The sequence below is a fragment of the Streptomyces sp. NPDC047974 genome (assembly GCF_040653375.1).
Lineage (GTDB): Bacteria > Actinomycetota > Actinomycetes > Streptomycetales > Streptomycetaceae > Streptomyces.
This window is the reverse complement of sequence record NZ_JBEZNU010000027.1, coordinates 54637-101055: the sequence shown is the minus strand read 5'-3', so window position 1 is coordinate 101055 and position 46419 is coordinate 54637. Positions and strand designations below refer to the sequence as shown.

General features: G+C 74.4%; 44 protein-coding genes, 1 other RNA gene and 1 pseudogene (1 of these 46 only partly in view). 22 read left to right on the top strand and 24 right to left on the bottom strand.

Translation table 11 applies throughout. From position 1 onward, the window contains the following. Positions 1-1175, top strand: a 1175-nt coding sequence (locus AB0E19_RS30510) for an MFS transporter (protein ID WP_362185446.1), incomplete at its 5' end; no start/stop codon positions are given. A gap of 49 nt (positions 1176-1224) precedes the next feature. Here AB0E19_RS30510 and AB0E19_RS30505 read toward each other — a convergent pair. Further along, positions 1225-1455: a hypothetical protein gene (locus AB0E19_RS30505; protein WP_362185444.1), complete on the bottom strand. Its 231-nt coding sequence runs from the start codon at positions 1453-1455 to the stop codon at positions 1225-1227. A gap of 61 nt (positions 1456-1516) precedes the next feature. On the opposite strand from AB0E19_RS30505, the gene map reads away from it, so the two are divergent. Both map and AB0E19_RS30495 read left to right on the top strand, forming a co-directional pair. Continuing rightward, on the top strand, positions 1517-2374 hold the full coding sequence (map, locus tag AB0E19_RS30500; RefSeq protein ID WP_362185442.1) for a type I methionyl aminopeptidase: 858 nt from the start codon (positions 1517-1519) through the stop codon (positions 2372-2374). 119 nt (positions 2375-2493) lie between these two features. Beyond that, positions 2494-3144, top strand: coding sequence for a biliverdin-producing heme oxygenase (locus AB0E19_RS30495; RefSeq protein ID WP_360600084.1), 651 nt, complete (start codon positions 2494-2496; stop codon positions 3142-3144). Positions 3145-3159: 15 nt separating this feature from the next. Here the strand turns inward: AB0E19_RS30495 and AB0E19_RS30490 are convergent, their stop codons facing one another. The 3 genes from AB0E19_RS30490 to AB0E19_RS30480 form a co-directional block, all read right to left on the bottom strand. Then, positions 3160-3873, bottom strand: coding sequence for a PhzF family phenazine biosynthesis protein (locus AB0E19_RS30490; RefSeq protein ID WP_362185439.1), 714 nt, complete (start codon positions 3871-3873; stop codon positions 3160-3162). Between the two features lie 77 nt (positions 3874-3950). Continuing rightward, on the bottom strand, positions 3951-5618 hold the full coding sequence (locus AB0E19_RS30485; RefSeq protein WP_362185436.1) for an HtaA domain-containing protein: 1668 nt from the start codon (positions 5616-5618) through the stop codon (positions 3951-3953). A 132-nt stretch (positions 5619-5750) separates the two neighbouring features. After that, the gene (locus AB0E19_RS30480) at positions 5751-7253 is read right to left on the bottom strand and encodes an HtaA domain-containing protein (protein ID WP_362185434.1); all 1503 of its coding nucleotides are present in this window, start codon (positions 7251-7253) and stop codon (positions 5751-5753) included. Between the two features lie 127 nt (positions 7254-7380). On the opposite strand from AB0E19_RS30480, the gene AB0E19_RS30475 reads away from it, so the two are divergent. From AB0E19_RS30475 to AB0E19_RS30445, 7 genes are all read left to right on the top strand, one after another. Beyond that, on the top strand, positions 7381-8382 hold the full coding sequence (locus tag AB0E19_RS30475; RefSeq protein ID WP_362185432.1) for an ABC transporter substrate-binding protein: 1002 nt from the start codon (positions 7381-7383) through the stop codon (positions 8380-8382). 71 nt (positions 8383-8453) lie between these two features. Continuing rightward, positions 8454-9464, top strand: a complete 1011-nt coding sequence (locus AB0E19_RS30470; RefSeq protein WP_362185470.1) for an iron ABC transporter permease — start codon at positions 8454-8456, stop codon at positions 9462-9464. 5 nt (positions 9465-9469) lie between these two features. Beyond that, positions 9470-10294: a heme ABC transporter ATP-binding protein gene (locus AB0E19_RS30465; protein ID WP_362185467.1), complete on the top strand. Its 825-nt coding sequence runs from the start codon at positions 9470-9472 to the stop codon at positions 10292-10294. Positions 10295-10500: 206 nt separating this feature from the next. Further along, complete coding sequence (gene efeO, locus AB0E19_RS30460; protein ID WP_362185430.1) at positions 10501-11658, top strand: iron uptake system protein EfeO; 1158 nt, start codon at positions 10501-10503, stop codon at positions 11656-11658. Further along, positions 11655-12911 (top strand): iron uptake transporter deferrochelatase/peroxidase subunit, encoded by a 1257-nt coding sequence (gene efeB / locus AB0E19_RS30455; RefSeq protein ID WP_362185428.1) that lies wholly within the window; start codon positions 11655-11657, stop codon positions 12909-12911. Before efeO ends, efeB begins: the two co-directional genes overlap by 4 nt. 18 nt (positions 12912-12929) lie before the next feature. Continuing rightward, on the top strand, positions 12930-13808 hold the full coding sequence (efeU, locus tag AB0E19_RS30450; protein WP_362185426.1) for an iron uptake transporter permease EfeU: 879 nt from the start codon (positions 12930-12932) through the stop codon (positions 13806-13808). A gap of 31 nt (positions 13809-13839) precedes the next feature. Continuing rightward, entirely contained in the window at positions 13840-14805 is a 966-nt protein-coding gene (locus AB0E19_RS30445) for a hypothetical protein (RefSeq protein WP_362185465.1), read from the top strand. A gap of 28 nt (positions 14806-14833) precedes the next feature. On the opposite strand, the gene AB0E19_RS30440 is transcribed toward AB0E19_RS30445, so the two are convergent. Beyond that, on the bottom strand, positions 14834-15610 hold the full coding sequence (locus AB0E19_RS30440) for a bifunctional DNA primase/polymerase (RefSeq protein WP_362185424.1): 777 nt from the start codon (positions 15608-15610) through the stop codon (positions 14834-14836). Between the two features lie 112 nt (positions 15611-15722). Beyond that, a complete protein-coding gene (locus tag AB0E19_RS30435; protein ID WP_362185422.1) occupies positions 15723-16346 on the bottom strand; it encodes a TetR/AcrR family transcriptional regulator in 624 nt (207 codons plus the stop codon). Positions 16347-16547: 201 nt separating this feature from the next. Here AB0E19_RS30435 and ddaH point away from each other — a divergent pair, with 201 nt between their 5' ends. Continuing rightward, positions 16548-17378 carry a dimethylargininase gene (ddaH, locus tag AB0E19_RS30430; protein WP_362185420.1) on the top strand — a complete coding sequence of 277 codons (831 nt, stop codon included), beginning with the start codon at positions 16548-16550 and terminating at the stop codon, positions 17376-17378. Here ddaH and AB0E19_RS30425 read toward each other — a convergent pair. Together AB0E19_RS30425 and AB0E19_RS30420 are read right to left on the bottom strand one after the other, a co-directional pair. Next, the gene (locus tag AB0E19_RS30425) at positions 17375-18397 is read right to left on the bottom strand and encodes a small ribosomal subunit Rsm22 family protein (protein ID WP_362185418.1); all 1023 of its coding nucleotides are present in this window, start codon (positions 18395-18397) and stop codon (positions 17375-17377) included. The genes ddaH and AB0E19_RS30425 overlap by 4 nt on opposite strands. A gap of 9 nt (positions 18398-18406) precedes the next feature. Beyond that, positions 18407-19705 (bottom strand): Bcr/CflA family multidrug efflux MFS transporter, encoded by a 1299-nt coding sequence (locus AB0E19_RS30420; protein ID WP_362185416.1) that lies wholly within the window; start codon positions 19703-19705, stop codon positions 18407-18409. A 78-nt stretch (positions 19706-19783) separates the two neighbouring features. On the opposite strand from AB0E19_RS30420, the gene AB0E19_RS30415 reads away from it, so the two are divergent. After that, on the top strand, positions 19784-20797 hold the full coding sequence (locus AB0E19_RS30415; RefSeq protein ID WP_362185414.1) for a Gfo/Idh/MocA family oxidoreductase: 1014 nt from the start codon (positions 19784-19786) through the stop codon (positions 20795-20797). Here the strand turns inward: AB0E19_RS30415 and AB0E19_RS30410 are convergent. Next, the gene (locus AB0E19_RS30410; RefSeq protein ID WP_362185412.1) at positions 20784-22427 is read right to left on the bottom strand and encodes an alkaline phosphatase D family protein; all 1644 of its coding nucleotides are present in this window, start codon (positions 22425-22427) and stop codon (positions 20784-20786) included. The two genes, AB0E19_RS30415 and AB0E19_RS30410, sit on opposite strands and share 14 nt — an antisense overlap. A gap of 169 nt (positions 22428-22596) precedes the next feature. Here AB0E19_RS30410 and AB0E19_RS30405 point away from each other — a divergent pair, with 169 nt between their 5' ends. After that, positions 22597-23340, top strand: a complete 744-nt coding sequence (locus tag AB0E19_RS30405) for an SDR family oxidoreductase (protein WP_362185410.1) — start codon at positions 22597-22599, stop codon at positions 23338-23340. A gap of 18 nt (positions 23341-23358) precedes the next feature. Here AB0E19_RS30405 and AB0E19_RS30400 read toward each other — a convergent pair whose 3' ends face one another. After that, positions 23359-23691 carry a nuclear transport factor 2 family protein gene (locus tag AB0E19_RS30400; RefSeq protein WP_362185408.1) on the bottom strand — a complete coding sequence of 111 codons (333 nt, stop codon included), beginning with the start codon at positions 23689-23691 and terminating at the stop codon, positions 23359-23361. A 151-nt stretch (positions 23692-23842) separates the two neighbouring features. Between AB0E19_RS30400 and AB0E19_RS30395 the strand changes: the two genes are divergently transcribed. Beyond that, positions 23843-24277: a hypothetical protein gene (locus AB0E19_RS30395; RefSeq protein ID WP_362185406.1), complete on the top strand. Its 435-nt coding sequence runs from the start codon at positions 23843-23845 to the stop codon at positions 24275-24277. Between the two features lie 53 nt (positions 24278-24330). Here the strand turns inward: AB0E19_RS30395 and rnpB are convergent. Then, positions 24331-24729, bottom strand: an RNA gene (rnpB, locus tag AB0E19_RS30390) — RNase P RNA component class A. A gap of 78 nt (positions 24730-24807) precedes the next feature. Here rnpB and AB0E19_RS30385 point away from each other — a divergent pair. Together AB0E19_RS30385 and AB0E19_RS30380 are read left to right on the top strand one after the other, a co-directional pair. After that, positions 24808-25575, top strand: a complete 768-nt coding sequence (locus tag AB0E19_RS30385; RefSeq protein WP_362185404.1) for a MerR family transcriptional regulator — start codon at positions 24808-24810, stop codon at positions 25573-25575. Next, positions 25562-26419 carry a hypothetical protein gene (locus AB0E19_RS30380; RefSeq protein WP_362185402.1) on the top strand — a complete coding sequence of 286 codons (858 nt, stop codon included), beginning with the start codon at positions 25562-25564 and terminating at the stop codon, positions 26417-26419. The genes AB0E19_RS30385 and AB0E19_RS30380 overlap by 14 nt, the downstream gene beginning before the upstream one ends. Here AB0E19_RS30380 and AB0E19_RS30375 read toward each other — a convergent pair. Next, complete coding sequence (locus AB0E19_RS30375) at positions 26364-27812, bottom strand: RNB domain-containing ribonuclease (protein ID WP_362185400.1); 1449 nt, start codon at positions 27810-27812, stop codon at positions 26364-26366. The two genes, AB0E19_RS30380 and AB0E19_RS30375, sit on opposite strands and share 56 nt — an antisense overlap. A gap of 97 nt (positions 27813-27909) precedes the next feature. Here AB0E19_RS30375 and yaaA point away from each other — a divergent pair, with 97 nt between their 5' ends. Beyond that, on the top strand, positions 27910-28677 hold the full coding sequence (gene yaaA, locus AB0E19_RS30370; RefSeq protein WP_362185398.1) for a peroxide stress protein YaaA: 768 nt from the start codon (positions 27910-27912) through the stop codon (positions 28675-28677). A 62-nt stretch (positions 28678-28739) separates the two neighbouring features. Next, a complete protein-coding gene (gene eda, locus AB0E19_RS30365; RefSeq protein ID WP_362185396.1) occupies positions 28740-29411 on the top strand; it encodes a bifunctional 4-hydroxy-2-oxoglutarate aldolase/2-dehydro-3-deoxy-phosphogluconate aldolase in 672 nt (223 codons plus the stop codon). Between the two features lie 50 nt (positions 29412-29461). Here eda and AB0E19_RS30360 read toward each other — a convergent pair. From AB0E19_RS30360 to AB0E19_RS30340, 5 genes and pseudogenes are all read right to left on the bottom strand, one after another. Next, positions 29462-29842, bottom strand: a pseudogene (locus tag AB0E19_RS30360) (GNAT family N-acetyltransferase); the annotation flags it as partial. Between the two features lie 407 nt (positions 29843-30249). After that, complete coding sequence (locus tag AB0E19_RS30355) at positions 30250-31521, bottom strand: bifunctional RNase H/acid phosphatase (RefSeq protein WP_362185394.1); 1272 nt, start codon at positions 31519-31521, stop codon at positions 30250-30252. Further along, positions 31521-32264 (bottom strand): C4-type zinc ribbon domain-containing protein, encoded by a 744-nt coding sequence (locus tag AB0E19_RS30350; protein ID WP_362185463.1) that lies wholly within the window; start codon positions 32262-32264, stop codon positions 31521-31523. The genes AB0E19_RS30355 and AB0E19_RS30350 overlap by 1 nt, the downstream gene beginning before the upstream one ends. Then, positions 32261-33079 (bottom strand): Nif3-like dinuclear metal center hexameric protein, encoded by an 819-nt coding sequence (locus AB0E19_RS30345; RefSeq protein ID WP_362185392.1) that lies wholly within the window; start codon positions 33077-33079, stop codon positions 32261-32263. Before AB0E19_RS30345 ends, AB0E19_RS30350 begins: the two co-directional genes overlap by 4 nt. Before the next feature lie 67 nt (positions 33080-33146). After that, positions 33147-34181 carry an iron-siderophore ABC transporter substrate-binding protein gene (locus AB0E19_RS30340; protein WP_362185390.1) on the bottom strand — a complete coding sequence of 345 codons (1035 nt, stop codon included), beginning with the start codon at positions 34179-34181 and terminating at the stop codon, positions 33147-33149. A gap of 242 nt (positions 34182-34423) precedes the next feature. Between AB0E19_RS30340 and AB0E19_RS30335 the strand changes: the two genes are divergently transcribed. Continuing rightward, the gene (locus AB0E19_RS30335; RefSeq protein WP_362185388.1) at positions 34424-35599 is read left to right on the top strand and encodes a hypothetical protein; all 1176 of its coding nucleotides are present in this window, start codon (positions 34424-34426) and stop codon (positions 35597-35599) included. A 52-nt stretch (positions 35600-35651) separates the two neighbouring features. Continuing rightward, entirely contained in the window at positions 35652-35789 is a 138-nt protein-coding gene (locus AB0E19_RS30330; protein ID WP_360600027.1) for a hypothetical protein, read from the top strand. A 125-nt stretch (positions 35790-35914) separates the two neighbouring features. Here the strand turns inward: AB0E19_RS30330 and AB0E19_RS30325 are convergent, their stop codons facing one another. From AB0E19_RS30325 to AB0E19_RS30315, 3 genes are read right to left on the bottom strand one after another with little or no spacing between them, the layout of a single operon-like run. Further along, positions 35915-36865, bottom strand: a complete 951-nt coding sequence (locus tag AB0E19_RS30325; protein ID WP_362185386.1) for a 3-oxoacyl-ACP reductase — start codon at positions 36863-36865, stop codon at positions 35915-35917. 12 nt (positions 36866-36877) lie between these two features. Continuing rightward, positions 36878-37954, bottom strand: a complete 1077-nt coding sequence (locus tag AB0E19_RS30320; protein ID WP_362185384.1) for a Zn-dependent alcohol dehydrogenase — start codon at positions 37952-37954, stop codon at positions 36878-36880. A 24-nt stretch (positions 37955-37978) separates the two neighbouring features. After that, a complete protein-coding gene (locus AB0E19_RS30315; RefSeq protein WP_362185383.1) occupies positions 37979-38833 on the bottom strand; it encodes a MaoC/PaaZ C-terminal domain-containing protein in 855 nt (284 codons plus the stop codon). A 379-nt stretch (positions 38834-39212) separates the two neighbouring features. Here AB0E19_RS30315 and AB0E19_RS30310 point away from each other — a divergent pair, with 379 nt between their 5' ends. Then, on the top strand, positions 39213-39845 hold the full coding sequence (locus AB0E19_RS30310; protein ID WP_362185461.1) for a response regulator transcription factor: 633 nt from the start codon (positions 39213-39215) through the stop codon (positions 39843-39845). Positions 39846-39866: 21 nt separating this feature from the next. Here the strand turns inward: AB0E19_RS30310 and AB0E19_RS30305 are convergent, their stop codons facing one another. From AB0E19_RS30305 to AB0E19_RS30290, 4 genes are all read right to left on the bottom strand, one after another. Beyond that, positions 39867-41306 carry a DHA2 family efflux MFS transporter permease subunit gene (locus AB0E19_RS30305; RefSeq protein ID WP_362185382.1) on the bottom strand — a complete coding sequence of 480 codons (1440 nt, stop codon included), beginning with the start codon at positions 41304-41306 and terminating at the stop codon, positions 39867-39869. A gap of 40 nt (positions 41307-41346) precedes the next feature. Beyond that, entirely contained in the window at positions 41347-42540 is a 1194-nt protein-coding gene (locus AB0E19_RS30300; RefSeq protein WP_362185459.1) for a Nonspecific lipid-transfer protein, read from the bottom strand. Positions 42541-42572: 32 nt separating this feature from the next. After that, entirely contained in the window at positions 42573-44765 is a 2193-nt protein-coding gene (locus AB0E19_RS30295; RefSeq protein WP_362185381.1) for an acyl-CoA dehydrogenase, read from the bottom strand. 149 nt (positions 44766-44914) lie between these two features. Then, positions 44915-45652, bottom strand: coding sequence for a helix-turn-helix domain-containing protein (locus tag AB0E19_RS30290; RefSeq protein ID WP_362185380.1), 738 nt, complete (start codon positions 45650-45652; stop codon positions 44915-44917). A gap of 243 nt (positions 45653-45895) precedes the next feature. Here AB0E19_RS30290 and AB0E19_RS30285 point away from each other — a divergent pair, with 243 nt between their 5' ends. Then, positions 45896-46419, top strand: partial view of a DUF4097 family beta strand repeat-containing protein gene (locus AB0E19_RS30285; protein ID WP_362185379.1) — the 5' portion only. The gene runs 148 nt beyond the window's last position; the window shows 524 of its 672 coding nt (coding positions 1-524); its start codon is at positions 45896-45898; its stop codon lies off the right edge, out of view.

Sequence of the window (46419 nt, the reverse complement as noted above, 5' to 3'; positions counted from 1 at the left end):
TGGCGCTGCCGCTGCAGATCAAGGAGCTGACGGACTCGCCGCTCGCCGTGGGCGCGATGGGCGCCGTGGAGCTGGTGCCGCTGGTGGTGTTCGGGCTGTACGGCGGGGCGCTGGCGGACGCGGTGGACCGGCGGCGGGTGATCATCGGCACCGAGGCCGGCCTCGGACTGCTCTCCCTGCTCCTGCTGCTGAACTCGCTGCTGGGCGAGCCGCTCCTCTGGCCCTTGTACGTGGTCGCCGCGGGCGTGTCCGCGCTCGCGGGGCTCCAGCGGCCCGCGCTCGACTCGCTGCTCGCCCGGATCGTGCCGCACGAGCAGCAGACGGCCGCGGCCGCGCTGAACTCGCTGCGCTGGCAGATCGGGGCCATCGCGGGCCCCTCGGTCGCGGGCGTGGTGGTGGCCTACGCGGGCCACGCCCCGGCGTACGCGGTGACGCTCGCCGGCTTCGGCGCCTCGGTGCTGATGTGCCGGCGCCTCTCCCCCGCGCCGCCCGCGCACGACGCGGAGAAGCCGTCGCTGCGGGCGATCGCGGAAGGCGCCCGGTACGCCTGGTCGCGGCCGGTGCTGCTGGGCACGTACGCGATCGACCTGGCCGCCATGGTCTTCGCCTTCCCGAACGCGGTCTTCCCCTTCCTCGCGGACGAGCTCGGCGCCCCCTGGTCCCTCGGGCTCATGTACGCGGCCGGCTCCGTCGGCTCACTGGTCCTCGGACTGACCAGCGGCTGGACCTCCCGGGTGCGGCGGCACGGGCTGCTCGTGGCCGGCGGCGCCGCCGGCTGGGGGCTCGCGATCGCGGGCGCGGGCTGGTTCGGGAACGTGTGGGCGGTCCTGCTGTGCCTGGCGTTCGCGGGCGCCGGCGACATGCTGAGCGGGCTCGGGCGCTCGACGATCTGGAACCAGACGATCCCGGAGGAGCTGCGCGGCCGGCTCGCGGGCATCGAGGTGCTGTCGTACAGCGTGGGCCCGCAGCTCGGCCAGGTGCGGGCGGGCGTGATGGCGGGCTGGACCGGCACCCGTACCGCCGTCTGGGCGGGCGGCGTCGCCTGCGTGGCCTCGGTCGGCCTGCTCTGCCTGGCCCTGCCGAAGCTGCTCCGCTACGACTCCGGCACCGACGAGGACGCGCTGCGCCGCAAGGCCCGGCAGGAGGAGGCGGCGGCCACGGCCGGGACGGCGTGACCGGGCCCGGACGGGGTGCGTCCCGGGCCCGGACGCGCGCCCGGTGCGGTCAGTCCTGCTCCTCCGCCGGGCCTGGCGCGTCGTGCCAGCGCGGGTCGGTCTCCCACTCCAGGTTCCGCTCGCGGGCGGTCTCCATGGCGTGTGAGGCCTCCTCACGGGTGGCGTAGGGGCCGAATCGGTTCTTCGCCGGACATTCGGGCCCCTCCTCGACCTTCTTGTGTTCCAGGCAGTAGTACCACTCGCCCGGCTTTCCGGCCGTGCGCTTCTTGAACAGGGCCATGGTCGTCGGCTCCTTCCTTCGGGACCATGCTGCCCCAGACGCGGTCGTTAGACTCGCTGACATGTCTGGCCAGTCGCTTCTCGTACCGGGGGAGCTCTCCCCCACCCGCTCCGTCCCGGGCTCGATCCGCCGCCCCGAGTACGTCGGGAAGTCCGCCCCCACCCCGTACACCGGGCCCGAGGTGCAGGACTCCGACACGATCGAACGGATGCGGATCGCCGGCCGCATCGCCGCGCAGGCGATGGAGGAGGCCGCCAAGCACATCGCCCCGGGCGTCACCACCGACGAGCTCGACCGGGTCGCCCATGCGTACATGTGCGATCACGGCGCCTACCCCTCGACCCTCGGCTACCGGGGCTTCCCCAAGTCGCTGTGCGCCTCGGTCAACGAGGTCATCTGCCACGGCATCCCGGACTCCACGGTGCTGCGCGACGGCGACATCGTGAACCTGGACGTCACGGCGTACATCGGCGGTGTCCACGGCGACAACAACGCCACCTACCTCTGCGGGGACGTCGACGAGGAGTCGCGGCTGCTCGTCGAGCGCACCCGGGAGTCGCTGAACCGCGCGATCAAGGCGGTGAAGCCGGGCCGGCAGATCAACATCATCGGCCGGGTCATCGAGTCGTACGCCAAGCGCTTCGGCTACGGCGTGGTGCGGGACTTCACCGGGCACGGCATCAACACGTCGTTCCACTCCGGCCTGATCGTCCCGCACTACGACTCGCCCCACCACACCACCGTCATCCAGCCCGGCATGACCTTCACGATCGAGCCGATGCTGACGCTCGGCACCCACGAGTACGACATGTGGGACGACGGCTGGACCGTGGTGACCAAGGACCGCAAGCGGACCGCCCAGTTCGAGCACACGCTCGTGGTCACCGAGACGGGAGCGGACATCCTTACGTTGCCCTGACCCCCCTCGGGGGTACAACCTTTACCGACAGGTCGTCGGGAAACCAGTTGACTTAGGTAAGCCTAACCTTGCAAAATCGGGTCGACTGGTTCCCGCCCCATCGGTCTCGGAGGCACGCCTTGGACACGCCCTTCTCCACCCTCATCCGCACCGCCTCGCACGAGCAGCACACGGAGGCGGAGACCTCGTCCTTCATGGGCGACCTCCTGGGCGGACGGCTGGGCGTGGACGCCTACGCCCGCTACACGGAACAGCTCTGGTTCGTGTACCGGGCCCTGGAGGAGGGCGCGGAGGCGCTGCGCGAGGACCCGGTCGCCGGGCCCTTCATACAGCCCGAGCTCTTCCGCACCGACGCCCTGGAGGCGGACCTCGCCCATCTGCGCGGCCCGGAGTGGCGCGCCGGGCTCTCCGCGCTGCCGGCCACCGAGGCGTACGCGGCGCGGGTCGCCGAGTGCGCCCGCACCTGGCCGGCCGGTTACATCGCCCACCACTACACCCGCTACCTCGGTGACCTGTCGGGCGGTCAGATCATCCGCGACAAGGCCGAGCGGACCTGGGGCTTCGACCGCAAGGGCGACGGCGTGCGGTTCTACGTCTTCGACGCGATCGGCAACCCGGCCGCGTTCAAGCGGTCCTACCGCGAACTCCTCGACGGGGTGAACGCGGACGACCTGGAGAAGCAGCGGATCGTCGACGAGTGCAAGCGGGCCTTCGCCTTCAACACGGCCGTCTTCCGCGAGCTGGGCGGCGAGTTCCCGCTGAGCGCCTGAGCACGTCCGGCGCCGCTAGCGCATCAGCGTCCTTTCGAGGCGGACCCGTCCGCCCAACTCCACGATGCCGTCAGGGCCGGGGGCGGTCAGCAGCTGCGACCCCCGGCCCTGCGTGATGTTCAGGGCCCGGCCGAGGCGTTCGGTGAGCAGCAGGGCCGCCGCGCCGGTGGCCTCGTCCTCGTCGATGCCGTCACCGCGGCCGGGGAAGGCGCGCGCCCGGATCCGTCCGGCGGCCTCCTCCTCCCACGCCCAGGCGTAGATCCCTCCCCAAGGACTTCGTCCAGGGGATACCCCAACCCCCGGCTCGGGCACCTCCAGGGCGTCGACCTCGGCGGCGGAGGCGTACTGCCGCAGGGTGCGCGGCGGGGCCCACGCGGCGCGGGCCTCGATCCAGGTGAACTCGCCGTCGCCGCGCACCCACACCTCTCCGGCGGGCGGGCAGATCACCTCCAGGTCGAGCAGCCAGGCGGTGCCGACGAGCGGGTGTCCGGCGAAGGGGAGCCGCAGGCCCGGGGTGTAGATGTCGACGATGCCCCGCTCGGGGTCGTCGACGAACACGGTCTCGCTGAAGCCGAGTTCCTTGGCGAGCGCCTGCCGGGACGCCTCGTCGGGGTGGGTGCGCCCCTCGCGGACGACCGCGAGGGCGTTGCCGTGGCGCCCGTCGCCCGCGCAGAAGACCCGCAGGACGTCGATCTCGGTGCCGGTGCCGGTCTCGCCAGTCGTGTTCATGGCGGAATTGAACCATCCAGCGGCATGCGACAGGGCCGTACCTCGGTCCGTCCCGGGGTACGGCCCTGCCGGCGCGGTCAGCCCTCCGTGCCGGTGCGGCGGCGGGCGGCGACGACGACCGCACCGCCGGCGGCCACGATCAGCGCGGCGGCACCGGCCAGGAGCCCGGTGGGGGCGGAGGAGCCGGTGGCGGCGAGGACGCCGGAGCCGCCGGCGGTCCCGGCACCGCCGACCGTGCCCGCGCCCCCGACCGTGCCGGCGCCGGTGGTGCCCGCACCGGTCGTCCCCGTGCCGGTCGTGCCGGTCGTGCCGGTGGAGCCGGTGGTGCCGGTGGTGCCCGTCGTGCCGGTGCCGGCGGACGGGAGGACGGCGTCCTCGTCGAGCGCGAGGGAGACCGTCACCGGGTCCAGGGCGAGGCCCGCGTCGTAGTAGGACGCGCCGCCGGGGGCGGCGAAGAGGGCGGCGCCGTCGGCGGTCAGCTTCGCGGGCAGGGCGGCGAGGGTGACGACCTCGTCCTTCGGGGTCCAGTCCGCCTTCGTCAGGTCGAGCTCGGCGAAGCGCACGGCCTTCCTGGTGCCGGAGCCGGTGGTGACGTCGGCGGTGAGGGTGCCCGTGGTGCCGCTCGCGGAGAGCTTCACGCCGCCGATCCGCCAGTCGATGCCGTGCGCGGCGCAGACGAAGTCGACACGGCCGCCGAAGGAGGCGGTGAGGGTACGGGCGTCCGCGTCGAGCTCGGCGTCGTCGACCTGGAAGGCGTACGCGGAGCCGGACTTCGCGGCACCGGCGGCCGGGGTGACGGTGCCGCCGCAGCGCTCGGAGACGTACACCCGCCAGCGCTCCAGGACGCCCCAGGTGAGCCGCCCGGCGACGACGCCCGGCTCCTCGGCGGTGGCGGTCTCGGTCGCCGTCGCGGTGGCCGTCGCGGTCGCGGTCGCCGTGGCGGTGGCGGTGGCGGTGGCGGTGGGGGACGGCGCGGTCGTCGTGGGGGCGGGGGTGGTCGGGGCCGTCGTCGGCGAGGTGGTCGGGGGCGTGGTCGGCGGGGTCGTGGGCGGCGTGGTGGTGGGCGGCGGCGTGGTGGGCGGGGTGGTCGGGCGGGAGCCGGCCTTCACGGTGAGGGTGGCGGCGTCGAGGGCGTCGCCCTCCTTGTAGAAGCCCGCGAAGGCGGCGGCGCCGTCCTTGGTGAGCTTGGCCGGTATGTCCTTGAAGACCATCGCGCCGCCGGCGCCCTGGCCGGGCCGGACGCCGCTCATGTCGAGCGCGGCGAAGGAGACGTCGTCGCGGGTGGTGAAGGAGCCGTCCTTCTCCTTGGTGACGACGTCGGCGGTGATCTCGCCGGTCGGCGCGGCCGAACCGGCGGTCTTGAGCCGGACGTCCGAGATGCGGATGTCCAGGACGCCCTCGTGGGCCTCGAAGTGGACGCCGCCCTTGAAGGCGGTGGCGGTGGCGTGGCTGGTCGTGTCGTAGGTGCCGGCGCCGTCGACGAAGGTGAAGACGCCGTTGCCCGCGGCCTGCGTCGCGCCGCCCTCCGTGGTCGTCCTGCCCTTGGCGAAGGGCTGCGCGAGGTAGTTGCGGAAGGACTGCTTGATGCCCCAGTCGAGGGTGCCGTCCACGAGCGGCAGGGGCGGGGCCGGGGTGTCGGCGGCGGCCGCGGGGAGCGCGAGCGTCAGGGCGCCGGCGCCGAGGGCGGCGGCCGTGGTGACGGCGGCGGCCAGAGTGACGGGGCGGCGGCGCGTACGGGTGGCCATGTCGGGGGTCTCCTAGACGGGAAGGGGGGTACGGGGGCGCACGAGGGTGCGGGGTGCCGCCGCACGGGCGTCTTGCGCGGGCCCGTGCGGAGGACTTGGGACTTCGGGACTTCGGGACTTCGGGGGTGGCGGTCAGTCGGTGGGCTCGGGCGCCTCGGGCGTCTCGGCCGTCCCTGCCGCCCCGGTCGCCCCCGCCGTCCCCGCAGCACGGCGCCTGCGCAGGAGGGCGTAGGCGAGCGCGGCGGCGGCGAGGACGCCCCCGCCGATGCCGGCGTAGACGCCGACGGGGGTGCCGGAGTCCGAGGAGGAGGCGGCGGTCACCGGCGCGGGCGCGGCGGAGGCGGAGGGCGAGGGCTGCGCGGTGGGCGTGGCGGCCGCGGTGGGCTCGCTGCCGAGGTCGGGCAGGGCCGGGAGCGCGGCGGCCTGGTCGACGGAGACGGCGAGGGAGACCGGGTCCATCGCGGTGCCCGCCTTGTACATCCCGCCGAAGGCGCGGGCGCCGCCCTCGGTGAGGGTGGCGGGCGCCTCGGTGACGACGGCGAGGCCGTCCTTCGGGGCGAGTCGGCCGGCGGTGAAGGTGACGAGGGGGACGGCCTTCTCGGTCTTCCCGGAGCTCGTGACGTCGGCGGCGAGGGTGCCGGTGCCGCCGGTCACCCGGACGGTGACCCGGCCGAGGGTGAGGTCGAGGTGGGTGCCGGTGAAGCGGACGCTGCCGGCGAAGGCGGCGTCGAGGGTGCCGGCTCCGGAGTCGTACGTGCCCTTGCCGGAGGGGAAGCGGAAGAGGGCTCCGCCGTCCTGGGCGCCGTCGGCGAGCGTCCACTTCCCCTGCGCGATGGTGCCGGTGACGTACTCGCGGAAGGTGCGGCGCACGCCCCAGTCGACGGCGGCGGTGTGCAGCGCGGCTCCCGCCGTCGCCGTCGCCGTCGCCGTCGCCGTCGCCGTCGACTGCGGCTTCGGCTTCGGCTTCGGGGAGGCCGTGGGCGGCGCCGAGGACGGCGTCGCGGAAGGCGTCGCCGTGCGCACGTCGACCGTGAGGCTCAGCGGGTCGAGCGCCGTGCCCGCGGGGTAGTAGCCGGCGAAGGCGGTCGCGCCCTGGGCGGTGAGCGTGGTGGGGACGTTCGCGAGGGAGACGGGGCCGGTGGCGCCGCGCATGTCGACGCCGCCGAGGTTCAGGGTGGCCAGCGGGACCTGGGAGCGGACGGTCAGGGCGCCGCTGCCCTTGGCCTTGCTCGTCATGTCGGCGTAGAGGGTGCCGGCGCCGCCCTGGATCCGGATCCGGGGCCGGCCGATGGTGAGGTCGAGCTCGTTCGTGCCGTCGGCCTTGCGGTGTCCGGTGAAGTGGACGCCGCCGGAGAAGGCGGCTTCGAAGGCGCCGGTGGCGGGGTCGTAGGCGCCCTGCGCGGAGTGGAAGCGGTACTGGGAGCCGACCGTGGCGGCGCCGCCGGTCAGGCTCCAACTGCCTTGCGCGATGGGCCCGGTGACGTAGCCCTGGAAGGAGGATTTGATGCCCCAGTCGAGCCTCCCTCCCTGCACCGGACGGCTCTCCGCGTGGGCGGCGGCGGCCGGGACGAGGGCGGCGAGCAGGGCCGCGAACAGGATCGCGGCGAGTGCGCGGCAGGGTCTGGACAGCAGCATGGAGCACCCCTCCGAGGGCTAGCGGGTGAGGTAAGGCTAACCTAAGCTACATCCGGTCCCGGCGGGAGCACTTCCCCTCGAACGCCGGGTGACGAACCTCCGAAGCGGAACGACAGGACGGTGTCCGGTGCGCAGAACTCGCCTCGCGGGAGCGCTGACAGCAGTAATCGCCCTCGCCCTCGCGGCGACCGGATGCGGCGGCGGCGACGCCCCGAAGGCCGCCCCCGGCGCGGCGGCCGAGGCCGCCCCCGACCGGGTCGAACCGCTCTCCTCCCCCGCTTCCCCCCGGCTCCCCGTCACCGTCCCCTCCGCCGACGGCCGGCAGGTCACCGTCGCCTCGGCCGAGCGGATCGTGCCGCTCAGCGGCTCGCTCAGCGAGCTCGTCTTCACCCTCGGCCTCGGCGACCGGGTGGTGGCCCGGGACGTCACCGCCACCTTCGAACAGGCCGCGGACCTCCCGGTGGTGACCCGCGCCCACGACGTGTCCGCCGAGAGCGTCCTCTCGCTCAGGCCGACGCTCGTGCTCGCCGAGTCCACCACCGGACCGGCCGAGGCCGTCGCCCAGATCCGCGACGCGGGCGTCCCGCTCGTCGTCGTCCCGGCGGCCAAGGACCTCGGCGATGTCGACGACCGCATCGACGACGTGGCCGCCGCGCTCGGCGTCCCCGCCTCCGGCGCGCGGCTGCGCGAGCGGACCGGCGAACGGATCGCCGCCGTACGGGAGAAGATCCCCGCCCGCACCGAGAAGCCCCGCGTGGCCTTCCTCTACGTGCGCGGCTCGGCCGCCGTCTACCTCCTCGGCGGTGCGGAGTCCGGGGCGAGCTCGCTCCTGGAGGCGGCCGGCGCGGTCGACGCCGGCAAGGAGTCCGGGCTCACCAAGGACTTCACCCCGATCACCAGCGAGGCCCTCGCCCAGGCCGCGCCGGACGCCATCCTCGTCATGACCAAGGGGCTCCGGTCCGTCGGCGGGGTGGACGGACTGGTGAAGATCCCCGGCGTCGCCGAGACCCCGGCCGGCGCCGACCGCCGGGTCGTCTCCGTCGACGACGGCGTGCTGCTCAACTACGGGCCGCGCACCGACCGGGTGCTCGCCTCGCTCGTGGACCAGCTGTACGGGGGCACCCGGTGACGGCGCTCCAGGAGCGGCCCGTCCTCCCGGCCGCGCGGGAGGCCGCGCCCCGGCGCCGGGGACGCCCCGCGCTGCTCGCCTGCGGACTGCTCGCCGCGCTGCTGCTGCTCGCCCTGGTGTCCGCCGGCATCGGCGCGTACGACATCCCGCTCGGCGACGTCCTCGCCTCCGTGCGGCACCGGACCGGGCTCGGCGGGCACGCGCTCGACCGGACCGCGGAGAGCGTGCTGTGGAACATCCGGCTGCCCCGGGTGGTCCTCGCCCTCCTGGTCGGCGCCTCCCTCGGCTGCGCCGGCGCGCTGATGCAGGGCGTCTTCGGCAATCCGCTCGCCGAGCCCGGCGTCATCGGCGTCTCCTCCGGCGCGGCCGTGGGCGCGGTCGGCGCGATCGTGCTCGGCGCGGGTTTCCTCGGCACCTGGACGGTGTCCGCCTTCGCCTTCGCGGGCGGGCTCGTCACGGTGGTCGCCGTGTACGCGATGTCCCGCTCGGGCGGCCGGACGGAGGTCGTCACCCTGATCCTCACCGGCATCGCCGTGACCGCCTTCGCGGGCGCGCTCATCGGCCTCTTCATCTTCTTCGCGGACAACGCGCAGATCAGCCAGATCACCTTCTGGCAGCTGGGTTCGCTGGCGCAGGCCACCTGGCCGAAGGTGCTCGCCGTGCTGCCGTGCGCGCTGCTCGGCCTGGCCGTCGCCCCGCTGTACGCCCGCCGGCTCGACCTGCTCGCGCTCGGCGAACGGCCCGCCCGGCACCTGGGCGTGGAGGTGGAGCGGCTGCGGATCGCGCTGATCCTGGTGGTGGCGCTGCTCACGGCGGCGGCGGTCGCCGTCTCCGGCATCGTGACCTTCGTCGGGCTGGTCGTCCCGCACGTGCTGCGGATGGCGAACGGCCCCGGGCACCGCTTCCTGATCCCCGGCAGCGCGCTCGGCGGCGCGGTGGCGCTCGTCGCCGGCGATCTGGCGGCCCGCACCCTCGCGGCCCCCGCCGAACTCCCCCTGGGCGTCCTCACCGCCCTCATCGGCAGCCCGTTCTTCTTCTGGCTGCTCCGCAGGACCCGTCGGAAGCAGGGTGGTTGGGCGTGATCGGGGTGTTCGGAAGGCGTACGAGGGAGCTGCCGGCCCCGGTGGAGCCCGGCGGGCTCGTGGCCGAGGCGGAGGGGGTGCGGGTGGTGCGCGGCCGGCGGGCCGTGCTCGACGGGGCCGGGATCGCGGTGCGCGCCGGGGAGGTGCTGGCCCTGGTGGGGCCGAACGGCGCCGGGAAGTCGACCCTGCTGTCGGTGCTCGCCGGGGACCTCGCGCCCGAGGCGGGGACGGTACGCATCGGGGGCCGGGCCGCCGGCGCATGGAGCGCGCCCGGACTGGCGCTGCGGCGGGCGGTGCTGCCGCAGTCCGCCGAACTGTCCTTCCCGTTCCCGGTCGCGGAGGTGGTCCGGATGGGCCGGGCCCCGTGGGCGGGCACCGGGCGGGAGGCCGAGGACGAGGCGGCGGTGGCGGAGGCGATGGCCGCGACCGAGGTCGCGGAGTTCGCCGCGCGGCCGTTCTCCGCGCTCTCCGGCGGCGAGCGGGCCCGGGTGGCCCTTGCCCGGGTGCTGGCCCAGCGGACCGGGCTTCTGCTGCTCGACGAGCCGACCGCCGCGCTCGACCTGCGCCACCAGGAACTGGTGCTGCGGGTCTGCCGGGAGCGGGCGGCGGCCGGGGACGCGGTGGTCGTCGTCCTGCACGACCTGGGGCTCGCGGCGGCGCACGCGGACCGGGTGGGCGTCGTGCACGGCGGCGGGGTGGCCGCCGACGGGCCGCCCGCCGAGGTGTTCGGCGAGGAGCTGCTGAGCCGGGTCTACCGGCAGCCGGTGGAGGTCTTCCCGCACCCGCGGACGGGCGTCCCCCAGGTCGTGCCGCGCCGGGACGCCCCATGAGGTGAAAACATCACAAACCACCCTGCTTGACCGGTGTTTGACCCGGCGATGGGGCGGTCATGGCGCGCCCGTGACCACCCCGTGTCCGATCCGCCGGACGTGAGAGTCACGTCACTGGACGAGGGGGTTTGACTGAGGTAAGCCTCGGTTAAGTTAGGTCCGCCTCAGCGGCAACCCACCGTCCGATCGCCCGTTCTGGAGCCCTCATGCGAGCCGTCCGCACCACCGCCGCCACCGCCCTGGCGGGCGCCGCCGTCCTGGCCGCCGTCACCGGATGCACCGCGAAGAGCGACGCCAAGGCGGACGGCGACGGAGTCACCGTCACCGCCAAGGACGACTCCTGCGAGGTGTCGAAGAAGGAGTTCCCGGCCGGCCACGTCACGCTGAACGTGGAGAACCGCGGCTCCAAGGTCACCGAGGTCTACGTCCTCTACCCGGACGACCGGATCGTCACCGAGCGCGAGAACATCGGCCCCGGCACCAAGGCCACGCTCACCGCCGAGATCAAGGCCGGCTCGTACGCCATCGTGTGCAAGCCCGGCATGACCGGCGCCGGCATCCGCCAGGCCGTCACCCTCACCGGCGGCGACGCCACCGCCCCGAAGCGCTCGCCCGAGATGGACGCCGCCGTCGCCGCGTACCGCCAGTACGTCCAGGCCCAGGCCGAGGAGACGCTGCCGAGGGTGAAGGTCTTCACCGACGCCGTCCGCGCCGGCGACCTGGAGGCCGCGAAGAAGGCGTACGCCCCCTCCCGCATCGGCTGGGAGCGCACCGAGCCGGTCGCCGAGTCCTTCGGCGACATCGACCCGAAGGTCGACGTCCGCGAGGACGGCCTGGAGGAGGGCCAGGACCCGGCGAAGGACTGGACCGGCTGGCACCGCCTGGAGAAGGCGCTCTGGCAGGACAAGAAGATCACCCCGCGCGAGAAGCAGCTCGCCGACCTCCTCGACAAGGACCTGGCGGACTGGGTGAAGCGGGTCGGCACCGCCGAGATCACCCCCACCTCGATGGCGAACGGCGCCAAGGAGCTCCTCGACGAGGTCGCCACCGGCAAGGTCACCGGCGAGGAGGAGCGCTACTCCCACACCGACCTGGTCGACTTCAAGGCCAACGTCGAGGGCGCCCAGAAGTCCTTCGACCTGCTCAAGCCGGTCGCCGCGAAGAACGACGCCGCGCTCGTCGCCGAACTGGACAAGCAGTTCGCCGCGCTGAACACGCTGCTGGACACGTACCGCGCCGACAAGACCGGTTACGACTTCACCTCGTACGACAAGGTCGGGGACGCCGAGCGCAAGAAGCTGTCGGACGGCGTCAACGCGCTGGCCGAGCCGCTCTCCAAGCTCGCCGCGGCGGTCGTCAAGTGACGCCCGGACCGGACGGCGCGGAAGGCGGCCCCGCCCGCCGCACCGTCCTCGCCGCGGGCGGCGGTCTCGCCCTCGGTGCCGCCGTCGCCGGCGGCGCCGTGGCGCTGACCCGCGACGGCGACGCCACCGCGCCCGTCGCGGACAGTGGCGCCGCCGTCCCCTTCCACGGCCCGCACCAGGCCGGCATCGCCACCGCCGTCCAGGACCGGCTGCACTTCGCCGCCTTCGACGTCACCACCGACGACCGCGAGAAGCTGGTGAAGCTCCTGAAGGAGTGGACGCGGGCCGCCGAGCGGATGACCGCCGGCCGGGAGGTCGGCGAGGGCGCGTACGGCGGCATCCCGGAGGCGCCGCCGGACGACACCGGCGAGGCGCTCGGCCTCAAGCCGTCCCGGCTCACCCTCACCGTCGGCTTCGGCCCCTCGCTCTTCGACGGGCGGTTCGGGCTGAAGGACAGGCGGCCCGGGGCCCTGGTGGAGCTGCCCAGGTTCCCGGGCGACAACCTCGATCCGGCGCGCGGCGGCGGCGACCTGTGCGTGCAGGCCTGCGCCGACGACCCGCAGGTCGCGGTGCACGCGATCCGCAACCTCGCCCGGATCGGCTTCGGCACGGTCGCGGTCCGCTGGTCCCAGCTGGGCTTCGGCAAGACGTCCTCGACGACCCCGGACGCGCAGACCCCCCGCAACCTCTTCGGGTTCAAGGACGGCACCCGGAACGTCTCCGGCACCGACACCGCCGCCCTCGACAAGCACGTCTGGGTCGGCGCGAAGGACGCCACCGGCGGCGGCGCCTGGATGGCCGGCGGCTCGTACCTGGTCGCCCGGCGGATCCGGATGAACGTCGAGACCTGGGACCGCACCCCGCTCGCCGAGCAGGAGGACATCTTCGGCCGCGACAAGAAGGAGGGCGCGCCGGTCGGCAGGGCGAAGGAGCACGACGAGCCGTTCCTGAAGGCGATGAAGCCGGACTCGCACGTCCGGCTCGCCCACCCGGACGCCAACGGCGGCGCGATGCTGCTGCGCCGCGGCTACTCCTTCACCGACGGCACGGACGGCCTGGGCCGCCTCGACGCGGGCCTGTTCTTCCTCGCGTACCAGCGGGACGTGCGCTCCGGCTTCGTCCCGGTGCAGACCGCGCTCGCCCGGGCGGACGCCCTCAACGAGTACATCCAGCACGTCGGTTCGGCGGTCTTCGCCGTCCCGCCGGGCGTCCGCGACGCGGACGACTGGTGGGGCCGCGCCCTTTTCTCGTAACCCTGGGAGGTATCCGCCGTGTTCGGCAACTACCTGATCGGCCTGCGCGAGGGTCTGGAGGCCGGCCTCGTCGTCTGCATCCTCATCGCCTACCTGGTGAAGACCGGCCGCAGGGACGCCCTGAAGCCGATCTGGACCGGCGTCGGCGTGGCCGTCGCCCTCGCGCTCGCCTTCGGCGCCGGCCTGGAGTTCGGCTCCCAGGAGCTGACCTTCGAGGCGCAGGAGCTGCTCGGCGGCTCGCTGTCGATCCTCGCCGTGGTCCTGGTGACCTGGATGGTGTTCTGGATGAGGAAGACCGCCCGGCACCTGCGGGCGGAACTGGGCGCCAGGCTGGACGCGGCCCTGACCATGGGCACCGGCGCGCTGGTCGCCACCGCCTTCCTGGCCGTGGGCCGGGAGGGCCTGGAGACCGCGCTGTTCGTGTGGGCGTCGGTACGGGCCTCCTCCGACGGCAGCCACGCGCCGCTGGCCGGGGTGGTGCTCGGCCTGCTGACGGCGGTGCTGCTCGCCTGGCTGTTCTACCGGGGCGCGCTGAGGATCGACCTCGCGAAGTTCTTCACCTGGACCGGCGGGATGCTGGTCGTGGTGGCGGCGGGCGTCCTCGCGTACGGCGTGCACGACCTCCAGGAGGCCCGCTTCCTCGGCGGTCTCGCCGACAAGGCCTTCGACGTCTCGGCGGCGGTCCCGCCGGACAGCTGGTACGGCACGCTCCTCAAGGGCGTCTTCAACTTCCAGCCCGACCCGACGGTCCTTCAGGTCACGGTGTGGGCGCTGTATCTGGTCCCGGCGCTCGCGCTCTTCCTCGCCCCGATAGGGTCGGGTCCGTCCGAGCGCGTGGAGAAGCAGAAGGCGACCGATGAGAAGGCTGAGGCTGGAGCGGCAGACCCGGCGGTCTGAGGTGCGGCGGGGGCGGCGGCCCTCCCGGGCCCTGGCGTCGGTCGCCGCGGCGACCGTCGTGGCGCTGACCGCGAGCGGCTGTGTGACCGTCCACGGCGAGACCGCGGTCGTGCCGGGGGCGACGCCCGAGGAGACCGCGGCGGCGCTCGCCGGTTTCGTCACCGCGTTCAACCGGGCCGACAAGGCCAACGACCCGTCGCTCGACGCCGCCCAGGTGACCGGTGCGCTGGGGGCGATCAACCAGGCGGGCCTGAAGTCGAAGTCGGTGACCCGGCCGGAGGGCAATCCGGACCACGAGCCGCTGGAGCTGCGCGACCCCCGCTTCCTGGTCCCCCGGAAGGCGGGCTGGCCGCGCTGGTTCGTCGCCGACACCGACTCCAACCGCGACGACGGCACGAAGCAGGCGGACAACCGCTGGCTGGTGGCCTTCGTCAAGAACGGCCCCGAGCAGCCGTGGAAGGCCGCCCACCTGGTGATCCTCGGCCGGGACGAGGTGCCCGAGTTCGCCGAGGAGGAGGGCGACGAAGTGGCGGTGGCCGCCGGCGCCGACACGGTGGCGGTCGCCCCCGGTGTGCTGAGCGAGCGGTATGCCGCGTACCTCAAGGACGGCGGTACGAGTCCCTTCGCGGCGGGCGCGCACACCAGCGAATGGCGTGAGAAGCGGGCCCGTACGGCCTCGCGGCCGGGCATGGCGACGCAGTGGATCGACCGCGCCGCCGACTCGGGCGACTTCGCGCCGCTGGCGCTCGCGACGAAGGACGGCGGGGCGCTGGTCTTCTTCGCCAGCCGCCACTTCGAGCGCCAGACGACCGCCAAGGGCTACCGCCCCAAGCTGGGCCCCGAGCTGAAGGCCCTGCTGAAGGGCGAGATCGTGAACACGGTGACCAAGGAGTGGGTGTCGAGCCAGGTCGTCCTGGTGAAGCCGGCGGGCACGGCGAAGGACGCGGTCGTCTTCGCGGGCCGGCTCCAGGGCGTGGTCGGCGTCGAAGGCTCGTGACGCGACCCCGGTCGACGGGGCGGGCGGGTCAGCGGGTGAGGGGCCAGGCGACGTCGTGGGGGCGGTGCTCCTCGCCCTCGGCCTCCCGCTCGGCGGCGTGCCGGGCGCAGGCGTCGGTGAGCGTCTCCAGGAGGTTCAGCGGGTCGGGCAGCGCGTGCTCGGGTCCGCGGACCCAGCCGACGACCGGGTGGTCGGCCTCGTCGCCGGGGAGCCGGGCGGGCGGGACGAGGACGTAGCTGCCGCGGCAGTGCCAGCGCAGGCCCGGATGCTCGTCCATGGTCTCGGGGTGGCAGTCCAGCTCGCAGGGCCACCACTCGTCCTCGTCCTCGGGGGTGCCCCGGGTGGCGGTGAAGAAGAGCATCCGGCCGCCGTCGCCCGCGCTGTCGGGGGACTCGGCGACCGGTCCGACCTCGACGCCCTCCGCGAGGAGCCGGTCGAGGGCGGCGCGACCGGCGGCCAGCGGCACGTCGAGGACGTCGTGGACCATGCCGGTGGCGGTGACGAAGTTCGCCGCGGGCTCGTTCCGTACCCAGCGCTCGATCTGCGCGCGGTCGGTGGTCGACTGGGTCTGCCAGGCGAAGGAGACCGGGTGGCGGGCGGGGGTGGGACAGCCGATCCGCTCACAGGAACAGCTGTAGCCGACGGGGTAGGCGGCGGGTGCCAGGGGCAGTCCGGCGGCGGCGATGGCCAGGAGCAGCGTCTCACGGGTGTTCCCGTCGTCGGCCGCGGTCCGTTTGGGGCGCCTGCGCAGCCACTGTGCGAGTTTGCTCTCCGTGCCGCGGTAGCGGCCGATGCCGTCGCCCATCTATCCCCTCACACCTCATGCTCGCCCGTTCGGCTCTGCCCATGGTCCCACCATCCTGCTCCCCGGGTGACCGGAGTGGGGAACCAGGGGCCGGTGACGACGCTCACGCTCGTCACGGCCGGGGCGTGAGGCCGCGCAAGGCGTGGTCGACGAGGGCGTCGGCGTAGGCGTGGGTGAGGGGTCCGGTGCGGTGCAGCCAGCGGTGGTGGAGCGGCCCGACGAGGAGTTCGGTGGCGAGCCGCGCGTCGACGGCCGGGTCGACCTGTCCGGCGGCCCGGGCGGCCTCGATGCGCCGGGCGAAGACCCGCAGCTGGGGTTCGAGGAGCGCCTCGGTGAGGCGGGCGCCGAGCGCGGGATCGGTGGAGCCCTCGGCGGCGAGCGCCCGGGTGGGGGCGTCGTACCGGGGGTTGTTGAGCTCGTCGACGGTGGCCCGCAGCACGACCCGGAGGTCGGCGGCGAGGTCCCCGGTGTCGGGGAGCTCGGTCTGCCCGGGGTCGGCGCCGGCCTCCTCGGCGGCGCGGGCGGCGAGGTCCAGGAAGGCGTCGAGGAGCACGGCCGCCTTGGAGGGCCACCACCGGTAGATGGTCTGCTTGCCGACGCCGGCGCGGGCCGCGATGCCCTCGACGGTGGTCTTCGCGTAGCCGGTCTCGGAGACGAGGGCGAGGGCGGCGTCGAAGATGGCGCGCCGGGAGCGCTCGCTGCGGCGGGAGGCGTCGGGGGCCTTGGTCTCGGACATGGCGCCGAATCTACCAGGGGGCGAGACGACGCGTCTCGCGAGCTGGTGCGTGCGGGAGTCGACCGCCGTCCGGATGTCGATCTGGTGTACGGCGGACGAACCACCCGAACGGTCCACTGCGCGCGGGGCCCCGAGAGCGGACCATGGCTCCACCGATCCACGGCCCGCCACCGGCGGGCCGACGTCCGTGAGGAGGCCCGATTGCGCTCCACTCCGCGCGAGTCCTCGCCCCGCCGCTACCTGATGTGCCCACCCGCGCACTTCACGGTGACGTACTCCATCAACCCGTGGATGGACCCGACGAAGCCCGTCGACCTGCCGCTCGCCCTCGCCCAGTGGGAGGACCTCCGCGACCGCTACCTCTCCCTCGGGCACACCGTCGAACTCCTCGACCCCGACCCGGCGCTGCCGGACATGGTCTTCGCGGCGAACGGCGCGACCGTCGTCGGCGGGCGGGTGCTCGGCGCCCGCTTCGCCCACCCGGAGCGGACCGCGGAGGCCGACGCGCACCTCGCCTGGTTCCGCCGCAACGGCTGGACCGAGACCGACCTGCGCGTGCCCGAGCACGTCAACGAGGGCGAGGGCGACTTCGCCGTCACCGCCTCCTGGATCCTGGCCGGCACCGGCTTCCGCTCCAGCCCGCTCTCCCACGGCGAGGCCCAGGAGTTCTTCGGCCGGCCGGTGATCGGCCTGGAGCTGGTGGACCCGCGCTACTACCACCTGGACACCGCGCTCTGCGTCCTCGACGAGGCCGCCGACGAGGTCATGTACTACCCCGGGGCCTTCTCCCCCGGCAGCCGGGCCGTCCTCGCCCGCCTGTTCCCCGACGCGCTCCTGGCGACCGAGGAGGACGCGGCGGCGTTCGGGCTCAACGCGGTCAGCGACGGCCGGCACGTACTGCTCCCGCAGACGGCGACCGGACTCTTCGACCCGCTCCGGGCGCGGGGCTTCCGCCCCCTCGCCATGGACCTGGGCGAACTGCTCAAGGGCGGCGGCAGCGTGAAGTGCTGCACCCAGGAGCTGCGCCCCTAGGCCTCCTCGGCCGGGGGCCAGGAGTCGCCCCACTCGGCGTCACGGGCCTGCTTGTACAGGGGCCCGTGGCGCTTGGTGACGGTCGCCCGCTCCAGCCCCCCGGGGGCGCAGAGGTCCAGGAGGACGAGCCCCTTGCGGGTCTGCGGCCGGCGGATGACGCGGGCGGGCGCGGGGGTCACGGGGGTGGGGGTCCCCCCGGTCGAGCGAAGCCGGGACCGGGGGAGGGTGGCGGCGACGTACGCGTACTTCTCGTCCTCGTACGGCAGCGAGCCGCCCTTCACCTGCCGGTGCAGGGAGGAGCGGCTGACCCGCGCCGCGAAGTGGCACCAGTCGGTGCCCGGCTCGATCGGGCAGGCGCCGCTGTGCGGGCAGGGCGCGGCGACGGTGAAGCCGGCGTCGATCAGGACGGAGCGGGCGGCGATGATCCGCTCGTAGCCGTCCGGGGTGCCGGGCTCGACGATGACGACGGCGCCGGTGGAGGCCCGGGCCGCCTCGGCGACGAGCGCGGCGCGGTCCGCCTCGGTGAGTTCCTTGAGCACGTACGAGACGGTGACCAGGTCGGTCTCCGCGAGCCGCAGCGCGGTGCCGATCCGCTCGCGCCGCCACTCGGCGTCCAGGACGCCGTCGGCCAGTTCGCGGCCGAGGGCGAGGGCGGGCTCGGCCCAGTCGAGGACGGTGGTGCGCGGCGGCCGGCCGTCCCACACGTCGGCGACGGCCCAGCTCGCGGCGCCCGTCCCGCCGCCGATGTCGGTGTGCGTCTCCGGCACCCACTCCGGGGCGGCGGCGCGCAGCGCGTCGAGCGCGGAACGGGCCGCCTCGAAGGTCGCGGGCATCCGGTACGCGGCGTACGCGACGACGTCCGAACGGTCCCGCAGCACGGGGGCGTCGGTCGGGGTCGTGCCCCGGTAGTGCGCGATCAGCCGCTCGACGGACTTCGCGGCCTGCGAGGGCGGCAGCCCGCCGAGCACCCCGGCAAGGGCCGTACGCAGGGTTTCACCAGAAGCACCAGACACGTTCACCGGCCCAGTCTAGGCGCCCGCCCGCGGCGCCCCGCCGGTCGGCGCCTGGCCGCGCCAGGGGCGGCAGAGGAGGAGGAAGCAGGCGAGAGCGGCGGCGGCGCAGGCGAGCTGGACCACGGCCATGGGGACGGCCGTCCGCTCACCCGCGATGCCGACGAGCGGCGAGGCGACCGCGCCGATCAGGAAGGACGAGGTGCCGAGCAGCGCGGAGGCGGAACCGGCCGCGTGCGGCGTGCGCATGAGGGCCTGCGCGTTGGTGTTCGGCATCGCCAGCCCCATCGCGGACATGAGGACGAAGAGGCCGGCGGCGATCGGGGCCAGCCCGACCTCGCCGAAGACGCCGGTGGTCATCAGGAGCAGCGCCGTCGCGGCGAGCAGGATGACGGAGAGGCCCCAGCCGAGCGCCTTGTCGAGGCTGACCCGGCCGACGAGCAGCTTGCCGTTGATCTGGCCGACGGCGACGAGGCCGATGGAGTTGAGCCCGAAGAGGAGGCTGAAGGTCTGCGGGGAGGCGCCGTAGATCTCCTGGACGACGAACGGCGAGGCCGAGATGTAGGCGAAGAGGGCCGCGAAGGCGAGCCCGCCGGTCAGCATGTACCCGGTGAAGACGCGGTCGGCGAGCAGCCCCCGCATGGTCCGCAGGGCCTGCCCGACGCCGCCCTCCTGGCGCCGCTCCGGCGGCAGCGTCTCGTGGAGGAAGCGCCAGACGACCACGGTGAGGAGGACGCCGATGACGGCGAGGACGTGGAAGACGCCCCGCCAGTCGGTGATCCGCAGGATCTGTCCGCCGATGAGCGGCGCGATGATCGGCGCGACGCCGGAGATCAGCATGAGGGTGGAGAAGAAGCGGGCCATCTCGACGCCGTCGTAGAGGTCGCGGACGACGGCCCGGGCGATGACGATGCCGGCGGCTCCGGCGAGGCCCTGGAGGAGCCGGAAGGCGATGAGGAGTTCGGCGCTGGGCGCGAAGGCGCAGACGGCGGTGGCGAGGACGTAGACGACCATGCCGACGAGGAGCGGCCGGCGGCGGCCCCACTTGTCGCTCATGGGGCCGACGACGAGCTGGCCGAGGGCCATGCCGGCGAGGCAGGCGGTGAGGGTGAGCTGGACGGTGGCGGCGGGGGCGGTCAGCGAGCGGGTGACCTCCGGCAGCGCCGGCAGGTACATGTCCATGGAGAGCGGCGGGAGCGCCGTGAGTCCGCCGAGGACGAGGGTGACGAGCAGTCCTGCCCCCCGGGCGGCGGTGGGAACGGCCTCCGGGGTTGCGGTTATGTGTTCTTGTGTTGTTTTCTGGCCGCTCTCCGGCATCGACTGCTCCCTTTCGTTGAATCCTTGCCTATGCTCTCAGCTCGGCGGGGCGGATCGAGACCCTAGGGGTGGACGGACGTGGATGACGTGAACGACGTGGTGCGGTGGGGCGTGCTCGCGACCGGCGGCATCGCCGAGCGGTTCGTGACGGACCTGGCGGAGCTGGACGGCGCCGAGGTGGTGGCGGTGGCGTCCCGTACGGAGGCGTCGGCGCGGGCCTTCGCCGACCGGTTCGGGATCGGGCGGGCGTACGGCGGCTGGGACGGCCTCTTCGCCGACCCCGAGGTGGACGTGGTGTACGTGGCGACCCCGCACCACGCCCACCGGGAGGCCGCCGGCCGCGCCCTGGAGGCGGGCAAGGCGGTCCTGTGCGAGAAGGCCTTCACGCTGAACGCCGGGGAGGCGGCGGAGCTGGTCTCCCTCGCCCGGGACCGCGGCCTCTTCCTCATGGAGGCCATGTGGATGTACTGCAACCCGCTCGTCCGCCGGCTCGCGCAGCTGGTCCGGGACGGCGCGATCGGGGACGTGCGGACCGTGCAGGCCGACTTCGGGCTCGCGGGCCCCTTCGGCCCCGACCATCGGCTGCGGGACCCGGCCGTCGGCGGCGGCGCCCTGCTCGACCTCGGCGTCTACCCCGTCTCCTTCGCCCAGCTGCTGCTCGGCGAGCCGGACTCGGTGCAGGCGCACGCGCGGATCTCCCCGGAGGGCGTCGACCTGAACACGGGCATGCTGCTCGGCTGGTCGGACTCGGGGGCGTCGGCGCTGCTGTCCTGCTCGCTGGAGGCGGACACCCCGCTGACCGCCGCCGTGACCGGCACGAAGGGCCGCATCGAGGTGCCGCGCGGCTTCTTCTTCCCCGAGCGGTTCACGCTGTACCGGGAGGGCGCCGAGCCGGAGGAGTTCACCAACGCCGACGACCCGCACTCGCTGCGGCACGAGGCCGCCGAGGTGATGCGCTGCCTGCGGGCCGGGGAGACGGAGTCGCCGCTCGTCCCGCTGGAGGGCACGCTCGCCGTGATGCGGACGCTCGACGCGGTACGGGACCGCGTCGGCGTCCGCTATCCGCAGGAGGCGGAGCTCACGCGGGTGTGAGGCCCGGACGGCCGGCCTCCGTGACGAAGGAGGCGGCGGTGGTGACCGGGGCGCCCGGCGTCGTCACGTACGGGACCGTACGGAAGTCGGCGCGGGCGCTCTCCTCGCCGAGGGCCACCGTGACGTAGCCGCGCCGCCCGTTGAAGAACCGCAGGTGCGGGTTGGCCTGCATGAGCCTGTCGTAGTTCGAGGGGCGGTCGGCGCCGTCCTTGCCGCTGGCGATCGAGGTGGCGACGATCTCGGTGCCGACGGTCCGCGAGCCGGGGTCGCGGAAGTCGGCCTTGAGGTCGAAGCCGTAGCCGACGTGGACGTCGCCGGTGAGGACCATCAGGTTCCGCACCCCGGCGGACTCGGCGCCCGCGAGGATCCGCGCCCGGGAGGCCGGGTAGCCGTCCCAGGAGTCCATGGAGACCTTGAAGTCGGCGGTGGGGCGGTCGCGGCGCTCGGCGAAGACGACCTGCTGGGGCAGGACGTTCCAGCGGGCGTCGGAGGCGCGCCAGCCGTCGAGGAGCCAGCGCTCCTGGGCGGCGCCGGTCATCGTGCGGGACGGGTCCTCGGAGAGCGGGCCCGGGACCTGCCAGCCGTCGCCGTACGCCTGGTCGGAGCGGTACTGGCGGGTGTCGAGGATGTCGAACTGGGCCAGCCGGCCGAACCGCAGCCGCCGGTACAGCCGCATGTCCGGGCCCTCGGGGAGCTGGGGGCGGCGCAGCGGCTGGTGCTCCCAGTAGGCGCGGTAGGCGGCGGCGCGGCGGAGCAGGAACTCCTCCGGCGGGACGCCGTTCTCGGGGATGCCGCCCGCGTAGTTGTTCTCGGTCTCGTGGTCGTCCCAGGTGACGACGAAGGGGTGCGCGGCGTGCGCGGCCCGCAGGTCGGGGTCGGTCTTGTAGAGGCCGTACCGGAGCCGGTAGTCCTCCAGGGTGACCGTCTCGCGGTTGAAGACGGCCGGGAGGGTGCGGTCGGTGTAGGCGCGGGCGCCGCCGGTGGCGTCGACGGCGTACTCGTAGAGGTAGTCGCCGAGGTGGAGGACGACGTCGAGGTCCTCCTCGGCGAGGTGCCGGTAGGCCGTGAAGTAGCCGTCGTGGTACGCCTGGCAGGAGACGGCGCCGAGCCGCAGCGCGGCCGGGCGGGCCCAGGGCGCGGGGGCGGTGCGGGTGCGGCCGACCGGGCTGGTCCAGTCGCCCGCGCGGAAGCGGTAGAAGAACTCCCGCCCCGGCTCCAGGTGTTCGATCTCGACGTGCACGGTGTGGGAGAACTCCGGGTGCGCGGTGGCGCGTCCGCGCCGGACCGTGCGGGTGAAGCGCTCGTCGCGGGCGAGTTCCCAGTGGACGGACACCCGCTCGGCGGGCAGGCCGCCGCCGGGCTCGAAGGGACGGGGGGCGAGCCGGGTCCACAGCAGGACGGAGCCGGGGTGCGGGTCGCCGGAGGCGACGCCGAGGGTGAACGGGTCCTCGGTGATCCGGCGGCCGTCCAGCTCCGCGGCGGCGGCCGCGCCGGCGGCGGGCAGCTGGGTGGCGAAGGCGAGCGCGGCGGCGGCGCCGGTGACGGTGAGGAACCGGCGGCGGCCGAAGTGGCGTGCGGCGGCGCGGAGTTCCTCGCTGTGGGCCGGTGTGCTGCTCGGTGCGGGTGTCATGTGCCCCTCCCCTGACGGTTGGTGTCCGTCGGTATTCGAGGGGGGCGGGGCGACATCTCCTTGTCGGGGACAGGTCATCCACGTGTCGGACGGATGAGTTCATGGGGCACGCGTCTGGCGTACGCTGCCCGGCCGGGGGCGACACGAAGCTGGAAGGTTGTGGTTCGGCATGGGCGTCGCAGTGGTGACGGGAGCGGGTTCGGGCATCGGCCGGAGCGTGGCGCGGGCCCTCGCGGAGGCGGGCTGGTCCGTGGCGCTGGCGGGCCGCCGGCTCGCGCCCCTGGAGGAGACGGCGGAGGGCCTGGCCTCCGGCCGGACCGTGTGCGTCCCGACGGACGTGACGTCACCGGAGGCGGTGACGGCCCTCTTCGACGCGGTACGGGACCGCTTCGGCCGCGTCGACCTGCTCTTCAACAACGCGGGGACGTTCGCGGGCGGCGGCACGCCCGTGGAGGAGCTGTCCTACGACACCTGGCGGTCGGTGGTCGACGTCAACCTGACGGGCGCGTTCCTCTGCGCGCAGGCCGCCTTCCGGGCCATGAAGGAGCAGTCCCCGCAGGGCGGCCGCATCATCAACAACGGTTCGATCTCGGCGCACGTGCCGCGCCCGCACTCGATCGCGTACACGGCGACGAAGCACGCGATGACGGGCCTGACGAAGTCGCTGTCGCTGGACGGCCGCCCGTACCGGATCGCCTGCGGCCAGATCGACATCGGCAACGCGGCCACGGAGATGACCGCCCGCATGCAGACCGGCATCCTCCAGGCCGGCGGCGAACTGGCGGCGGAGCCGGTCATGGACGCGGCGGACGTGGCGGCGACGGTCGTCCACATGGCGGCCCTGCCCCTGGAGGCGAACGTCCAGTTCGCCACGGTCATGGCCACGACGATGCCCTACATCGGCCGCGGCTGACGGCTCACGCCGCCCCGCTCACTCCGCGGGGGCCTGGCCGGTCTCGAACCGCGCCACCTTCCCGTCCGCGACGGTGAACCGCCACACGGTACGCATGGCGCCCCAGGTGTCGTTGCTGTAGGTGGCGGCGAGGGCGAGCCCGTCCTCCTCCTCGCTCTCCACCTCCATGCGTCCGTTCGAGGAGAACACCTCCCGCTCGGTCCACTCCCGCAGGTTCCGCTCGGACCCGTCGTCGGACATGGTCGCGCCGGGCGTGAGGGCGGCGTCGAAGGCGGCACGGTCGTTGGCGTTCAGCGCGGTGACGAAGGCGCGCACGGCGGGCTGGGTGAGCCGGTCCACGGGAATGGTCATGCCCCACCCGTACCCGCCGGACGGCGGCCCGCCCCGCTCCGCCGCCCGGGATGGGCCAGTCGGGCGAGCCCCGCGGCAGCCTCCGGCGGCCCGGGGCCCGCCCCGGGCAGTATCGGGGGGACCCCAAGCCCGCCTTCCCGCTGGAGGAGCGATGTCGGAGCAGGACCGGATCGTCAAGCTGTACGCGAAGGGGGCCCCGGTCGGGGTCCTGGACGGGAGGCTGGTCGGCTTCCTGGTCGACGAGCACCGCACCGCCGAGTGGGCGGTCGGCGAGGCCGACGGCGGCTTCCGGCTCACCGTCAAGGGCACCGAGGACCGCGTCACCGCGGCCGGCACCGACCGCTCCCCGGTCCTGGTCCGCCCCGACGACTCCCCGGCCTCGGTGTGGCGTCTCCAGCGCGTCACCCCCGACGGCACCGCCACGGTCACCGACCTCGCCGCCCTCGGCACCGGCACCTACGTCATCTCGCAGAACGGCCTCGCCCTCGGCCGCGACCTCTTCGAGGACCCGTCCCCCGCCCCGAAGCCCATCGTCGTCCGCACCGACGACCGCGCCCCCCACTGGACGCTGGAGATCCTGGTCTGAGGCCCGGCCCCCGCCCCATGCGAAAGGGCCCCCGCGGGGGCCCTGAGAAGGGGCAGACGAGTCGGGCTGTACGCCGGGTTCTGTACCCCGGGACCTCGCGGTCGTCGGGGTGACGGCCATCCATCTAGGGCCGGTGTCGCCACCGGCCTCGTGCGGTCTACCCGCGAACTCGGGCGAGCAGCCCTCGATCGTTCGCGCAGGGACACCGGGGTGTCCCCTCTTGACCTTGCTCCGGGTGGGGTTTACCTAGCCGCCTGAGTCACCTCAGGCGCTGGTGGTCTCTTACACCACCGTTTCACCCTTACCGAGGGCCGAAGCTCCCGGCGGTCTGTTCTCTGTGGCACTGTCCCGCGGGTCACCCCGGGTGGCCGTTAGCCACCACCCTGCTCTGTGGAGCCCGGACGTTCCTCGGGGAGATCCGGGGATCTCCACGCGGCCGCCCGCCCGGCTCGTCTGCCGTGCCGACCATGCTACCCGCCGGAACGGACGCCGCTTGACCTTGTCGTAGCGTCAGGGTTTCTACTGAGGTCATGCGTATCGGCGAGATCGCCGCGCTCGTCGGGGTCACGCCCCGGGCGGTGCGGCACTACCACCGTCTGGGGCTGCTGCCCGAGCCCGCGCGGCTGCCCAACGGCTACCGGGAGTACGGCATCCGGGACGCCGTGCTGCTCGCACGGGTGCGGCGGCTGACCGAGCTGGGGCTCGGCCTCGACGAGGTGCGGGACGTGCTCGCCGACGACGAGGGCCGGGAGCTCGTGGAGGTCCTGGAGGAGCTCGACGACGACCTCGCCCGGCAGGAGGCCGTCATCCGGGAGCGGCGGGCGCGGCTCGCCGGACTCCTCGCGGAGGCCCGGACCGGACGGCTCACCGCCGAGGGGCCCGTGTCGCCGGAGCTGGCCGCGCTGCTCGCCGGGGTCGGCGAGCTGCCGGACTCGCCGATGGCGGTGAAGGACCGGGAGATCCTCGCCCTGCTGGACACGGTCGTGCCCGCGGAGGAGCGGGCGCGGCTGATGGGGCTGATGCACGAGGTCTCCGGGAGCGCCGCGGAGGTGTACGGGCTGCTCGACGCGCTGGCCGACGCCGCCGTGGACGATCCCCGGGTCGAGGAGGCCGCGCGGGCGCTCGCCGGGGTGCTGCCGGACGGGATCGGCCGCTTCGAGCTGCCCGCGGAGGGGTCCGGCGGGCTCGCCGACGTCTTCTTCGCCGATCTGGCGCCCGCGCAGTCCGCCGCCGTGCGCCGGGGCCTGGAACTGGTGGCGGAACGTTTCGAGGGAGGTGAGGGGCATGGCGGGGAGTGAGCGGGGGCCCGTGCTGCGGGTGCTGCGCGCGGTGGCGTACGCCGCGCTCCCCGCCGAGCTGGTGGTCTTCGTGCTGCTGCTCGGCGGGGTGCGGATACCGGGGGCCGTGCTCGGCGGGGCGGAGCTGGTGACGGCCGCGCTGCTCGCCGCCGAGGCGGTCGTGTGGCTGCGGCTGCGGCGGCGCGGTCTGACGCGGCGGGAGGCGCTGGCGGAGCTCGTACCGGAGCGGGTGCTGCGGCTGATCGGGCACGAGCTGTCGCTGATGGCGAGCCTGGGGCGGTGGGTGGCGCGGCGGCCGCACGGGACGGCCGGCGCGGAGGGCGTCTTCCCGCACGCGCGGGACCAGGCCGCGCTCATGTACGGCTTCGCCTTCGTCTGCCTCGTGGAGACCGTCGGGATGTCGTGGCTGCTGGCCGGGCTGCCGGTGGTGCACGCGATCGTGTTCGTCCTCGACGTGTACACGGTCCTCTTCGTGCTCGGGCTGCACGCCGCCTCCGTGACCCGGCCGCACGTGCTGGGCGGCGGACGGCTGCGGGCCCGGCAGGCCGCCCACGTGGACGTGGAGGTGCCGCTGGAGCGGATCGCGGCGGTCCGCCGGGAGAACCGCTTCACCCACGAGAAGAAGGAGGGCGAGCTGAACCTCGCCGTCGGCTCGCAGACCTCGGTGACCCTGGAGCTGAGCGAGCCGGTGGAGGTGGTCGGGCTGCTGGGCGGCATCAGGCCGGTGACGACCGTACGGCTGCACGCGGACGACCCCAAGGCGCTGTACGAGGCGCTCCGGGACGCGGTCACGCGGGCGCGAACAGCACCTTCGCCCGGCCGGGATCCGCTTCCGACAGCCTGACCCGCAGCCACTCCCCCAGCGGCAGCGGGGCCGTACCGCCCTCGACCCGGGCCACGACGGCCGGGTCGTCGAGGTGGACGGTGCCGACGGACGGCTCGCGCTCCTTGACGTCGATCACGTACGCGTCGAAGAGCTCGCCGACCCGGTCGCCGAGCAGCGCCGCCTCCACGATGTCGACGGACTCCCGCTCCACCGTGTTGGCGCGGCGCGAACCGGCGGCCATCGTGTCGGGCAGGCCGGGCAGCGCGGCCCGCACCCACTCCGGCGGCTCGTTCCCGGCGAGCGCCGCGACGCACAGCTCGGAGGCGTACCGGTCGACGAGCCGGCGCAGCGGGGCGGTGCAGTGGGTGTACTCGTCGGCGACGGCCGCGTGCACGGCCGGGTCGGGCAGCCGGCCGTCGGTGAAGACGGTGTAGCCGGCGCCGCGCAGCAGGGTGGTGCACTCCTGGAGGAAGGCGGCCTGGCGCGGGTCGGCGGGGTCGGCGTTCCTGACCACCTCCGCGTACGGCACGTGGTGCGGCCAGGCGACGCCGAGCGCCTCGGCGGAGCGGCGCAGCCGGGCGACGGCCCCGTCGGGGGCGACCGGCAGGGTGCGCAGGATGCCGGTGCCGGCGGCGGTCATCAGGTCGGCGGCGGCCATGCCGGTGAGCAGGGAGATCTGCGCGTTCCAGCTCTCGGCGGGCAGCGGCGCGCGGTAGGCGAGCGTGTAGGTGTGGTCGCCGGGGACCTCGACGATCTCCTGTTCGGGGACGTCGAGGGAGATCCCGCCGCGCTCGATCTCGCGCTCCTCGCGGAGCCGGCCGATGTCGCGGAGCAGGGCGAGGGGTTCCTCGGCGGTGCCGGAGTCGATCCGCCGCTGCACGGTGGCGTAGTCGAGCTTGGCGCGGCTGCGGACGAGGGCCCGGCGGAGGTCGGTGGCGACGCGCCGGCCCTCGGCGTCGAGGTCGATCCGCCAGAGGAGCGCGGGGCGCGGCTCGCCCGGCAGCAGGCTCGCGGCGCCCTCGGAGAGGACCGGCGGATGGAGGGGGACCTTGCCGTCGGGGAAGTAGAGGGTGAGCACCCGCCGGTGCGCCTCGGCGTCGATCGCCCCGCCGGGGACGACGAAGGCGGCGACGTCGGCGATGGCGTAGTGCACGCGGTAGCCGCCGTCGGCCCGCCGTGCCAGGTGCATGGCCTGGTCGAGGTCGGTGGAGGTGGGCGGGTCGATGGTGAGGAACGGCAGGTCGGTGGCGTCGTACGCGGGGAGGCGGGGGTTCTTCGCGGCGGCCTCCGCCTCGGCGAGCACGGCGGCCGGAAACCCCTCCGGCACCCCGAGCTCGGTACGGAGTGCGCGCAGCGCGGCCCGCAGCGGAGCCTCCGCCGCGCCGGTCACGTGGATGTGGCGTCGGGGCATGCAACCGAGCGTAGGGGGCGGGAGGGGGCCCGGCACCTCGTACGCTGGCTTGTCGGGGCCGCATCCCCGTTCGCGTACGTACGTAAGGAGAACCACCGTGCTCGTGCTGCTGCCGCCCTCCGAAGGCAAGGCGCCCTCCGGGTCCGGAGCGCCGCTCAAGCCGGAGTCGCTGTCGCTTCCGGGACTCGCGGAGGCGCGGGCCGCGGTCCTGGACGAGCTGGTCGAGCTGTGCGCCGCCGACGAGGAGGAGGCGCGCGAGGTGCTCGGGCTGAGCGAGGGGCTGCGGGGCGAGGTCGCGAAGAACGTCGGGCTGCGCACGGCGGGCGCCCGCCCGGCCGGGGAGGTCTACACCGGCGTCCTGTACGACGCGCTGGGCCTGGCGACGCTGGACGCGGCGGCCCGGAAGCGGGCCGGGGACGCGCTGCTCGTCTTCTCCGGGCTGTGGGGCGCGGTGCGGGTCACGGACCGGATCCCGTCGTACCGCTGCTCGATGGGGGTGAAACTGCCGGGGCTCGGTGCGCTGGGGGCGCACTGGCGGGGCGCGATGGCCTCGGTGCTGCCGGAGGCGGCCGGGGACGGGCTCGTGCTCGACCTGCGCTCGTCGGCGTACGCGTCGGCGTGGAAGCCGAAGGGCGAGGTGGCGGCGCGGACCGCGACGGTACGGGTGCTGCACGCGCCGACCCGGAAGGTGGTCAGCCACTTCAACAAGGCGACCAAGGGCCGGATCGTCCGGAGCCTGCTGGAGTCGGGCGCGGCGCCCGGCACGCCGCAGGAGCTGGTGGAGGTGGTGCGGGAGCTCGGGTACGTGGTGGAGACGGGGGCCAAGGCGGGGGTCCTGGACGTGCTGGTGGACGAGATCCACTGAGGTCCGTTGCATTCTCCGCAACGATCGTTGCGTGGGATGGCGGTGCCGGTCAGGATGAGGCCATGTCCGGTCTCTTCGCGCTCGCCCCGCACGCCCCCGTCGTCCCGGTCGTCGTCGTCGAGGACGCCGCCGACGCCGTGCCGCTGGCGCGGGCGCTGGTGGCCGGCGGGCTGCCGCTGATCGAGATCACCCTGCGCACCCCCGCCGCGCTCGACGCGGTGCGGGCGGTCGCGGCCGAGGTGCCGGGCGCGGTGGTCGGCGCGGGCACGGTCGTCTCGGCGGCCGGCGCGGCGGACGCGGTACGGGCCGGGGCGCGGTTCCTGGTGAGCCCGGGGTGCTCGGGGCGGCTGCTCGGGGCACTGCGGGGGTCGGGCGTGCCGTTCCTGCCGGGCGTCTCGACCGCCTCCGAGGTGCTGGCGCTCGTCGAGGAGGGCGTGACGGAGCTGAAGTTCTTCCCGGCGGAGGCGGCGGGCGGCGTCCCGTACCTGAAGTCCCTGGCGGGCCCGCTGCCGCAGGCCCGCTTCTGCCCGACCGGCGGCATCTCGGCCGCGTCGGCCCCCGCCTATCTGTCCCTTCCCAACGTCGCCTGCGTCGGCGGCACCTGGATGCTGCCGCCGGACGCCCTCGCCGCCCGCGACTGGTGCCGCGTGGAGGCCCTGGCGCGGGAGGCGGCCGGGCTCTCCGGCCGGCCGTCGGTGAAGCGGACGCCCAGGTGGTCGGAGACCGGGCGGTAGCCGAGGCGCGGGTACAGGGCGTTGCTGGTGGGGTTGGCGAGGTCCGTGAAGAGGACGACCTCCGCCGCGCCGGAGGCGGCGGCCTCGCGGCTGATCGCGGCGGTGACGCCGGCTGCGTAGCCGTGGCCCCGTTCGGCGGGCGCGGTGTAGACGAGGTGGACGCGGGACTGGCCCTCGACCGTGCGCGAGCGGGCGGCCATCGCCACGGGGCGGCCGTCGGGGGCCTCCCAGACGCGGAGGCGGTCCTCGGTGATCCGCTCGGTGAGGAAGTCGGTGTAGTCGTCCTGCGGTTCGTAGTGGTGGACGACGGCGAAGTCGGCGGTCCACTCGCCGAGCAGCGGGAGGTCCGCCGTGCGCGCGGGGCGGGCGCGGCCGGCCGGTGGCGGCTCCTGCGGGGTGAGCGCGTCGAGGCGGAAGAGCCGGATGTCCATGGCGGGCTCCCAGGGCAGGCCGGAGGCGGCGAGGTACGCCTCCACGGCCGCCCGCTCGCCGCGCAGCGTGGCCGGCGCCGCGCCTGCCGGGAGGACCAGCGCGGCGGCGGCCTCCACGGGCACCACGCCGAAGGTGAGGTCGGCGAGGGGGGCCGCGACGAGGACGCCGGTCGTGGTGGTCCCGTCCGGTCCGGTCCACCAGCCGAGGAGCTCCGCTCCCTCCATGGTGGTCAGCACGGCGGTGTTGCGGGCCGGTTCGGCGGCGAGGTGCGGGCCCGCGGCGGCCAGGAACGCGCGGAGATCGGTGGTGAAGTGCCAGCTCATACCCGGATGGTGACGGGTCGACAGCGGGCGGCGCGAGTGAATTGGCCTGCGCCGCGAGCCCGGCACGGTTCGGCGGGGGCGGCCTAGCGGCGGAGGTGGGAGGTGTCGTTGAGGAGGCGTACGGAGGCGTTGCCGTCGGCGTAGTAGGCGACGGCGGAGAGGGAGGCGGCCGACAGGTCGAACTTGAACAGGGACGGCGGCGGGGCGCCGAGGGCCAGCCGGACCAGGGTCTTGATGGGCGTGACGTGACTCACGACGAGGACCGTGCGGCCCGCGTGGGCGGCGGCCAGGCGGTCGCGGGCGGCGGCGACGCGGCGGGTCACGGAGGCGAAGCTCTCGCCGCCGCCGGTGGGGGCGGCGGTCGGGGAGGCGAGCCAGGCGTCCATGTCCTGCGGGTACCGCGCGCGGACCTCCGCGAAGGTGAGGCCCTCCCAGGCACCGAAGTCGGTCTCGCGGAGGCCCTGTTCGATCACGACGTCGAGGCCGAGGCGGGCGGCGACGGCGTCGGCGGTCTGGCGGCAGCGGGTGAGGGGGGAGCTGACGATGTGCTGGATCGTGCCGCGGGCGGCGAGCGCCTCGGCGACGGCGGCGGCCTGGCGGCGCCCCGCCTCGGAGAGCTCCGGGTCGGACCCCCCGCTCCCCGAGAACCGCTTCTCGGGCGTGAGCGCGGTCTCCCCGTGCCGCAGGAGCACGAAGGTGGCGGGGGCGGCCATGTCGGGCACGGGGCCCTGCGGCGGGGCGGCGGGTGCGGGGCTCTGACCGGGGGCGGCGGGCTCGGCGGCGGGCGCGGCGGCGGACGGGCCCTCGGACGGCGCGGGCGCGGCGGCGGCCGACAAGGCCGCCCGGGCGCGGGCCGCGCCGGCTGCCGCGTCGCCCGGGGGGCCGGCCGGGGGCAGGGTGGCCGCCACCCGGGCCGCGGAGGTGTCGCGGGGGGCCCACTGCTCGCCGCGCTTGCCCGCGTCCATGGCCTCGTTGGCCAGGCGGTCGGCGTGCTTGTTGCGCTCGCGGGGGATCCACTCGTAGCTGACGCGGTCGCGCGGGAAGGCGCGGGACGCCTCGGCGGCGAGCGGCTTCATGTCCGGGTGCTTGATCTTCCAGCGGCCGGACATCTGCTCGACGACGAGCTTGGAGTCCATCCTGACCCGGACCGCGGCGTCGGGCGCCAGGTCCAGGGCGGCGCGGAGGCCCGCGATGAGGCCCTTGTACTCGGCGACGTTGTTGGTCGCGACGCCGATGTACTCGGCGGCCTCCGCGAGGATCTCGCCCGTGGCCGGGTCGAGGACGACGGCCCCGTAACCGGCGGGCCCGGGGTTGCCCCGGGAGCCGCCGTCCGCCTCGACCACGAGCTCGCGCATTACAGGCCGGACTCCGCCGTGCGGACCAGGATCCGGCGGCAGTTCTCGCAGCGCACGACCGTGTCCTTCGCGGCGGACCGGACGTCGTTCAGCTCGGTGATGTTGAGCTCGATGTGGCAGCCCTCGCACTTGCGCTGGTAGAGGCGGGCCGCGCCGACGCCGCCCTGCTGCTCGCGGAGCTTGTCGTACAGCTTGAGGAGGTCGGCGGGGACGGTGCCCGCGACGACCTCGCGCTCCTTGGCGACGCCCGCGGCCTCCTCGTCGAGACCGGCCTGGGCGGTGTCGCGGCGGGCGGTGGCGTCGTCGACCTTGGCCTGGACGGCCTCGACGCGCTGCGTCAGCTCGGCGACCCGCTCCTGCGCGGACTCGCGGCGCTCCATGACCTCCAGGACGATCTCCTCCAGGTCGCCCTGGCGCTTGGCGAGCGAGGTGATCTCGCGCTGGAGGTTCTCCAGGTCCTTCGGGGAGGAGACGGCGCCGGAGTCGAGCCGCTGCTGGTCGCGGGCGGCGCGCTGGCGGACCTGGTCGACGTCCTGCTCGGCCTTGGTCTGCTCGCGGGCGCAGTCGCTCTCCTCGGTCTGCGCGGCGACGAGCAGGTCGCGCAGCTGGGTGAGGTCCTTGGTCAGCGCCTCGATCTCCGCGTGCTCGGGCAGCGCCTTGCGCTTGTGGGCGAGCTGCTGGAGGCGGACGTCCAGGGCCTGGACGTCGAGGAGGCGGATCTGGTCGGCGGGCGCGGCGTTCAGTTGGGGGCTCCAGAGGAAGTGTGGTGGGAGGACCAGGGGTCGGTGACCGTCTTCGAGACGTGGACACGGAGGTCCCAGCCGTGGCGGTCGGAGATCTCGTCGAGCTGGGCGGCGGCCAGCTCGCACCAGGGCCATTCGGTGGCCCAGTGGGCGGCGTCGACGAGGCCCAGCGGCGAGCGCTGGGTGGCCTCGGAGACGGGGTGGTGGCGCAGGTCCGCGGTGAGGAAGGCGTCCACCCCGGCGGCGCGCACCGCGTCGAAGAGGCTGTCGCCGGAGCCGCCGCTGACGGCGACGCGGCGGACGGTCATGTCCGGGTCGCCGGCGACCCGGATGCCCTGCGCGGTGGCGGGCAGCCGCTTCGCGGCGCGGGCCGCGAAGGCGGCGAGGGTCTCCGGCTGGTCGAGCTCGCAGATCCGGCCGAGGTTGTTCTCGGGGACGAGCGGCCCGGTGACGCGCAGGTCGAGGGCGCCCGCGAGGGCGTCGGAGACGCCGGGGTCCGCGGTGTCGGCGTTGGTGTGGGCGACGTGCAGCGCGATGTCGTGCTTGATCAGCGTGTGCACGACGCGGCCCTTGAAGTGGCCGGCCACGACCGTCGTCGTCCCGCGCAGGTAGAGCGGGTGGTGGGTGACGATCAGGTCGGCGCCGAGGGCGACGGCCTCGTCCGCGATCTCCTGGACGGGATCGACGGCGAAGAGGACGCGGGTCACCCCGGCGTCGGGGTCGCCGCAGACGGTGCCGACGGCGTCCCACTGCTCCGCCCGCTGGGGCGGCCAGAGGGCGTCGAGCTCGGCGATGACTTCAGACAGACGGGGCACGGAGGAAAGGCTACCTGTCCTCCGTGCCCCGCCGTCCTGGGCCGTCGACGACCCGGGGGTCGGGCCCCTACTTCTTCACCAGGTCGGCGCGCAGGTCGTCGAGGACGCTGTTCGCCGCCGTCACGCCGAGGCCCAGGTACCAGGTCTCGTCCGGGACGTCCTTGGCCTGGCCCGCCTTGACGGCCTTGAGGTTCTTCCAGAGCGGGTTGCCCTGGGCGGCGTCCTTCTTGGTCGCCTTGGCGTCGCCGTAGACGCCGGTGAAGATCCAGTCGGCGTCGGCCTGGTCGATCTTCTCCGGGCTGACCTCGACGGCGAGGTCGTTCACCTGCTGGTTCGTCGGCCGCGGCAGGCCGGTGTCCTCCAGGATGGTGCCGATGAACGACGCCTTCGCGTAGAGGCGGATCTTGCCCGGGAGGTAGCGGACCATGGAGACGGTCGGCTTGTTCGGGCCGATGTCCGTACCGAGCTGCTTCGCCTTCGTCTCGTACGCGGCGAGCTTCTCCTTCGCCTCGGCGGTCCTGTCGAGCGCGGCGGCGTTGAGGAGGTAGTTCTCCTTCCAGGTGAAGCCCGGGCGGATGGAGAAGACGGTCGGCGCGATCTTCGACAGCTCGTCGTACTTGTCCGCGGCGCGGAGCTGGCTGCCGAGGATGAGGTCGGGCTGGAGGTTGGCGATGGCCTCCAGGTTGAGGTTGTTGATGGTGCCGACGGACTTCGGGTCGCCGGCGTCCTTGGCGAGGTAGCCGGGGATGCCGTCGTCGCCCTCGGAGGGGGCGTAGCCGACGGGCTGGATGCCGAGGGAGACGACGTTGTCGAGCTCGCCGACGTCGAGGACCACGACCCGCTTCGGGGCGGCCTTCAGTTCGCTGGTGCCCATGGCGTGGGTGAGGGTGCGGGGGAACTGGCCGGGCTTGGCGTCGGTGCCCAGGGCGGCGGTCTTGGCGGCCGCGTCGCCGAAGTCCTTGCCTCCGGTGGCGACGTCCTTCTTCTTCGCCGTGTCCTCCTTCTTGGCGGCGTCGGAGGAGTCGCCGCCTCCGCAGGCCGCGAGGGAGAGCGCGGCGGCGAGGGCGACGGCGGCGGCGGTGCCGCGGCGGCGGAGGGACATCGGGAGGGCTCCTCTTCGGTGGCGGACGTCGAGGTGGGGCGACGCGTACGGGCGTTCCCGAGCGGAGTCACAGGATCCGCTTAGGCTCGCCTTACCTTACGTACCCGTGGCCCCGTCAGCACAACCGGCCCCCTCCGCTCAATCGAACCCGCACACCGCCATCCATATGTGTGAAGTGCGTGGGCTCGTGTTGTTCGGCTGGAAGTGCGAAAACTAGCTTCGTGGCCGGAGGTGACGAGTCGATGACAGCCTTGGCCATCGAGACCACGGCCGGGGACGGCGACCACGAGGGGACGGCCGTCCACCCCCCGGCGGGCTTCACGATCACCGCGAACGGCGCGTACGCGGCCCGGCTCGCGGGTTCCGGAGACGCCCTGTACGCGGAGCGCTGGACCCTCGACGGCCCGGAGCCGTACGCCGTGCCGCTCCCCCTGGACCAGCCCGAGGAGCGCGACGCGCGGCTGCTGCCGCTCGCCGACGGGCGGGTCCTGGTGTGCCGCCGGGTGGACGGCCGGCGGCACACCTTCTCGCTGCTGTACCCGACCGGCCCCGGCACCGGCGAGCTGCGGCTCGGCTCGGTGGAGGCGCCCGGCGACGGCCCGGTGGAGCTGCTGCCGCCGTCCCCGGACGGCATCTGCGCCTACGCGCGCCACATCGGCCCGGAGTCCACCACGCTCTGGCTGGTGGCGGGCGGCGCCTTCGGCCCCGAGCGGGTCGCCGAGCTCCCGGGCCACTGCGCGGGCGGGGTCTGGCTCGACCGTACGGGGCGGATGCTGGCCCTGGACCGGCGGCTCGGCGACGGGCCGGTGAAGACGGTGGCGGTGGACCTGGAGCGGGGCGGCGAGGTGTCGCCGCTGCTCCAGATCACCGAGGCGAGCGACGACCGGCTGCTGCTCGCGGACCCGGACAGCGGGCTGCTGCTGATCCGTTCGGACGCGCCCTCGCCGGGGCACGAGCGGCTCGGCTGGGGGGTCCTTGGAAGCCTGCTGCCGGTGCGCTTCCCCGAGTGCCTGCGCCTCGACGACGCGGCGGTGACGCCGTTCGCGGTCCAGCCGGGCCAGGTGCTGATGCCGGAGAGCTGCGGGGTCGCGCTGCGGATCGACGCGGCGAGCGGCAGCTGGGTGGGGCTCTGGCGGCCCTCGGGGCGGCGGATGCACCAGGTGGCGGCGCCGCCCGGATGGGTGGCGGGGGCCGGGGCGTGGTCGCCGGAGGGCGTCCTGCGGCTGCCGTGCTCCACGGCGGAGCTGCCGTGCGCGCTGGCCGGGCTGACGGTGCCGGACGACCCCGGACCGGAGCCGGGGTCGGGACCGGAGGCGGAAGCGGAAGCGACCCTCCCGGCGGAGGGGGAACAGCCGCGCGCGCTGCGGCCGGTGCCGCTCCAGCAGGCACCTCTGACGGACCGTAAACCCGCTGGTTAGACTCACCGCCGCAGTACCGCACGCACAGGCACGTCAACGGGGTGAGTACGACATGGCGGACGACAGCACGCAGTCCACGGAGGAGGCGCAGGGCACGGGTGCCGGACGGCACCGGGGCCCGGCCGCGCCGGCGGAGGAGACGACCTCCGCCCCGCACGGACGGCACCGCCGCGAGGCACACGAGGGCTAGCCCCTCGTCCGCGCGCGACGGCGAAGGGCCCCGGGGGATCCGCCCCCCGGGGCCCTTCGCCGTCCCCTCCCCCGATCCCCCCCGGAGCCGGGGTTCAGCCCTCCCCCGATCCCCCGGGCCGGGGTTCAGCCCTTCTTCAGCCCCAGGACCTCGGTGGCCGCGAAGGTCTCGTTCGGCGGGCGCTCCGCGAAGTACGGGGTGAGCAGCCCGTCGAGCTCCTCGAAGCCGAAGGCTTCCTTGGCGGTGTCGAACTTGGCCGCGACCCGGGGCCGTTCGACGACGGCGACCATCCCGCCGTGGACGACGAGCAGCTGCCCGTTGACCCGGGCCGCCGCCGGGGAGGCGAGGTAGCCGACGAGCGGGGCCACGTGCTCGGGCGACAGCGGGTCGAGCTCGTCCTCGCCCGAGGGCTCGGCGAAGCCGGCGAAGACGTCCTCCGTCATGCGGGTGCGGGCCCGGGGGCAGATGGCGTTGGCGGTCACCCCGTACCGGGCGAGGGCGAGCGCCGACGAGGTGGTCAGGCCGACGATCCCGCCCTTGGCGGCGGCGTAGTTGGGCTGTCCGGCCGAGCCCGCGAGGAAGGCCTCGGAGGAGGTGTTGACGATCCGGCCGTAGACGCCGGGCTCCCCCGCCTTGGCGCGCCCGCGCCAGTGCACGGCGGCGAAGTGGGTGGTGTTGAAGTGGCCCTTGAGGTGGACGCGGACGACCGAGTCCCACTCGTCCTCGCTCATCGAGAAGACCATCCGGTCGCGCAGGATGCCCGCGTTGTTGACGAGGACGTCCAGCTTGCCGAACTCGGCGACGGCGAGGTCGACGAGGCCGCGCGCGGTCTCGAAGTCGGAGACGTCGCCGAGGTGGGCGACGGCCCGGCCGCCGGCCGCCGTGATCTCGGCGGCCACCTCCTCCGCGGGGGCGGCCGAGGCGTCCCCGGACCCGTCCCGGCCGGGCTGCCCGTAGTCGTTGACGACGACGGCCGCGCCGAGCCGGGCCAGTTCGAGCGCCTCGGCGCGGCCGAGCCCGCGCCCCGCGCCGGTGACGATCGCGCTCAGCCCTTCGAGCGGCAGGGGCAGTGACATGACGGAGTCCTCTCAGATCTCGACGCAGGTACGGAGGGACGCGCCGGTCCGCATCTGCTCCAGGGCCTCGTTGATGTGCGCAAGCGGAACCCGGTGGGTGATGAGCGACTCCAGGTCGATGCGGCCGGCCCGCCAGAGCGCGATGGCCCGCTCGTACGACCGCAGGACGTCCCCGCCGCCGTACATGGAGGGCAGGATCCGCTTCTCGTCGAAGAACAGCTCGAACATGTTGAGCCGAAGGTGGTCGTCCATGGCGCCCGCGCCGACGACGCAGAGGGTGCCGCCGCGCCGGGTCGTCTCGTACGCGGTCCGCGCGGTGGCGGACTTGCCGACGACCTCGAAGACGTAGTCGAAGCCCTCGCCCGCGGTGATCCGCTGTTTGGCGTCGGCCAGCGCCTCGGGGGCAACGGCCTCGGTGGCGCCGAAGCGGAGGGCGGCCTCGCGGCGGGACTCGACGGGGTCGACGGCGACGATCTGGGCGGCGCCCTGGAGCCGGGCGCCCTGGATGGCGGAGATGCCGACGCCGCCGCAGCCGATCACGGCGACCGACGAACCGGCTTCGACCTTGGCGGTGTTGATGGCCGCGCCGAGGCCGGTGGTGACGCCGCAGCCGATGAGGGCGGCGATGTCGAAGGGCACGTCGTCCGGGATGGGGACGGCGCAGCCGGCGTCGACGACGACCTCCTCGGTGAAGGTGCCGGTGCCGGCGAAGCCGAAGACGTCCCCGCCGGGGCGCTTGAAGTTGGGGGTGCCGGCGTTCATGAAGCCGGCGAGACAGAGCTGGGTCTGGCCGCGCTTGCAGGCGGCGCAGCTGCCGCAGGCGGGCAGCCAGCAGAGCAGGACCCGCTGGCCGGGGGCGAGTCCGGTGACGCCGTCGCCGACGTCGAGGATCTCGCCGGCGCCCTCGTGGCCGGGGATGAAGGGCGCGGGCTGCGGCAGGACGCCGCTCATGGCGGAGACGTCCGAGTGGCACAGGCCGGTGGCCCGCACCCGGATCCGCACCCTGCCCGGGCCGAAGCCCACCGCCTCGACGTCGTCGAGGACCTCCAGCTTGTCCTGGCCGATCTCGTGCAGTACGGCTGCGCGCATGGTGCGGCTCCCTCCGGGACGGGTCTACGAGTGGGTGACGAGGGTGTCGGCGAGGACCGGGGCGTCGTCGCGCTCCACGGCCGTCACCGTCACCTGGACGCGGCCGTCCCCGGCCCACATCCGGATGCGCAGGGTCTCGCCGGGGAAGACGACCCCGGCGAAGCGGGTGCGGTAGGCGCGGACCCGGGTGACGTCTCCGTCGAGCGCCGTGTCCACGACCGCCTTGAGCGTCATGCCGTAGGTGCACAGGCCGTGCAGGATCGGCCGGTCGAAGCCCGCGAGCTTCGCGAAGTCGGGGTCGGCGTGGAGCGGGTTCCAGTCGCCGGAGAGGCGGTAGAGCAGCGCCTGGTCCTCGCGGACGGTCCGCTCGACGGTCCGGTCGGGCGCCCGGTCGGGGAGTTCGAGCCGCTCGGAGGGGCCGCGGTCGCCGCCCCAGCCTCCTTCGCCGCGGACGAAGATCTGGGCGTCGGAGGTCCACAGCGGGCCCTCGTCGTCGACGGCCTCGGAGCGCAGCACGAGGATGGCGGCCTTGCCCTTGTCGTACACGGCGGCGACGCGGGAGGTGGAGACGGCGCGGCCGCCGGTGGGCAGCGGGCGGTGGAGGGTGACCGACTGGCCGCCGTGGAGGACGGCGGCGAGGTCGATGTCGATGCCGGGCGCGGAGAGTCCGCCGACGACACCCATGCCGGCGCCGGCGACGGTGGCGAAGCTGGGCAGCACGTGGAGCCGGGATTCGAGGGTGTAGCGCAGCTCCGCCGGGTCGGTGGCGGGGCTGCCGGCGCCGAGGCCGAGGTGGTAGAGCTGGACGTCCTTGTGGTCCCAGGCGATCTCGGCGCTGCGGGGCTCGGCGGCGAGGGCCTTGGCGGCGTCAATGGGCATCGGCTTGCTGCTCCTTGGAAGTCCTTGGAGTGGAAGACCTCGGCGCGACCGTCCGCACCGTCGGTCACGCCGAGGCCGTGCGGGAACCGCCCCGTACGCGCCGATGTAGAACGCGTTCCAGTTCGGTGTCCCCCATGTATAGCGGAGGGGCGAGACGTTGGGAACCCTCGTACGCCACACTCCTGACGGTACGTCAGACACCGCTCCGGCGCCGGGCCCGCGCGGCCCCCGCCCGGGGCCGCGGAGGTGGCCGCCCCGCGAGGGCGGTGGCGCCGACGATCTTCTTCGTGCCGGGGAAACGACCATTCCGCGACGGAGGCACGCGCGTTCCGCCCCGCGGGGGAAGCCCGCCCGGCCTACGCTTTCGGGTGTGAACGAGATGCCGCGGGACCACCGGCCCAGCAAGTCGATCCGGGTGCTGCTCGCCGAGGACCAGGGGATGATGCGCGGGGCGCTCTCGCTGTTGCTGGGGATGGAGGCGGACATCGAGGTCGTCGCCCAGGTGGGGCGGGGGGACGAGATCGTGGAGCGGGCGCTGCTGGCGCGGCCCGATGTGGCGCTGCTCGACATCGAGCTGCCGGGGCGGTCGGGGCTCGACGCGGCGGCGGAGCTGCGGGACGAGGTGCCGGACTGCCGGGTGCTGATCCTGACGACGTTCGGGCGGCCGGGGTACCTGCGGCGGGCGAGGGAGGCGGGGGCGGCCGGGTTCCTGGTGAAGGACGGGCCGGTGGAGGAGCTGGCGGAGGCGATCCGGGCGGTGCTGCGCGGCGAGACCGTCGTCGATCCGGCGCTCGCCGCCGCCGCGCTCGGCGAGGGACCGAACCCGCTGACGGCCCGTGAGCGGGAGGCGCTGGCGGCGGCGGTGGACGGGGCGACGGTCGCCGACATCGCGGGGCGGCTGCGGCTGTCCGAGTCGACCGTGCGGAACCACCTCTCCGCCGCCATCGGGAAGACCGGGACGCGCAACCGGATGGAGGCGGCCCGGGCCGCACGGCAGCAGGGGTGGCTCTAGGGCCTGTCTGTCAGACGGGCCCTAGGGCGCCTTGGTCTTCCCGGTGGTCCTGGGGAGCCAGAGGGCCATCAGGGCCGCCGCCGCCAGGAGGATGGCGGTGGAGACGCGGAAGGCCATCGCGTAGCCGGGGACCAGGTGGGCGGGGTCCGGGGTGGCGGCGGCCGCGACCGTGGTCAGCAGGGCGAGGCCGATCGCGCCGCCCATCGTCCGGGAGGTGTTCACCAGGCCGGAGACGAGGCCGGCGTCGCCGGGGGCGGCTCCGGAGGTGGCGAGGGTGGCGAGCGGGGTGGTGGCGAGGCCGATGCCGGCCATCATGAGGATGCCGGGGCCGAGGACCGTGGCGAGGAAGGTGCCGTCGGCGGTGAGCGTGGACTGCCAGGCGAAACCGGCCGCCGCCGTGAGGATGCCGGCGATCGCGAGCGTCCGCGCGCCGGTGACGGCCATCAGGCGGGGCGCGGTCTTGGAGCCGACGAGGACGGCCAGCGAGCTGGGCACGAGGGCGAGTCCCGCCTGGAGCGGGGTGTAGCCGAGGACGTTCTGGGCGTACACGGTCATGAAGAACCACATGCCGAAGGAGGCGGAGCCGCACAGCATGATGCCGGTGTTGGCGGCGGACACGGCACGGTTGCGGAAGATGCCGAGCGGGACCAGGGGTTCCCTCGTGCGCTTCTCGACCGCGACGAAGACCGCCAGGAGCGCGAGGCCGCCGAGCAGCGGCAGCAGCGTCGCGGCCGAGGTCCAGCCGGCCATCTCGGTCTGCACGATGCCGTACGCGAGCGTCGCCAGGCCCCCGGTGACGAGGACCGCTCCGGGCAGGTCCAGGCGGCGCCCGTCCGCGGTGCGGCTCTCGGCGAGCCAGAGGACGGCCGCGGCGAGGATGAGGACGCCGAGGGGCGCGTTGACGAGGAGCACCCAGCGCCAGTTCAGGAGGTCGACGAGGAGGCCGCCGACGAAGCCGCCCGCGGCCCCGCCCGCCGCGCCGACCGCCGTCCAGGTGGCGATGGCCCGGGTGCGGGCCGCGCCGGTCGGGACGGCGGAGGTGACGAGGGTGAGGGTGGCCGGGGAGAGCGCCGCCGCGCCGAGTCCCTGCGCGGCCCGCGCCGCGATGAGGTAACCGCCCTCGGGGGCGAGGCCGCCGACGACGGAGGCGGCGGTGAAGAGCCCGAGGCCCGCGAGGAACATCGTCTTGCGCCCGTACAGGTCGGCCGCCCTGCCGCCGAGCAGCATGAAGCCGGCGAAGGCGATCGCGTAGGCGTTGAGGACCCACTGGAGGCCGAGGGTGCCGAGGCCGAGGTCGGCCTTGAGGGACGGCAGCGCCACGTTCATGACCGACACGTCGAGGACGACGAGGAACTGCCCGGCGCAGGCGACGAGGACGACGAGCCAGGGCCGGGCCGTGCGTATGGAGGGGCGGGTGGCGGTGCTTCCGGTGGCGGAGTCGGTCTGCGGCATGCGTGTCATGGTCGCAGAGCGGCTCCGCCCCGTACATGCGGAAAGAGTCCTACGACCTGCGACGCAGGAGGGTCACGACCGCCGCGCCGCCGAGGCCGATGTTGTGGGCGAGGCCGACGCGGGCGCCGGCGACCTGGCGGCCCTCGGCCTCGCCGCGGAGCTGCCGGACGAGTTCGGCGGTCTGCGCGAGGCCGGTGGCGCCGAGCGGGTGCCCCTTGGAGATGAGGCCGCCGGAGGGGTTGACCACCCACCGTCCGCCGTAGGTGGTGGCGCCGGACTCGACGAGCTTGCCGGAGGCGCCCTCCGCGCACATGCCGAGGGCCTCGTAGGTGAGGAGCTCGTTGACGGAGAAGCAGTCGTGGAGCTCGATGACGTCGACGTCCTCGATGCCCAGCCCGGAGGCCTCGTACGCCTGCCGCGCGGCGTCCCGGGACATGGGCCGGCCGACGGCGTCGATGCAGGATCCGGAGGCGAAGGACTCGCCGGTGTCGGTGGTCATGGCCTGGCCCGCGATCTCCACGGCCCGCCCCTCCAGGCCGTGTTCGGCGACGAAGCGCTCGGAGACGACGAGGGCGGCGGCGGCGCCGTCCGAGGTCGGCGAGCACTGGAGCCTGGTGAGCGGGTGGTGCACGGTCTTCGCGGCGAGGACCTCCTCGACCGTGTGGACGTCCTGGAACTGGGCCTGGGGGTTGCGCGAGGAGTGGAGGTGGTTCTTGGCGGCGACGGCGGCGAGCTGCGCCTCGGTGGTGCCGTACCGCTCCATGTGTTCGCGGGCGGCGTTGCCGAAGATCTGCGCGGTGGGCGGGGAGGCCTCGAAGCCGTGGGCGGCGGCCATGATGCCGTAGTGCCGGGCGACGGGCGAGGTCGCGAAGGCGCCTGCGCCGGAACCGCCGCCCAGCGCGCCCCGGCTCATCTTCTCGAAACCGAGGGCGAGGACGCAGTCGGCGATGCCGCCCTCGACGAACTGGCGGGCGGTCATGAGGGCGGTGGAGCCGGTGGCGCAGTTGTTGTTGAGGTTGTAGACGGGCAGGCCGGTGAGGCCGAGTTCGTACACGGCCCGCTGTCCCGCCGTGGAGGCCTGGAAGCAGTAGCCGACGGCGGCCTGTTCGACCTTCTCGTACGGGATCCCGGCGTCGGCGAGCGCGGCGGCGCCGGCCTCGCGCGCCATGTCCCAGTACTGCCAGTCCCGGGTCTCAGGCTTCTCGAACTTCGTGGTGCCGACACCGACGACGAAGGACTTCACGGACGACTTCACGGACTTCACGGCGTGACCTCTCAGTCCCTGGGGAGGCCGAGCAGCCGCTCGGCGACGACGTTGAGCTGTACCTGCGTGGTGCCGCCCGCGATGGTCAGACAGCGGGACATGAGGAAGCCGTGGACGGCCGCCGCGCCGGCGCCCTCGTTCACGGCGCCGTCGGGGCCGAGGAGTTCGAGGGCGAGTTCGGCGGTCCTCTGCTGGTGGAGGGTCTGGACGAGCTTGCGGACGCTGGCGCCCGCGCCGGGTTCGAGTCCCGACACCTGGAGGAGGGTGGTGCGCAGGCCGATGCAGGCGAGCGCGTGGGCCTCGGCGAGGAGGGCCCCGGTGCGGGCGCGGACGGAGCCGTCGGCCTCGGCGGAGGCCTTGATGAGCGCTTCGAGGCCGGTGTCGAAGACGACCTGGTCGGCCATGTGGACGCGTTCGTTGCCGAGGGTGTTGCGGGCGACCCGCCAGCCGTCGTCCACCTCGCCGACGACGGCGTCGGCGGGGAGCAGCGCGCCGTCGAACCAGACCTCGTTGAAGAGGGAGTCCCCGGTGATCTCCTTCAGCGGGCGGATGTCGATGCCCGGCGTGTTCCTCATGTCGACGAGGAAGTAGGTGAGGCCCCGGTGCTTGGGGGCGCCGGGGTCGGTGCGGGCGAGGAGGATGCCGAAGTCGGCCTCCTGGGCGGCGCTCGTCCACACCTTCTGTCCGGTGATCCGCCAGCGGCCGTCCCCGGTGCGTTCGGCCCGGGTGCGCAGGGAGGCGAGGTCGGAGCCGGCGCCGGGCTCGGAGAAGAGCTGGCACCAGCGCCGCTCGCCGCGGAGGGTGGGCCCGAGGTGGGTGGTCTGCTGTGCGGGGCTGCCGTGGGCGAGGAGGGACGGCACGACCCAGGTGGCGATGCCGAGTCCGGCGACGGTGACGCCCGCCTCGTCGAGTTCGCGCTGGACGGCGAGCTGCCGGAGCGGGCCCGCGCCGAGGCCGTACGGCTCCGGGAGGTGCGGGGCGGCGTGGCCGGTGGGGGCGAGGACGCGGCGGGCGGCGGCCGGGTCGAGTCCGACGGCGGGGGCGATGGCGGCGCGGGCGGCCTCGCGGTACGGCTCGGCGGCGGCCGGCAGGTCGAGGCGCAGGCCCCGGCGCAGCCCGGTGGCGGCGTGCCGGAGGGCGTCGAGCCGGAAGCGGTCGCCGGTGCCGAGGAGCTGGCGGGCGACGAGGGCGCGGCGCAGCAGGACATGGGCGTCGTGTTCCCAGGTGAAGCCGATGCCGCCGAGGATCTGGACGCAGTCCTTCGCGCAGGTGTGGGCGGCGTCGAGGGCGGTGGCGGCGGCGAGCGCGGCGACGAGGGGCCGGGCGGGGTCGTCGGCGGCGCGGGCGGCGTCCCAGGCGAGGGCGCGGGCCTGTTCGAGCCGGACGAGCATGTCGGCGCAGAGGTGTTTGACGCCCTGGAACCGTCCGATGGGACGTCCGAACTGTTCGCGGGTGCGGGCGTGTTCGGCGGCGGTCTCGACGGCGCGGGCGGCGGTGCCGCAGGCGTCGGCGGCGAAGAGGACGGCGGCGAGGTCGTGGACGAGACCGGTGTCGAGGGCGAGGACGCGGTCGGCGGGCACGGGCAGGGCGGCGGCGCCGACCTCGGCGGTGGGCCGGGTGGGGTCGGCGCAGGCGTGCGCGCGGACGGCGGGCCCCGGTCCGCCGTCCGGGGCGTGCGTGTCGACGGCGAGCCACACGGTGCCGTCGGCGGTGGCGGCCTGGAGGAGGAGCAGGTCGGCCTGGGCGGCGCCGAGGACGGGCGGCGCGGTGCCGTCGAGGAGGTACCCGGAGCCGGTGCGTACGGCGGTGAGGGTGCCGGTTCCGCCGAGGGCGACGGCGCCGATGCGGCGGCCTTCGGCGAGGTCGGCGAGGAGGGGTCCGGAGGATCCGGACGCGCCCGCGCGGCGCAGGAGTTCGGCGGCGAGGACGGAGGGGAGGTAGGGGCCGGGGAGCAGGGCGCGGGCGGTCTCCTCGACGACGACGGCGAGGTCGTCGAGGCCGCCTCCCCCGCCGCCGTGCTCCTCCGGTACGTGGATCCCGAGGAGGCCCTGCGCGGCGGCGGCGTCCCAGTGCGCGGGCCGGCCGGCCGGCGGTTCGGGCGCGTCGAGCCAGCGGCGGAGCTCCTCGGGGGGTGCGGCGCGGGTGAGCCAGGCGCGGACGGACCGGGCGAGGTCCCGCTGTTCGTGCGTGATGGCGATGCCCATGGCGCGCAGAGTAGAACACGTTCCATTACGACGGAAGGCCACATCTGACGGAAGGTCAGATGTGGCCTTGATGCGGCCCCGGCGCCCGGGCCCGCGCCCTCGCCTTCACCCGCACCCGCGGACGCAGACGCACCCGCACGCGAGGCGGCTCACTCGCCGTCCGGTACGACCTCCGGCTCCGCGGGCTTCGCCAGGAGGATCTCCCGGGCCTGCTCGGCGGCGCGCACGATGCCCTCGCTGACGAAGTCCATGAAGCGGGCGACGTTCTCCAGGCGGGCGGCGGCGGGGGTGCCGGGGCCGAGGACGGCGACGCCCTGCCGGGCGATCTCGACCATCTGCTCGTTGGCCTTGGCGGCGGCGATCATCGACTGGTACCAGAGCTCGTCGTCGACGATGTACCGCTCGCGGCGCCGGTCGTCGCGCTCGCGGCGGATGAGGCTCTGGCTCTCCAGGAAGGCGATGGCCTTGGAGATGGAGCCGGCGCTGACCTGGAGCCGCTCACCGAGCTCGCCGGCGGTGAGGCTGCCCGCGTCGGTGGCGTAGAGGGCGGCGAGGACGCGCGCGGTCATCCGGGGCAGCCCGCTCTGCATGAAGACGGTGGCGAACGCCTCCTCGTAGTCGCGCACGGCCTCCACGTCCCGTCCGTCCGCCCGCGCGGCCGGCGCCGCGGCGGCGCCCCCGGGCCGGCGCCGCCGGGCACGGCCCTCGGTGGCGCGGTGCGCCAGGTCGGGGCGGTAGGCGGTGGGGCCGCCGTTGCGCATCACCTCGCGGGTGACGGTGGAGGTGGGGCGGTCGAGCCGCCTGCCGATCTCCGCGTACGCGAGCCCGTCGGCCAGCCCCAGCGCGATCTGCTGACGTTCCTGCTGAGTGAGCCTGCCTCCCGGCATCGCGCTCCCCTTTCACACCGTGCGTCCACAACGCGGCCAGCATAGCGTTCACCCTCCCTCCATTGCAACGCGCCGACCTTGGATCGTTGCATCAATTCTCGCTCCATTGCAACGAAATCTCGACGATGACCTGCAAATACCTCGATCCAGTGCAACGAGAGAGTTGCCGAACATTGGAAAGCAACGTAGCTTTTCTCATGTCGGAAACGCCGACGGGAACACCACTCCACAGGAGCGCCCACCATGCAGACCTTCGCCGCCACCGCCCCGATCGCCGCCCTCGTCGCCGTCCCGGCCGGCCACCTCCGCTTCATCGCCGCCGACCGCGCCGACGTCACCGTCGACATCCGCCCCGCCACCGCCGGCCGGTCCCGTGACGTGAAGGCCGCCGAGGAGACCACGGTCGCCTTCGCGGACGGCGTCCTGCGGATCACCGCCCCCGAGGCCCGGAACCAGCTGTTCGGCGCCTCCGGCTCCGTCGAGATCACCGTCCAGCTCCCGGCCGGGTCCTCCGTCGAGGGCAAGGCCGCCGCCGCGGACCTGCGCGGCGTCGGACGGCTCGGGGACGTCACCTTCGAGGCCGCCCAGGGCCCGGTCAAGCTCGACGAGGCCCGCCGCGTCCGCCTCACCCTCCAGGACGGCGACATCACCCTCGGCCGCGTCAACGGCGACGCCGAACTCACCACCGCCCGCGGCGACCTGCGCATCGCCGAGGCCACGGCCGGTTCGGTGGAGCTGAGCACGCAGTCCGGCTCGATCTCGGTCGG

Bases quoted from the DNA above. Each gene is read 5' to 3' on its own strand.
- AB0E19_RS30505 (WP_362185444.1), bottom strand. From the start codon at position 1,455: ATGGCCCTGTTCAAGAAGCGCACGGCCGGAAAGCCGGGCGAGTGGTAC.
- map (WP_362185442.1), top strand. From the start codon at position 1,517: ATGTCTGGCCAGTCGCTTCTCGTACCGGGGGAGCTCTCCCCCACCCGC.
- AB0E19_RS30490 (WP_362185439.1), bottom strand. From the start codon at position 3,873: ATGAACACGACTGGCGAGACCGGCACCGGCACCGAGATCGACGTCCTG.
- AB0E19_RS30485 (WP_362185436.1), bottom strand. From the start codon at position 5,618: ATGGCCACCCGTACGCGCCGCCGCCCCGTCACTCTGGCCGCCGCCGTC.
- AB0E19_RS30480 (WP_362185434.1), bottom strand. From the start codon at position 7,253: ATGCTGCTGTCCAGACCCTGCCGCGCACTCGCCGCGATCCTGTTCGCG.
- efeO (WP_362185430.1), top strand. From the start codon at position 10,501: ATGCGAGCCGTCCGCACCACCGCCGCCACCGCCCTGGCGGGCGCCGCC.
- AB0E19_RS30440 (WP_362185424.1), bottom strand. From the start codon at position 15,610: ATGGGCGACGGCATCGGCCGCTACCGCGGCACGGAGAGCAAACTCGCA.
- AB0E19_RS30435 (WP_362185422.1), bottom strand. From the start codon at position 16,346: ATGTCCGAGACCAAGGCCCCCGACGCCTCCCGCCGCAGCGAGCGCTCC.
- AB0E19_RS30420 (WP_362185416.1), bottom strand. From the start codon at position 19,705: ATGCCGGAGAGCGGCCAGAAAACAACACAAGAACACATAACCGCAACC.
- AB0E19_RS30410 (WP_362185412.1), bottom strand. From the start codon at position 22,427: ATGACACCCGCACCGAGCAGCACACCGGCCCACAGCGAGGAACTCCGC.
- AB0E19_RS30405 (WP_362185410.1), top strand. From the start codon at position 22,597: ATGGGCGTCGCAGTGGTGACGGGAGCGGGTTCGGGCATCGGCCGGAGC.
- AB0E19_RS30400 (WP_362185408.1), bottom strand. From the start codon at position 23,691: ATGACCATTCCCGTGGACCGGCTCACCCAGCCCGCCGTGCGCGCCTTC.
- AB0E19_RS30395 (WP_362185406.1), top strand. From the start codon at position 23,843: ATGTCGGAGCAGGACCGGATCGTCAAGCTGTACGCGAAGGGGGCCCCG.
- AB0E19_RS30385 (WP_362185404.1), top strand. From the start codon at position 24,808: ATGCGTATCGGCGAGATCGCCGCGCTCGTCGGGGTCACGCCCCGGGCG.
- AB0E19_RS30380 (WP_362185402.1), top strand. From the start codon at position 25,562: ATGGCGGGGAGTGAGCGGGGGCCCGTGCTGCGGGTGCTGCGCGCGGTG.
- AB0E19_RS30375 (WP_362185400.1), bottom strand. From the start codon at position 27,812: ATGCCCCGACGCCACATCCACGTGACCGGCGCGGCGGAGGCTCCGCTG.
- eda (WP_362185396.1), top strand. From the start codon at position 28,740: ATGTCCGGTCTCTTCGCGCTCGCCCCGCACGCCCCCGTCGTCCCGGTC.
- AB0E19_RS30355 (WP_362185394.1), bottom strand. From the start codon at position 31,521: ATGCGCGAGCTCGTGGTCGAGGCGGACGGCGGCTCCCGGGGCAACCCC.
- AB0E19_RS30340 (WP_362185390.1), bottom strand. From the start codon at position 34,181: ATGTCCCTCCGCCGCCGCGGCACCGCCGCCGCCGTCGCCCTCGCCGCC.
- AB0E19_RS30335 (WP_362185388.1), top strand. From the start codon at position 34,424: ATGACAGCCTTGGCCATCGAGACCACGGCCGGGGACGGCGACCACGAG.
- AB0E19_RS30330 (WP_360600027.1), top strand. From the start codon at position 35,652: ATGGCGGACGACAGCACGCAGTCCACGGAGGAGGCGCAGGGCACGGGT.
- AB0E19_RS30325 (WP_362185386.1), bottom strand. From the start codon at position 36,865: ATGTCACTGCCCCTGCCGCTCGAAGGGCTGAGCGCGATCGTCACCGGC.
- AB0E19_RS30320 (WP_362185384.1), bottom strand. From the start codon at position 37,954: ATGCGCGCAGCCGTACTGCACGAGATCGGCCAGGACAAGCTGGAGGTC.
- AB0E19_RS30315 (WP_362185383.1), bottom strand. From the start codon at position 38,833: ATGCCCATTGACGCCGCCAAGGCCCTCGCCGCCGAGCCCCGCAGCGCC.
- AB0E19_RS30310 (WP_362185461.1), top strand. From the start codon at position 39,213: ATGCCGCGGGACCACCGGCCCAGCAAGTCGATCCGGGTGCTGCTCGCC.
- AB0E19_RS30305 (WP_362185382.1), bottom strand. From the start codon at position 41,306: ATGACACGCATGCCGCAGACCGACTCCGCCACCGGAAGCACCGCCACC.
- AB0E19_RS30295 (WP_362185381.1), bottom strand. From the start codon at position 44,765: ATGGGCATCGCCATCACGCACGAACAGCGGGACCTCGCCCGGTCCGTC.
- AB0E19_RS30290 (WP_362185380.1), bottom strand. From the start codon at position 45,652: ATGCCGGGAGGCAGGCTCACTCAGCAGGAACGTCAGCAGATCGCGCTG.